55 protein-coding genes and 1 tRNA gene (1 of these 56 only partly in view) are annotated in these 57,671 nt (G+C 33.0%); 35 read left to right on the top strand and 21 right to left on the bottom strand.

What is annotated here, in order from left to right; genetic code table 11:
• The first annotated feature begins 41 nt into the window (after positions 1 to 41).
• From NQQ59_RS22490 to NQQ59_RS22480, 3 genes are read left to right on the top strand one after another with little or no spacing between them, the layout of a single operon-like run.
• Positions 42 to 455 (top strand): hypothetical protein, encoded by a 414-nt coding sequence (locus NQQ59_RS22490; RefSeq protein ID WP_144215244.1) that lies wholly within the window; start codon positions 42 to 44, stop codon positions 453 to 455.
• Positions 446 to 928: a hypothetical protein gene (locus tag NQQ59_RS22485; protein ID WP_144215245.1), complete on the top strand. Its 483-nt coding sequence runs from the start codon at positions 446 to 448 to the stop codon at positions 926 to 928. Before NQQ59_RS22490 ends, NQQ59_RS22485 begins: the two co-directional genes overlap by 10 nt.
• A gap of 30 nt (positions 929 to 958) precedes the next feature.
• A complete protein-coding gene (locus NQQ59_RS22480; protein ID WP_144215246.1) occupies positions 959 to 1,438 on the top strand; it encodes a hypothetical protein in 480 nt (159 codons plus the stop codon).
• Positions 1,439 to 1,488: 50 nt separating this feature from the next.
• Here NQQ59_RS22480 and NQQ59_RS22475 read toward each other — a convergent pair whose 3' ends face one another.
• Positions 1,489 to 2,262, bottom strand: coding sequence for an immunity 49 family protein (locus tag NQQ59_RS22475; protein WP_144215247.1), 774 nt, complete (start codon positions 2,260 to 2,262; stop codon positions 1,489 to 1,491).
• 295 nt (positions 2,263 to 2,557) lie between these two features.
• Here NQQ59_RS22475 and NQQ59_RS22470 point away from each other — a divergent pair, with 295 nt between their 5' ends.
• A complete protein-coding gene (locus NQQ59_RS22470; RefSeq protein WP_144215248.1) occupies positions 2,558 to 2,962 on the top strand; it encodes a helix-turn-helix domain-containing protein in 405 nt (134 codons plus the stop codon).
• Between the two features lie 220 nt (positions 2,963 to 3,182).
• Complete coding sequence (locus NQQ59_RS22465; protein WP_257698435.1) at positions 3,183 to 3,605, top strand: GNAT family N-acetyltransferase; 423 nt, start codon at positions 3,183 to 3,185, stop codon at positions 3,603 to 3,605.
• Between the two features lie 132 nt (positions 3,606 to 3,737).
• On the opposite strand, the gene NQQ59_RS22460 is transcribed toward NQQ59_RS22465, so the two are convergent.
• On the bottom strand, positions 3,738 to 4,031 hold the full coding sequence (locus NQQ59_RS22460) for a hypothetical protein (protein WP_144215250.1): 294 nt from the start codon (positions 4,029 to 4,031) through the stop codon (positions 3,738 to 3,740).
• A gap of 544 nt (positions 4,032 to 4,575) precedes the next feature.
• Between NQQ59_RS22460 and NQQ59_RS22455 the strand changes: the two genes are divergently transcribed.
• Positions 4,576 to 5,409, top strand: a complete 834-nt coding sequence (locus tag NQQ59_RS22455; protein WP_144215251.1) for a T9SS sorting signal type C domain-containing protein — start codon at positions 4,576 to 4,578, stop codon at positions 5,407 to 5,409.
• Positions 5,410 to 5,836: 427 nt separating this feature from the next.
• A tRNA-Glu gene (locus tag NQQ59_RS22450) sits at positions 5,837 to 5,908 on the top strand.
• 84 nt (positions 5,909 to 5,992) lie between these two features.
• Here the strand turns inward: NQQ59_RS22450 and NQQ59_RS22445 are convergent.
• The gene (locus tag NQQ59_RS22445) at positions 5,993 to 6,376 is read right to left on the bottom strand and encodes a hypothetical protein (RefSeq protein WP_144215252.1); all 384 of its coding nucleotides are present in this window, start codon (positions 6,374 to 6,376) and stop codon (positions 5,993 to 5,995) included.
• Between the two features lie 98 nt (positions 6,377 to 6,474).
• Entirely contained in the window at positions 6,475 to 6,780 is a 306-nt protein-coding gene (locus NQQ59_RS22440; RefSeq protein ID WP_144215253.1) for a hypothetical protein, read from the bottom strand.
• Positions 6,781 to 7,271: 491 nt separating this feature from the next.
• Here NQQ59_RS22440 and NQQ59_RS22435 point away from each other — a divergent pair, with 491 nt between their 5' ends.
• A complete protein-coding gene (locus NQQ59_RS22435; RefSeq protein ID WP_144215254.1) occupies positions 7,272 to 7,760 on the top strand; it encodes a DUF1761 domain-containing protein in 489 nt (162 codons plus the stop codon).
• Positions 7,761 to 7,878: 118 nt separating this feature from the next.
• Entirely contained in the window at positions 7,879 to 9,024 is a 1,146-nt protein-coding gene (locus NQQ59_RS22430) for a GNAT family N-acetyltransferase (protein WP_144215255.1), read from the top strand.
• Positions 9,025 to 9,197: 173 nt separating this feature from the next.
• Here NQQ59_RS22430 and NQQ59_RS22425 read toward each other — a convergent pair whose 3' ends face one another.
• Positions 9,198 to 10,067: a diacylglycerol/lipid kinase family protein gene (locus tag NQQ59_RS22425; RefSeq protein WP_144215256.1), complete on the bottom strand. Its 870-nt coding sequence runs from the start codon at positions 10,065 to 10,067 to the stop codon at positions 9,198 to 9,200.
• A gap of 61 nt (positions 10,068 to 10,128) precedes the next feature.
• Here NQQ59_RS22425 and NQQ59_RS22420 point away from each other — a divergent pair, with 61 nt between their 5' ends.
• Complete coding sequence (locus NQQ59_RS22420; protein WP_144215257.1) at positions 10,129 to 11,091, top strand: App1 family protein; 963 nt, start codon at positions 10,129 to 10,131, stop codon at positions 11,089 to 11,091.
• 136 nt (positions 11,092 to 11,227) lie between these two features.
• On the opposite strand, the gene NQQ59_RS22415 is transcribed toward NQQ59_RS22420, so the two are convergent.
• Positions 11,228 to 13,147 (bottom strand): ABC-F family ATP-binding cassette domain-containing protein, encoded by a 1,920-nt coding sequence (locus tag NQQ59_RS22415; protein ID WP_144215258.1) that lies wholly within the window; start codon positions 13,145 to 13,147, stop codon positions 11,228 to 11,230.
• Between the two features lie 384 nt (positions 13,148 to 13,531).
• On the opposite strand from NQQ59_RS22415, the gene NQQ59_RS22410 reads away from it, so the two are divergent.
• Positions 13,532 to 13,915: a DUF983 domain-containing protein gene (locus NQQ59_RS22410; RefSeq protein WP_144215259.1), complete on the top strand. Its 384-nt coding sequence runs from the start codon at positions 13,532 to 13,534 to the stop codon at positions 13,913 to 13,915.
• Here the strand turns inward: NQQ59_RS22410 and NQQ59_RS22405 are convergent.
• From NQQ59_RS22405 to topA, 8 genes are all read right to left on the bottom strand, one after another.
• Positions 13,896 to 14,969: an NAD(P)/FAD-dependent oxidoreductase gene (locus NQQ59_RS22405; RefSeq protein WP_144215260.1), complete on the bottom strand. Its 1,074-nt coding sequence runs from the start codon at positions 14,967 to 14,969 to the stop codon at positions 13,896 to 13,898. The genes NQQ59_RS22410 and NQQ59_RS22405 overlap by 20 nt on opposite strands.
• 75 nt (positions 14,970 to 15,044) lie before the next feature.
• Positions 15,045 to 16,034, bottom strand: coding sequence for a type IX secretion system ring subunit PorN/GldN (porN, locus tag NQQ59_RS22400; protein ID WP_144219765.1), 990 nt, complete (start codon positions 16,032 to 16,034; stop codon positions 15,045 to 15,047).
• Positions 16,035 to 16,204: 170 nt separating this feature from the next.
• Positions 16,205 to 17,194, bottom strand: coding sequence for a type IX secretion system ring subunit PorN/GldN (gene porN, locus NQQ59_RS22395; RefSeq protein WP_144219766.1), 990 nt, complete (start codon positions 17,192 to 17,194; stop codon positions 16,205 to 16,207).
• A 44-nt stretch (positions 17,195 to 17,238) separates the two neighbouring features.
• Positions 17,239 to 18,780: a type IX secretion system motor protein PorM/GldM gene (gene porM / locus NQQ59_RS22390; protein WP_144215261.1), complete on the bottom strand. Its 1,542-nt coding sequence runs from the start codon at positions 18,778 to 18,780 to the stop codon at positions 17,239 to 17,241.
• Positions 18,781 to 18,832: 52 nt separating this feature from the next.
• Positions 18,833 to 19,480, bottom strand: a complete 648-nt coding sequence (porL, locus tag NQQ59_RS22385; RefSeq protein ID WP_144215262.1) for a type IX secretion system motor protein PorL/GldL — start codon at positions 19,478 to 19,480, stop codon at positions 18,833 to 18,835.
• A 55-nt stretch (positions 19,481 to 19,535) separates the two neighbouring features.
• Positions 19,536 to 20,942 carry a T9SS ring complex lipoprotein PorK/GldK gene (gene porK, locus NQQ59_RS22380; protein WP_144215263.1) on the bottom strand — a complete coding sequence of 469 codons (1,407 nt, stop codon included), beginning with the start codon at positions 20,940 to 20,942 and terminating at the stop codon, positions 19,536 to 19,538.
• Positions 20,943 to 21,205: 263 nt separating this feature from the next.
• On the bottom strand, positions 21,206 to 22,357 hold the full coding sequence (locus tag NQQ59_RS22375; protein ID WP_144215264.1) for a formimidoylglutamase: 1,152 nt from the start codon (positions 22,355 to 22,357) through the stop codon (positions 21,206 to 21,208).
• Between the two features lie 7 nt (positions 22,358 to 22,364).
• The gene (gene topA, locus NQQ59_RS22370; RefSeq protein ID WP_144215265.1) at positions 22,365 to 24,881 is read right to left on the bottom strand and encodes a type I DNA topoisomerase; all 2,517 of its coding nucleotides are present in this window, start codon (positions 24,879 to 24,881) and stop codon (positions 22,365 to 22,367) included.
• A gap of 467 nt (positions 24,882 to 25,348) precedes the next feature.
• Between topA and miaB the strand changes: the two genes are divergently transcribed.
• From miaB to NQQ59_RS22325, 9 genes are all read left to right on the top strand, one after another.
• Positions 25,349 to 26,794 (top strand): tRNA (N6-isopentenyl adenosine(37)-C2)-methylthiotransferase MiaB, encoded by a 1,446-nt coding sequence (gene miaB / locus NQQ59_RS22365; RefSeq protein ID WP_144215266.1) that lies wholly within the window; start codon positions 25,349 to 25,351, stop codon positions 26,792 to 26,794.
• A gap of 46 nt (positions 26,795 to 26,840) precedes the next feature.
• Entirely contained in the window at positions 26,841 to 27,230 is a 390-nt protein-coding gene (locus tag NQQ59_RS22360; protein WP_144215267.1) for a GxxExxY protein, read from the top strand.
• A gap of 184 nt (positions 27,231 to 27,414) precedes the next feature.
• Complete coding sequence (locus tag NQQ59_RS22355; RefSeq protein WP_144215268.1) at positions 27,415 to 28,674, top strand: sigma-54 interaction domain-containing protein; 1,260 nt, start codon at positions 27,415 to 27,417, stop codon at positions 28,672 to 28,674.
• A gap of 103 nt (positions 28,675 to 28,777) precedes the next feature.
• Entirely contained in the window at positions 28,778 to 29,281 is a 504-nt protein-coding gene (gene lptE / locus NQQ59_RS22350; protein WP_144215269.1) for an LPS assembly lipoprotein LptE, read from the top strand.
• Positions 29,282 to 29,389: 108 nt separating this feature from the next.
• Positions 29,390 to 31,144 (top strand): tetratricopeptide repeat protein, encoded by a 1,755-nt coding sequence (locus NQQ59_RS22345; protein ID WP_186296584.1) that lies wholly within the window; start codon positions 29,390 to 29,392, stop codon positions 31,142 to 31,144.
• Between the two features lie 3 nt (positions 31,145 to 31,147).
• Positions 31,148 to 31,489 (top strand): preprotein translocase subunit SecG, encoded by a 342-nt coding sequence (gene secG / locus NQQ59_RS22340; RefSeq protein ID WP_144215270.1) that lies wholly within the window; start codon positions 31,148 to 31,150, stop codon positions 31,487 to 31,489.
• 143 nt (positions 31,490 to 31,632) lie between these two features.
• Positions 31,633 to 31,911 (top strand): co-chaperone GroES, encoded by a 279-nt coding sequence (locus NQQ59_RS22335; protein ID WP_144215271.1) that lies wholly within the window; start codon positions 31,633 to 31,635, stop codon positions 31,909 to 31,911.
• Positions 31,912 to 31,995: 84 nt separating this feature from the next.
• A complete protein-coding gene (groL, locus tag NQQ59_RS22330) occupies positions 31,996 to 33,627 on the top strand; it encodes a chaperonin GroEL (protein ID WP_144215272.1) in 1,632 nt (543 codons plus the stop codon).
• A 411-nt stretch (positions 33,628 to 34,038) separates the two neighbouring features.
• A complete protein-coding gene (locus tag NQQ59_RS22325; protein ID WP_144215273.1) occupies positions 34,039 to 35,238 on the top strand; it encodes an alkaline phosphatase family protein in 1,200 nt (399 codons plus the stop codon).
• A gap of 318 nt (positions 35,239 to 35,556) precedes the next feature.
• On the opposite strand, the gene NQQ59_RS22320 is transcribed toward NQQ59_RS22325, so the two are convergent.
• The 4 genes from NQQ59_RS22320 to NQQ59_RS22305 all read right to left on the bottom strand — a co-directional run bounded on the left by NQQ59_RS22320 (position 35,557) and on the right by NQQ59_RS22305 (position 39,885).
• Entirely contained in the window at positions 35,557 to 36,396 is an 840-nt protein-coding gene (locus NQQ59_RS22320; protein ID WP_144215274.1) for an oxidoreductase, read from the bottom strand.
• Positions 36,397 to 36,488: 92 nt separating this feature from the next.
• Positions 36,489 to 37,397, bottom strand: coding sequence for a helix-turn-helix domain-containing protein (locus NQQ59_RS22315; protein WP_144215275.1), 909 nt, complete (start codon positions 37,395 to 37,397; stop codon positions 36,489 to 36,491).
• A 193-nt stretch (positions 37,398 to 37,590) separates the two neighbouring features.
• A complete protein-coding gene (locus tag NQQ59_RS22310) occupies positions 37,591 to 39,120 on the bottom strand; it encodes a SulP family inorganic anion transporter (protein WP_144215276.1) in 1,530 nt (509 codons plus the stop codon).
• 42 nt (positions 39,121 to 39,162) lie between these two features.
• Positions 39,163 to 39,885, bottom strand: coding sequence for a S24 family peptidase (locus NQQ59_RS22305; protein WP_144215277.1), 723 nt, complete (start codon positions 39,883 to 39,885; stop codon positions 39,163 to 39,165).
• Positions 39,886 to 39,974: 89 nt separating this feature from the next.
• Here NQQ59_RS22305 and NQQ59_RS22300 point away from each other — a divergent pair, with 89 nt between their 5' ends.
• From NQQ59_RS22300 to NQQ59_RS22290, 3 genes are all read left to right on the top strand, one after another.
• Complete coding sequence (locus NQQ59_RS22300) at positions 39,975 to 40,223, top strand: hypothetical protein (RefSeq protein WP_144215278.1); 249 nt, start codon at positions 39,975 to 39,977, stop codon at positions 40,221 to 40,223.
• Between the two features lie 83 nt (positions 40,224 to 40,306).
• Positions 40,307 to 40,513: a hypothetical protein gene (locus NQQ59_RS22295; protein ID WP_144215279.1), complete on the top strand. Its 207-nt coding sequence runs from the start codon at positions 40,307 to 40,309 to the stop codon at positions 40,511 to 40,513.
• Between the two features lie 205 nt (positions 40,514 to 40,718).
• Entirely contained in the window at positions 40,719 to 41,726 is a 1,008-nt protein-coding gene (locus tag NQQ59_RS22290) for a hypothetical protein (protein ID WP_144716300.1), read from the top strand.
• 314 nt (positions 41,727 to 42,040) lie between these two features.
• Here NQQ59_RS22290 and NQQ59_RS22285 read toward each other — a convergent pair whose 3' ends face one another.
• Both NQQ59_RS22285 and NQQ59_RS22280 read right to left on the bottom strand, forming a co-directional pair.
• Complete coding sequence (locus NQQ59_RS22285) at positions 42,041 to 42,253, bottom strand: hypothetical protein (RefSeq protein WP_144215281.1); 213 nt, start codon at positions 42,251 to 42,253, stop codon at positions 42,041 to 42,043.
• 35 nt (positions 42,254 to 42,288) lie between these two features.
• Positions 42,289 to 43,278 (bottom strand): DUF6268 family outer membrane beta-barrel protein, encoded by a 990-nt coding sequence (locus NQQ59_RS22280; RefSeq protein WP_144215282.1) that lies wholly within the window; start codon positions 43,276 to 43,278, stop codon positions 42,289 to 42,291.
• Positions 43,279 to 43,458: 180 nt separating this feature from the next.
• Between NQQ59_RS22280 and NQQ59_RS22275 the strand changes: the two genes are divergently transcribed.
• From NQQ59_RS22275 to NQQ59_RS22260, 4 genes are all read left to right on the top strand, one after another.
• Positions 43,459 to 44,457 (top strand): sensor histidine kinase, encoded by a 999-nt coding sequence (locus NQQ59_RS22275; RefSeq protein WP_144215283.1) that lies wholly within the window; start codon positions 43,459 to 43,461, stop codon positions 44,455 to 44,457.
• Positions 44,430 to 45,143: a LytR/AlgR family response regulator transcription factor gene (locus NQQ59_RS22270; protein ID WP_144215284.1), complete on the top strand. Its 714-nt coding sequence runs from the start codon at positions 44,430 to 44,432 to the stop codon at positions 45,141 to 45,143. The genes NQQ59_RS22275 and NQQ59_RS22270 overlap by 28 nt, the downstream gene beginning before the upstream one ends.
• 273 nt (positions 45,144 to 45,416) lie before the next feature.
• On the top strand, positions 45,417 to 48,485 hold the full coding sequence (locus NQQ59_RS22265; protein WP_144215285.1) for a transcriptional regulator: 3,069 nt from the start codon (positions 45,417 to 45,419) through the stop codon (positions 48,483 to 48,485).
• A gap of 228 nt (positions 48,486 to 48,713) precedes the next feature.
• Positions 48,714 to 49,181: a hypothetical protein gene (locus NQQ59_RS22260; RefSeq protein ID WP_144215286.1), complete on the top strand. Its 468-nt coding sequence runs from the start codon at positions 48,714 to 48,716 to the stop codon at positions 49,179 to 49,181.
• Between the two features lie 302 nt (positions 49,182 to 49,483).
• Here the strand turns inward: NQQ59_RS22260 and NQQ59_RS22255 are convergent, their stop codons facing one another.
• The gene (locus NQQ59_RS22255) at positions 49,484 to 50,167 is read right to left on the bottom strand and encodes a S24 family peptidase (RefSeq protein ID WP_144215287.1); all 684 of its coding nucleotides are present in this window, start codon (positions 50,165 to 50,167) and stop codon (positions 49,484 to 49,486) included.
• 102 nt (positions 50,168 to 50,269) lie between these two features.
• Here NQQ59_RS22255 and NQQ59_RS22250 point away from each other — a divergent pair, with 102 nt between their 5' ends.
• From NQQ59_RS22250 to NQQ59_RS22215, 8 genes are all read left to right on the top strand, one after another.
• Positions 50,270 to 50,464: a hypothetical protein gene (locus NQQ59_RS22250; protein ID WP_144215288.1), complete on the top strand. Its 195-nt coding sequence runs from the start codon at positions 50,270 to 50,272 to the stop codon at positions 50,462 to 50,464.
• Between the two features lie 143 nt (positions 50,465 to 50,607).
• Positions 50,608 to 51,627, top strand: a complete 1,020-nt coding sequence (locus tag NQQ59_RS22245; protein WP_144215289.1) for a hypothetical protein — start codon at positions 50,608 to 50,610, stop codon at positions 51,625 to 51,627.
• A gap of 57 nt (positions 51,628 to 51,684) precedes the next feature.
• Positions 51,685 to 52,719 carry a hypothetical protein gene (locus NQQ59_RS22240; protein ID WP_144215290.1) on the top strand — a complete coding sequence of 345 codons (1,035 nt, stop codon included), beginning with the start codon at positions 51,685 to 51,687 and terminating at the stop codon, positions 52,717 to 52,719.
• A 34-nt stretch (positions 52,720 to 52,753) separates the two neighbouring features.
• A complete protein-coding gene (locus tag NQQ59_RS22235) occupies positions 52,754 to 53,785 on the top strand; it encodes a hypothetical protein (RefSeq protein ID WP_144215291.1) in 1,032 nt (343 codons plus the stop codon).
• Positions 53,786 to 54,063: 278 nt separating this feature from the next.
• Entirely contained in the window at positions 54,064 to 55,290 is a 1,227-nt protein-coding gene (locus tag NQQ59_RS22230) for a TMEM143 family protein (RefSeq protein WP_144215292.1), read from the top strand.
• 22 nt (positions 55,291 to 55,312) lie between these two features.
• Positions 55,313 to 55,828, top strand: coding sequence for a DUF2199 domain-containing protein (locus tag NQQ59_RS22225; protein WP_186296585.1), 516 nt, complete (start codon positions 55,313 to 55,315; stop codon positions 55,826 to 55,828).
• A gap of 45 nt (positions 55,829 to 55,873) precedes the next feature.
• Positions 55,874 to 56,338 carry an Mpo1 family 2-hydroxy fatty acid dioxygenase gene (locus tag NQQ59_RS22220; protein WP_144215294.1) on the top strand — a complete coding sequence of 155 codons (465 nt, stop codon included), beginning with the start codon at positions 55,874 to 55,876 and terminating at the stop codon, positions 56,336 to 56,338.
• Between the two features lie 199 nt (positions 56,339 to 56,537).
• On the top strand, positions 56,538 to 57,671 hold the 5' portion of the coding sequence (locus NQQ59_RS22215) for a TlpA disulfide reductase family protein (protein ID WP_144215295.1). Its footprint extends 708 nt past the window's final position; the window shows 1,134 of its 1,842 coding nt (coding positions 1-1,134); the start codon lies at positions 56,538 to 56,540; its stop codon lies beyond the right edge, outside the window.

The raw sequence follows: 57,671 nt of genomic DNA, 5'->3' as shown, positions 1-57,671 counted from the left end.
ATGCATTTTAAACAATAATGTATCATTGTAACAATATTTTAATGAGAAAGGAACATCTTGAAACGATAGAGATTTTATTTAATCATTCTATTAATTACCTAGTAGTTGGTGGATGGGCAATTCTATTTAATGGTTTTAAAAGACTTCCTAATGATTTAGATATTTGGATTGATAATGAGGAGAAAAATATAGAGAAACTTCAAAAATCAGGAATTTTAAATGATACAATAATAGAGGATAATTTTTACATTAAAACTATAAAAAAAAATTGCAAAATAGAATTCATATCACAAATGAACGGCTTGTCTTTTGAGGAAAGTTTTAAAAATAAAAAAAATATAGTTATTAATAATCACTCGATAAACTATTTAAATATAACGGACATTATATCAAATAAAAAGCTTTTAAAAAGAAAAAAAGATCTAATTGATTTAAATCGAATTTTATGCCAGTAACACTTAATTTACAATTACCCAAAAAAGAATTTTATGTTTTCAAAGAGGATTTGGAAAACATACAATCAATCGCAGACTTTACTATAGCAGGAGATGAATTTCATTGGGATTACTATGATGAATTATACAAGAATAATAATTATCTCTTTGAATTGTCTTGGGAGTTTTATGATCTAATAACAAATGAGAGTATTGAGTTAAAACAATTTTACGGAGAAAAGGAAATAGAAAAATTTCCCTTTAATTTTTATTATGAAAAATCGAATCCTGAAGATCGTCGAGTATTCTTATCGTCATGGGAAAATACAATAAACCCATTTCTATTAAATGATTTTTTAAATAAAATTTTAAACACTGATTACTACAATGATTTAAATGAGGAAACTCAAACTCAGATAAACAAAATTATAAAGCTTACTGAAATAGGAATGAAATACGCAGTTAGAATAGGAATAACTGTAGATCCTGATTAAAACGAAAAATAAATTTTAGATAAAAATTACATGGCAGTTTGGCAAGTGCACTATAACGCAATTCCAAGGAGTTTTTATGAATATTCCAAAAGTAATCAAGTAGATCTTTATGAAGATGACTGGTCAAGTATTTTGTGCATTGATAAAGACTTTTTCTTCGGCAAACTAGATTCTTTTATCGAAAGATCATGGAATATGAGTCAATTTCAAAGTTGGGGTCCTAGTGATAAATCGGATATTGGTATTACTTACAACTTAGACAAAAATTTAATTGTTCATATTAGGTTTCGACTCGATTTAAGAGGAGAAATTGATTCTTTTCTTCTACCCTTTCTGGAAATTTGCAGAGAATTTGATTTTCTAATTTTAGACCAAAATGAAAATTTATTTGAGCCTCAAATAAATAATTTTAGGCCAAGTATTGAAAATAGCAGTGCTTTAAAGTTTGTTGCAGATCCTATTAAGTTTATTATGGATTTTTCAAATGGGGAAACCAAAACAGAAAACTGACTTTTTTAACCAGACTTAATTTCAATTATGGTGTTTATGCACAAAATATCTTATTTTAAAAAATCATATGGAATTTTATAGTTATCTAGAGGTTGAATAGAGAGAAGCTCTTTTGGAACCAATTCACTTTTTACCTCTACCTCAATACCTTTTCGCCAAGCCAACTTTGCATACCCCAAAGCAGGCAAAGAGATAAATTTATTTAGGACATTGTCTTCATTTCTTTGTTTATGAATTTTATGACTTGTTAATTTTTCTAAAACTTCTTCCATTTTAGGTTTATCTCCATTGTAAAGTGCTTTGTAAAATTCATAATCATCTAACAATCCTAATTCTTTTTTGGGTAATTTCTTTAAAGATTTTATTTCAATAATGTTTAAATTTTTTTCAATTCCATTATGATCGTTTGCCATGAAAAACTGAATTGTATTACACCAGATGGGCGATTCCCCCAATGCAACCATTTCATCCATACTGAACGGTGCATTTTCACCTCGATAATATCGCAATTTTGAATATCGCTGTATCAATTCTTCATTATCACTTAATACGGCATAACAAATATGACGTAACCCATGATCAAATAATCGAGCATTAAAATTTAAAACCTTGAATTCATCCAATAAGCCATTAATGATTAGATGATTTTTAGCCTCTAATTTTTTATTTGCGTTTTCAAAAACAAAAAAAGTCTCATGTTTATTCCACAATATATTACAAGCAGAATTTAGGTTAACTATTTTACGCTCTTCAAACATTGATTGAATTTTTGAAACCGAATTTACATCTTCGTTATATCGTTCTTTTAAATCATTTATATCCATAATTTTAAAACCTTTTTTGGCAAAGCCTCATTACTTTGCACAGCTACTATTTTTGATAGCGCGGATTTGCAATCTGTAAAGATTGACTTGTTTTTTTGTAAATATAAAAAAGCTACATTATTTATTACAGCTTTTGTATTTTTTCACCATTACTTTCACAGATAAATTATTCCTGATTTAGATATAATATCTGACAAAAAAATCTTGTACGGAATATTTTTTTTTATCTTTGAAATTCAGGTTTTTTAATCCAATTGGCTTTATCTTTGAGCCTTCAGAAATTCAAGATTTATTTATGGAACAGAAAATTCATCAGGGAAGAAACGTAAAACGTTTCAGAGAAATGCTTGGCATCAAACAAGAAGCTCTTGCTTATGATCTAGGTGAAGAATGGAATCAGAAGAAAATTTCAATGCTGGAACAAAAAGATGTCATTGAGGAAAACCTGTTAAGACAAATTTCAAATTCCTTAAAAATTCCTGTTGAAGCTTTTCAAAATTTTGATGAGGAACAGGCGGTGAATTTAATTTCGTGCAGCTTCTCGGACAATGCAATGTTCAATAATAGAATTGAAGTTTTTAATAATAATCCGATTGAGGAGATTAAAAAACTTCATGAAGAGAAAATTGCTTTGTTTGAACGTATGCTTAAAGAGAAAGATGAAATGATGCTTAGACTCGAAAAACTAATGAATAAATAATTTATTTAAGATTTAAATCACAATCTCTATAAAATTCAAACAAACAAGCTTCAGAGAAATCTGGAGCTTGTTTGTTTAAGTTTATATTTTTATGAATTTCATTGCGTTTACAAGCAAGACGCCCGCGCCAGCCGAAGGAATACTCCGACGCTTTTTTTTAACTTAGGCTCAGTGTTATCTTTTTACAAGTTTAGCTCTTTGCACATTTAATTTTACAATTATGATTAGAGAAATTACAGAGATAGATTATCCGCGATTAATGGAAATATGGCAAAGTGCCGTACTTAACACACATGATTTTCTTAAAGAGGAAGATTTTTTATACTACAAAGAAATGCTTCCTACCTATTTTGAACATGTTGCCTTATTTGGATTTGAGAAAGAAGGAATATTGGTTGGTTTTATAGGAACTTCAAAAGAAAATATTGAAATGCTATTTATTGATAATAATTTTCGCGGAAATGGAATAGGAAAAAAATTGATCACATTCGCAATAAGCACTTTAAAAACAAATAAAGTTGATGTGAATGAGCAGAATACGCAAGCGGTTGACTTCTACAAATATGTAGGTTTCAAAATAGTAAAAAGATCAGCGCTTGATGAAAAAGGCAAAGAATACCCTATATTACATATGGAATTATAATTTACTATTAAGCGAAATCATACTGGTTTACAAACACGAAAAAGCTCAGAATCCTTTTCCTGCCATTAAAACAAAGCTTTAGAGAAATCTGGAGCTTTTTTATTTTCTCCTTTTTTGTATTTCAAAACAACATCAACCAAGAAATCTATCAAAATAAAAAAGCATTTTACCCAAAAAGACTAAACTTATCATTAGCAAAATAAAAGAAAGAATGCTGTAGATTTTGTTTTTATCAACTTTCAAAAATGCAAAAAGCAAACATCCAAAAATAATACTCGTAATGGTATATAGCATTTTCAGAAAAGCCAAAACATCTTCGTCAATCACAATACAATCTCCTTCATTGACTTTATACGGAACTAAAAAATAGCTTAAAAACAAGATAAACACTCCAATAAAAAAGATTATCCGTAGTAGTAATTTCATGGTATTTCATTTTTTCTTAGTTACCCAAATCCCTTCTATTTTGGAGACCGACAATTAGACTTTTAGAATTCTCATGTGTTCCAGCACAAAGTTGCGAAACATCTATTTAATTTTTATAAGAAATTCTTACGATAATAAAGGCATAAAATAAAACTTTCAGGAATTGAATATAACAAAACAGACAATATATTCCTGCAAGGCTTACTATTGCTTCTAAATTAAAATTCTTCATTTTTTGTATTATGAATAATTTCCCACCTTTAAGTAAAATACTATCGATAAACGACCAAAAAAACCGATGTAATACATAAAATCTATATATGATTGGATACTCACATCTGTTTTTTGTCTTTAGAAAATTAGTATTTCAGTATAAATTTTAAAATTTTCAATATAGAAAAAAAACTACTCAAACGTCATTTCATTCTTTTCAAAGTTTCAATGCCTAACGGTAATGTTTATACTTCTCTATTGAAGATGTTTAAAATTTAATAAAAAAGGTCCCTGAAGACCGCTTATTTATTAATTTTTAGATTATCAGATTATGAAAAAACTTTACTTTTCATCTGCACTGTTTACAACAGTACAACTTTTTCTTTTGCTACACCCTACGACAGCTCAGTACGCTGCTACTCCTTCAGGATCTTCCTTTGAAAACTTTAAAGAAGTATGTCTTTCTAAATCTATCAATGCGGCTGCAGACAGGCATCGTGTTTGGCTTAATTTAACCAGTACAGACGGTATCTATAAACAGCTTTTAATTGGATATATTGCAGGAGCCACCAACGGATGGGATGTTAAATATGATGCAATATCATTGGATGCTTATCAACCTGCCGATTTTTACAGCATAAACGACAGAAAAAAATTAGTCATTCAAGGACGCGCTTTACCACTTGAGCTATCAGATATTGTTCCATTAGGGTACAGATCAGCTGTTACGGGAGATCTTACAATCTCTATCGATAATTCAGATGGTGATTTGGCCACTAAGGATATTTACATTGTAGATAAAGAGACTGGGAGCATTCACAACCTCAGAGACGGCGGCTACACCTTCTCTACCGAAATAGGGGTTTTCAATGATCGCTTTGAAATGCGATACACTGAAGATCAAAACTTGGGAATACCTGAATCTGGTATTATATCTCAACCATTGACCGTAGCTTCAAAAAATAAAATCATTAGTTTACAATCTCGTGATGCACTTTTAAATGAAGTCTCTATTTTTGACATTACCGGAAAACTGCTTTACAATCAACAAAAAATCAGTACTTCTGATTTAGAAATCAGTAGTATCCAAGCCAATGCTCAAATTTTACTGGTAAAAACAATATTGGATAATGGAACTACCATAACCAAAAAAGTATTTTTCTAGTCATTATGTCATTACAAAACATATAAAGCCTGCGGATATCCAATAGATTCTGCCGGCTTTTTTTATATCAAAAACTCATTTACATCAAAAAGTTGAAACAAAACCAAGGCAATTTGAACACTTTTTTGATTGTACTTTTTAAATTCGAAGAATAAAAAGCAAGAGAATATTCTTTCAAAACAAAATTTAAGCACTAAAACTAAAATTTTTTATCATTTTTTTTCTTTAGTAAAAACCTAGCGATTCCATTTTTAAACTCAAAACAACAAATTATAATTCAAGCAAATACAACATCATTAACACAAAAAAAACAAAGATTCATTATTTCAAAAGACAACAATTCATAAAAATTTAAATGAAATTTTTTCCAAAATCATTTTGTGCATTACAAAAATAGTTGCACTTTTGCACCCGCAATAACAAAGCAGGTCCGTTCGTCTATCGGTTAGGACGCCAGGTTTTCATCCTGGTAAGGGGGGTTCGATTCCCCCACGGACTACTTAACAAATCAAAAGCTTCAGAGAAATCTGAAGCTTTTTGTTTTTCAAAAAAGTGTCTGTGTTTAAAGAAACTCAGTCCTAAACTAATCTTTTGGAAACATTGATTCATCTCCCATCAATACCATTCTCTTGGATTTAGTTTTTGATGAAGGATATACAAAAGTTATAAATGGTCTTGTGTAGTGCTCAGGTATTATTAAAACGGTGTCTAATACCACTATTTCCGACGAATCTATTTTTACCTTCAATTTTACTTCCGAAGATTTAATTTTTACTTCAGATTCATTTACAGGACATAATTTCCTCCCATCCTCATTTCCGATTGCTTTAATTTTAAGGATTTCATTTTCACTATCAGCAATCATAATACTGTCGTTACTATAGGCATAACCGGAAACATCTATATTTCTCTTATTGGTACATGAAAGTAAAGTATAAAAAAGTGATAATACGATTAATCTTTTCATAAAGTATAAGTTGCAATTATTTCTTGTCTGATTTTGTATTTAAACAAAAAAAAGACCATCTTTTCAAATGGTCTTTTTTCTTCTTATTTTGAGAAAAATTATGCTCTAAACAAAGTATATTTATTATAGTTGTACAACACTTCGTCATAAGGAACAAAAAGTGAAACGATTTTTTCTGTTGCCTCATCAAATTGAATCCCGTTATGTTTTCTGAACAAATAAACCTCTTTTAAACAATTAGAAAGACTTTGATGAATTTCAGTTGTAAAAGTTGGCAGCTTTTTGTCTCCTACCAAAAGATCAATTTGGTAATTTGAACTGCTTTTTGATAAATTATTTCCAATAATTCTAATAGTAAAAGTGGTCTTGTTTCCGTATTGCTCACCTTGATATTGTAGTGTCATAATTTCTGTTTATTAAGATTAGTAATAGCGCAGTTTATAAAGACTTTGCTTCTTTAAATACTTGTATTAAAGTTATAAAATTTTAGACAAACATAAAGAATTCATTTCTAAATTAAATGTTATTTTTTTTCAAGAATCTTAACTTCTTAAAAAGCAAAAAACCGTAACGAATTACGGTTTCAGCAATTAACTAAATATATTTAATCAACTTTTTTAACGAGTGTAAAATTCATTCATAAGCACGATTAATTTTTGGGCAACAATTGTAATTTATTTTTCAGCGTTTAGAGCAAAAAACCAGTTATCATCATATTTCGTAATGCAAGATTTTTCGGGTACTAAGTTATATATTTCATAGATAACATGCACTTAATATCGATAAACTGTTAATAAAAATTTTATTAGCACGATTTATCCCTCTTTTTAAATTAATAATGCGGTATTACTTTTTTAGCTACATTTGAATCAACTAATTCTAAAAACCTCATATTATGAAAATTAACTTCGTCGCATTACTTTTAGCCGCAATCGTCACACTTGTTGTAGGCTTTATTTGGTATAGCCCAAAAGTGTTCGGAACTATCTGGATGAAAGAAAATAATTTGACTCAAGAAGAGTTAAGGAAAGGAAATATGCTCAAAATTTTCGGATTAACGTATATTTTTTCTTTGATGATCACTATGACTTTAATGTCGCTAACAATTCATCAATCTGGCGCAATCGGAATGGTTGGAGGCCCACCATTGATCGATAGCGCAAAACCTTCTTTTGCTGCTTTTATGGCTGATTACGGAATGGCTTACAGAACTTTTAAACATGGAGCTCTTCACGGATTTATGTCTGGTTTGTTCTTTGCGTTTCCATTAATCGGAATTAATGGCTTATTCGAAAGAAAATCTTGGAAATATATTTTTATTCATACTGGTTACTGGCTTATTATTTTGACTTTAATGGGCGGAATTGTATGCGGATTTGCATAAAAAACTACAATCAAAAACCCGTTTAGATTTAAAACTCAAACGGGTTTTCTTAATAATAACTTAAAGCAAGTGAGTTATTATAAATATTATCTAATTTTGACGAAATTAGTTCACTCTCTTGAATACAACTTATTCTTTCCAGATTTACAAAAGCGCTTCATTACTGCCTTTAGAATGGAATTCGCTTGCTGTTGACAATATTTTTTTAACACGGGAATATCTTGAAGTTCTGGAAAATTCTTCTCCAGTAAATATGACTTGCCATTTTATTGGTCTTTTTGAAGAAAAAAAACTAATCGGAATTGTTTTAACGCAGTTCTTATTTGCAGAAAAACTCGAGTCTTTTGGCGAACGCGATAAATGTTTAAAAACTTCCGTTCGTAATTTTGCTTTAAAGAATTTTGCTTCGCACGTTTTATTCGTCGGAAACAACATGCTTACTGGTCAGAATGCATTTATTTTTGACAAAACAATAAAAGAATCAAAAGCAATTAAAACGCTTCATAAAGCGATTAATCAGCTTAAAAAAGATTTAAAAGAAAGCGGAAAGAAAGTTCATATTACCAGCATAAAAGATTTTACGGCAAAAGAAATTGAACCGCTTCAAGCTGAATTCAAAAACAACTATACGTTTTCGACACAACCGAATATGATTTTTGAAATCAATGAAAACTGGAAAACAGAACAGGATTATATTGATGCTTTATCCAAAAAATATCGTGACCAGTACAAACGTGCGCGTAAAAAATCGGAAGGAATTGTAAAGCAAAAAATGACTCTAAACGACATTAAGCAATATGAAGATGTAATTTACGATTTGTATTTTCATGTCGCCAAAAACGCACCTTTCAATACTTTTTTTCTGGCTCGAAATCACTTTAGTTTTTTTAAAGAAATCATGGGAGAAAACTTTCTTCTTTATGGTTATTTTCTAGATGAAAAATTAATTGGATTCAATACTTTAATCAAAAACGGCGATGTCATGGATACTTATTTTTTAGGTTACGACGAAAGTGTTCAGCGTGAAAAAATGCTTTATCTCAACATGCTTTATGATATGATTGCCTATTCTATCAAAAAAGGATTTCGAGAAATTGTTTTTGCCAGAACGGCGCTTGAAATTAAAAGCTCTGTTGGTGCAAAACCTGTAAAAATGTACGGTTTAATTACACATAGCAATGCTTTGATCAATCACAATATTTCGAGGTTTTTCAATTATCTAGAACCCAAAACCGAATGGCAGGAAAGAAATCCCTTTAAATAAAAAAATGTGTCGCTCCGCTGGAGCTTTTGTGACCTGTGATAAATATCGTCTATAAACAATTTCGCTCCTAACGGAGCTTTTTTTAGCTCTGGAAGAGCGGAATATTTATAGAAATCCTATAATTTAAAGTTATAAAAGCTCAAAAGAGCGACATAATTCAAAATCCCATAAAATCAAGGAACAGCGATTTTCATTTGTTTATGGAGAATATGAATTTCCAAAGAAGTCTGTGCGCCACAATATTCTCCGTCAATTTGAAAGTTTACAGGATAATCGGTTTTAATTTCGGCTTTATCTGTCGAAATAATTACAATATCGTCGGAGTCAATTGGCATATTTCCGGTAATTATTTTTCCGATTAATAATAAATCCAAGCTTTTTAAAATGACCAATTCAAACTTTCCGTCATTCATAGCACCGTTCGGATTTATAATTACTCCTGTTCCGTATTTCTGCGAATTGGCAATTACAATCATTCTGGCCACATGTTCTACCGTTTTATTGTTTGCACAAATGGTTGCCACAAATGGATCTTCTGATTCTTTTAAAGTAGTAAACGCCTGTAAGGCATATCCCCAAAAACCACGAACATCGCTTTGTTCGTAATTTTTTACCAAGTTCGCATTCAAACCAAGATCACTTAAATGAATACTTTTTTTGCCGTTGATGCAAATCATATCCATTTCTATATAATGATGGAGAAATGCGATTTTCAGGTTTTCTTCAATTCCAGCAGGAAGATTCAAATCTACCGAAAGTCCATTTGCTGAACCTGCAGGTAAAATCCCAATTATAACATCCTGATCTTCCATTGCCTCGGCAACCATTTTTATAGTTCCGTCGCCACCCGCTACAATAATCCTTTCAGGCTGTTGCTGATTATACAAAGATTGTATTTCCTTTACATCATTTTTCCCAGTTGTCTCATAAACCTCTAAATTAAAATGATTAGTAGTTGCAAATTCCTGAACAGACTCAATCAACTCCGATTTATCAAGGTCTCCCGATATCGGATTTACAACAAATATGATATTCTTTTTCACAATTCTATTTTTAAAACCAATTATATTAAGTAAATTACAGTTACCTAAATATACGTAATTAATGAAACCAATTCTACAATTATATCGCGGTTATGCAAATGAACAGGAATTAATTGTGATGGGGCATGTTTTAAAACGAGAACACAATTATGATTTTGAGAGAAAGAAATTAAAAAATGCCACCTCAATTCTTAAATTGTTCAGGATAAAAACCATTAAAAACTTTGATGTTTATCTGCATTACAACAACGAAATCATTCACACCAAAACTTTAGATGATGGTTATTTCAATTTCTGCATTCCGCTAGAAAAAGAAACTCATTTTGGCTGGATGCCTTATGAAGTTAGCTTGAAATATGGAAATGAAACCGTAACATGCAAAGGCAGTTTTATTAGACCTCACAAAGGAAAACTTGGAATCATTTCTGATATCGACGACACTTTCCTTATTTCGCACACCAATAACTTCTTCAGAAAACTTTATATTTTATTGTTTAGAAATGTAAACGATCGTAAAGTTTTTAAGGATGTTGTTCCGCATTATCAGGCTTTAAGTTCGGCTGGAAGACAAAATACAGAAGAAGTAAACGCTTTTTTCTACATATCCAGCAGTGAATGGAACTTGTATCGATTTATTGCAAAATTTACCAAGATAAACAAACTTCCAAAAGCTGTTTTTTTATTAAAAGACATCAAACGAGGAATTACCGATTTCTTTATGAGCGGAAGAGGAAATCACGACCATAAATTTGAAAAAATCAGACATGTTGTAGAATTTTATCCTACCCTAAAATATGTTTTGATGGGAGATGATTCACAACATGATCCGTTTCTGTATGAAAGAATCTGTAAAATATTCCCTGTAACAGTAATTGCTGTTTATATTAGGCAAACGGGAAAATCCCAGAAAAAAGAGGTTCTTAGAGTTTTAAAGAATTTAGAAAGCCTGAATGTTTCAGTCTGTTATTTTAAAGAAAGCAGCAAGGCAATTGAACATTCAAGATCTATTGGGATTATTCAGTAGTTTTTTGTTTCAGATTAAAACTTCACAATAATATTCTTGATGTTTTTAAGCTAAAAAACCTTTGTCAAAGTTTGAAACTTTGACAAAGGTCTGTAGATATTTTATTTAAAATGAGACTGAAATCTGCGACTGCAAACTAGGTATTAAAACTATCAATCTCTTCCTGAACAATTTCCCAATCCATTAATAATTGTTCTAAATCTGCTTTCTTTTTATTGTAGGCTGTAAAAAACGATGCGTCTTCGATATGCTTATCATAATTAGTTTCGAGCATTTTATCGTTATGCTGAATGTCTTTTTCCAATTGCTGAATCTGACTTTCGATTTTACTTAATCGGTTTTGAAGCGCTTTGCCTTTTTTCTGATCTTCGTAAGAAAGTTTACTTACTTCTTTCTCTTTTGGAGCAGCTGTTTTTACAACATCTTTTTTCTCGACTTCACGCATATTTTCCATATTACGTTGTTCTAAGAAGAAGTTGATATCTCCCAAATATTCGCGAATTTTTTGATCTTTGAATTCGTAAACAATATTTGACATTCCTTGAAGAAAATCCCTGTCGTGAGAAACTAGCAATAATGTACCTCCAAATTTCTGAAGCGCCGCTTTCAATACATTTTTAGATTTAATATCTAAGTGGTTGGTAGGCTCATCCATCAGCAATACGTTGATTGGCTGCAACAACAATTTACAAAGTGCCAAACGGTTACGTTCTCCTCCAGAAAGCACTTTAACTTTTTTCTCCACATCGTCTCCGCGGAATAAAAACGCTCCTAACATATCACGTACTTTCATACGATTAGTGTCAGTAGCCGCATCTTCCATAGTCTGCAGCAAAGTAATTTCGCCATCAAGATGCTCTGCCTGATTTTGAGCAAAATACCCTAACTGAACGTTATGTCCTAATTTGATATTTCCTTGATATTCAAATTCGTTTACTAATGCTTTGATGAAGGTTGACTTTCCTTGCCCGTTTTGTCCAACAAAGGCAATTTTACTTCCTCGTTCTACTAGTAAACTAATGTCTTTTAGAATTGTTTTGTCTCCGTAGCTTTTTGTAACATCTTCAGCTTCGATAACCACTTTTCCTGGTTCTTTTGAAACTGGGAAAGAAATATTCATAACCGAATTGTCATCTTCATCAACTTCAATTCTTTCTACTTTATCTAATTTTTTAATCAATGATTGCGCCATAGAAGCTTTTGAAGCTTTAGCACGGAATTTCTCGATTAATTTTTCTGTTTCTTCAATCTTTTTCTGCTGATTCTTTTGAGTCGCTAATTGTTTTTCACGAATTTCATGACGCAATTCTAAATACTGAGAATATGGCTTATTGAAATCGTACGCTTTCCCCAAAGAGATTTCGATTGTTCTGTTGGTAACATTGTCCAAAAACATTTTATCGTGCGATACGATTACTACAACTCCTGGATAATTACGAAGGAAATTCTCTAACCAAATGATACTTTCGATATCCAAGTGGTTGGTTGGCTCATCCAGAAGCAACACATCATTAGATTGCAATAAAAGTTTTGCAAGCTCGATACGCATTCTCCATCCTCCAGAGAACGTTTCAGTTTGATTATTAAAAACTTCTCTTTTGAAACCAAGACCTAAAAGAATCTTTTCTGTATCTCCAACATAATTATATCCTCCTAAAAGCTCAAAACGATGCGTGTAATCAGATAAATCTTCAATGATTTTAGCATATTCTTCGCTCTCGTAATCGGTTCTTGTAACCAACTGATGATTGATTTCTTCCAGCTTTTTTTCTACAACTTTAATTTCTGTAAAAGCTTCATAGGCTTCTTCTAAAACTGTTCTTCCTTGTTCAAAATCAATATCCTGACGAAGGAATCCCATTCTAATATCTTTCTCTTGAGAAATAACTCCTGAATCTGGTTTAAAATCTCCAGCCAGCATTTTTAGCATGGTAGATTTCCCAGCTCCGTTTTTACCAACAAGACCAACACGGTCGCCGGCACCTAAACGAAAAGTAACTTCTTCAAATAAATAGGTTCCTCCAAAAGAAACAGAAAGATTGTGTATATTAAGCATAATATTTTACCGCAAACTAAAGATTAACTCTAGTATTTATTAAATTAAAAACAAACTGTAAATAAGCCAATTGCCACTTACAATTTTAAAAGTGCAAAAGTATAACTTTTAATTGAAGTTTTAGAATTACAGCAGCTGCTTAAACAATATTTTAAAATTAAAAACAGAAATAAACGAAATTGGAAATTTGATACTTCGTTTTATTGAAACAATTTGCTCCACTTTTACCACAAAAAGAACTCAGAAAACTTAAGGATTCCGTATGGTTTCGACAGATATTAAATACAAAATATCTTATATTTGCATAGACTTTTCGTCCAATCCTATTATACTTCATTTATAATTCCACAATTATAAATTCAAAATAATTAAAGACTACAAAAAATGCTAAAAAGAGGATCTAAACTAAATAGTATTCTAACAGGAAGCTGCCCAAAATGCCAAAAAGAAAGTATGTACGAAGACAAAAATCCGCTTCATTTGAGCAAGGTTCTAAAAATGAACGAAAATTGCAGCCATTGCGGATTTAAATATCAAATTGAGCCTTCTTTCTTTTATGGCGCAATGTATGTAAGCTATGGATTAAATGTAGCTGTCGGAATCGCTGCTTTTATTGTTTCTTTTGTCTTTTTTGGAGCAACGATTGAACAAGCTTTTATAGCAATTATCTTAACATTAGTTGTTTTATTTCCTTTTGTACTTCGGCTTTCGAGAAACTTATATATTAATATGTTTGTTTCTTATGATCCTAAGGCCGGTCAGGAGTAAGAGATTTTAAATATCTTTTGTGGAAACGCTTAATATCAGCTTCCTTGTCAATTGGAGTTCCGTATTCGATATGTTCAAACAACATTTTTGCCAAAGCTGGCCCGAGCATAACACCGCGAGTTCCTAATCCGTTAAGAAGATGAACAGATTTATAAGCTTCGTGAGTTCCAATAATTGGTCTCCTGTCAGCTACTGTTGGACGTACACCTGCAAAATGTTTTACAATCTCAAAATCGGAGGTAATAATTTCTTTAATACGATCTAAAAGTTCTTTTTTACCTTCTTCTGTTGGTAGATCTGTTTTGTCATGCCAATTGTAAGTTGCTCCAACTTTAAACAAATTACCTCCTATTGGAAGAATAAAAACACTTGTATTAACAATAACATCTAGTTTTAAACCAGGAGCTTTTATCAAAAACAACTCTCCTTTTGTTCCATCCAAAGGCAGATAATTAAAATAAGGATTTTTATGCAGTCCGAAACCTTCTGCAAAGATGATATGGCGAGCTTTAATATTTTTATATTGAATTCCTGAATCGGGGAAATCCAAAAAAGAGCTATGAAAAGATTCTTCCAGAAGTAAATTATTCTCTTTTAAATATTCTTTGTAGCTTTCTAATAATTGTCCTGTTTTGACATAACCTGTATGCAAAACTTCTCCATAATCGTAAGGCGAATCAATACCTTGATATTTTTTAGTAATCAGTTTTGTAGACAAAAAAGGAGCTAAATTAATTTTATCAGAAGCCGCAAACCAATTATTTTGTTCTTCAATCGAAAAGAACTTTCTCAGAATTGGCATTTTAAAGTTGAATTTTTCCTGCAGTTTATCTTCCACCTGATCATAAAATTCATTCATTAAAACCAAATGATCCTTTGCATTCCAAACCTCGCTGAAACGTTTTAAAATTACGGGATTATACAATCCTCCTGCGATTCTGGAAGAATTTTGTGATTTGTCATCAATAACTAAAATAGACTTGTTGTTTTTTAAGGCAATTTCAGCAAAAGAAATTCCAGCCAATCCGGATCCGACGATTAAATAATCAAGCATTGTGAAGTATAAATAAAATAAAAAAACTCTTCCTACAAAGGTAGCAAGAGTTTCTCTTATAATTTAATTCATCCTCTAGTAATTCCACATATCTTCTTCAAAATTGCGAATCTTCTCTTTTACTCTTTCCGATTCTAACAATTGACTTTGTGCATTATCTTTAATATAATCTTTAATTTCACGATCTCCATATACATTTTCTTCCTTATAAATAACCGCGTTAAATCTTCTCGAATCCAATATTTGGTCAAACGAAATAGGAAGAGCAGAATTGTATTCGTTAAATGCTTTAGCCTCATGCAATACATCTCGAGCATTAGGAAAGAAAACCCAAAATAATTCTATATAATCTTTTTCATCACTATTCATTGTATAAACGTCGGGAGTAACGGGACAAATTCCAAGTAAACGATACTTCAATTCGCTTTGACGTTTATCGAAATACCAAAATCCTTTGATTTTATACTGACTCACATCTGCTGCTGTCAGATCTTGTTTTAAAATATATTCCGCTGGAACTGTTCTGGTTGGACCAACTGTTTCTTCTACATAATTAACACTTTTGTTTTTCCCCTTACCTGTTACCACTTTTTTCTTTACAACACGAGTTTTATAATCATCAGGATATTGATTAATCAATTCTCTTCCTGCATCTGTTGTATCTACACGAGATAACGATCCTTCAATGTCTTTTATAGATTTCTTAGTATTAAAATAACTATCCGTGTACACTTCGGTTATTCTACCCGATTTAATTCCTTTAGTCAAAACATCATAAAGAGAACGTCTATCGGGACCAACATTAACCGAATCAACAGGAAAGTACAACGGAAAATTAATTCTCTGATTTAAATCAATAATTTCCCAAACCGTTTTTCCCATTAAAATGTCACGATCATCGACATAACCGTAAGCAAGCGGCTTGTCATTATCCGATATCATTTGAGCAGGTGTCTTAATACCAATTTGATCAGCAGTCTTAGCATTAAGTAAATTAGACTGTGCATAAGAAACCAAACCTCCAGCAACAGTAACAATAGCAATTAAAAAATTTCTCACTTTCATCATAACAATTATTATATAACATTAAACGAAATTCCATTATAAATATTGTTATTTTTCTTACATAAACAAAAACATCTATTACTTGCAAGGGTAGGATGAATTATCTACATAAAAAAAACTCTTACTACAAAGGTAGTAAGAGTTTTTTAATTATCTAGTTATGTATCAACTTAGTAGTTCCACATATCTTGTTCGAAATTGCGAATTTTCTCTTTCACTCTTTCAGATTCTAACAACTGATTTTGAGCGTTGTCTTTCATGTAATCGCTAATTGCTCTATCTCCGTAAAGGTTTTCCTCTTTGTAGATTACAGCATTAAAACGTCTTGAATTCAAAATCTGATCAAATGAAATTGGAAGAGCTGAATTGTTGTCATTAAAAGCTTTTGCTTCATGCAGTGCTTCTCTGGCATTTGGGAAGAATACCCAAAACAATTCAATATAATCCTTTTCATCACTATTCATTGTATAAACGTCTGGAGTTACAGGACAAATTCCTAGTAAACGATATTTCAATTCACTTTGACGTTTATCAAAATACCAGTATCCTTTAATTTTATACTGAGTAACATCTGCAGCAGTAAGATCTTGTTTCAAAATGTATTCAGCAGGAACTGTTCTTGTTGGTCCAACTGTCTCTTCAACATAAGAAACACTTTTGTTTTTACCTTTACCTGTAACTACTTTTTTCTTCACAACACGTGATTTGTAATCATCAGGATATTGGTTAATCAACTCTCTACCAGCATCTGTTGTATCAATACGAGATAATGATCCTTCGATGTCTTTCATAGATTTTTTAGTATTAAAATAACTATCAGTATATACTTCAGTTACTTTTCCACCTTTAATAGCTTTAGTAAGAACGTCATATAAAGAACGTCTGTTAGAACCAATATTAGCTGTATCTACCGGAAAATATAATGGAAAATTGATCTTTTCATTTAAATCAATAATCTCCCAAGTAGTTTTTCCCATCAAGATATCTCTATCATCTACGTAACCATAAGCCAATGGCTTATCATTATCTGAGATAAGTTGAGCTGGAGTTTTAAGTCCAATCTGATCAGGTGTTTTTGCATTAAGCAAATTAGATTGCGCATTAGAAGCAAAACCTCCAACGATAGAAACAATAGCTATTAAAAAATTTCTTACTTTCATCATGATATCATTATAAGATATTGAATGTAGCTTACACTACTTTATTATTGTATTTCGTAAATTACCGGAGCAGTTCTTGGCAATAAATAACTACCAGCACCAACCAGTTTAGTTTTAATTTCAGAAATAGTAACTTGGTCTCCTTTACCTGCTCTTGAAAGTACTTGTTTACATTGTGCATTCATTCTATTACCTGTAACAACAACTGTAGGTTGTCCAGCAATTTTCATATTGAATCCAACAACATCTAAACCAACTTCAAAGTCAAAATCTTGAAGTTTTGCACCAATAGTAGCAATTTCAAGGTTAGATCTAGGACCTTTAACAACTCCCATCTCTCCTCTGATTGTTCCTGTTGGACCAGGAATACCTTTAATTCTGAAAACTTTTTTGTCAGATACCGCTTTACCATCAGGTAATTTAGCAGTAACATTGATAGATACTTCTGTTCCCTGACCAGGGCTCATTTGATATTTTCCATTTCCAACTTTAGTTAAACCTGGAGCTGAAGCTACAACATCTTTATCTGAAACTCCTGCAAATGAAATTGTCAAAGGATTCACAACCCCCCTATACACAACATTCATTTTATCTGCAGAAATTGTAGCAGAGTTTGGTCTTGGTACTACAACGTATTTACCTTCAAATTTAAGTGGAATAGTTTTTCCATCTTCTAAGAATGTAAATTGTCCACTAATATTTTGCTCACCAATTCCACCAGCAGTCATCGAAATGATAGCTTGTCCGTTAGCGTCAATTTTTCCAGGACCTGTAAATGAAGTTGGTTTAGTGTTTTCGTCATAACGACCTAAAACTACTTTACCTGTTACAGGATCTCCTTGAAAGTATGCATTTTTATCTAAAACTACGATTGCTTTATAGTTACTGTAAGAAGCAGCAGCAACAGCAGCTTTACCTAAAGCACTATTATAAACATCCGTTTCCACTTTTTGAACATCATTCTGCCAAGCTGAAAGTTTAGCAGCAGATGCAATAGCTGGGAATCCTTTAAAATGATATGCTAAGTATTTTTCTTTTATACCTTCTTTGTTTTTTACATCAGAAACATCAAATTTTTTCTCAACCTCAGAAATAATTCCTGCGTATTTTTTGTCTGTTCCTAAAGCAGCTTTAATATCAGCTTTATATTTCTCAATTCTAGCAATAATTTCATTACCTTTTTTAGTGTAACCATCTCCTGTAAACCAGTCGTCTATGTTATCACCTTTGTCCATTGACTCATAAGGTAATTTTCCTGTTGCTTTATCAACTTCGAAACCTTGTACTGCTTGAGTTTTTAATGTTCCTATGTATGCGTAAAAATCTTTAGAAATCGCCTCAACTTTATGAGCTGTTTGAGCAGCAATTTCAAATTCTCCTTTTGCTTCCGCCGCTTTTTGATCTAAAGCAGTTAATAAGGAAGCATTATTTGTGATTGATGTAGTATTAGAAGCTTCAAACTTTTCGTTAAACAAACCGAAACCTGAAATAACTTCTTTTGATACGTTCATTGCTAACATTGCGATGAAAACCAGATACATCAGGTTGATCATCTTCTGTCTAGGGGTTAATTTTCCTCCTGCCATTTTTTTCTAATTAGTTCTTTATTAATAAATTTAATATTTAGTTAAAAACTAATTATCCTTTGTTACTCATTGCAGAAAGCATACCACCGTAAACGCTGTTTAAAGATGCAATGTTTGCAGTCATAGACGCCATTTGCTCTTTTAATTTAGAAGCGTTTTCAGCAATTTCTTTGTTAGCTTCAGCGTTTCTAGAAGCGCTTTCTAACTGTACTTTGTATAAACTGTTTAAAGATTCCATTTGAGCAGCAGCAACAGATAATTCTTCAGAATATTTCTTTTGTCCTGCGATTGAATCAACTGTTGGAGCAATTCCTTTAGCAGCAGATTCGAAGTTTTTGATGCTATTTCCTAAACTTGACATTAATTCACCGTCAATTTTAGCTTCTTTTAATAATGTGTCTAATTTTTGAGATAGTAATCCTTGAGCTTCAGTTGGGGCTTCAACTTTAGCTTCTCTTTTTCTAGCTTGTCCATTAGCTAACTCTGGGTAAACTAAAGTCCAATCTAATTCGTCTTCAACTGGTTCGAAAGCAGAAAGCGCAAAAATTAACGCCTCAGTCACCAATCCTACTGAAAGCATAACTGTACCTGTTAATGGTCCAATTTCAAAGTGAGTAATTTTGAATAAAGCTCCAACGATTACCACTGCCGCTCCCATACCATAAGCGAAATTCATTGCTTTTTTACTTAATAATGCCATAATACTTTTTTTTTAGGTTTAAAATAGATTTGTTGGATATTGATAAAATTATAAATTACTTTCTTTTGCTACCGTTACCGTTACCAGTTACCTGAGTTCCCATGTAATCTTGTACGGTTCTGAATCCGATATAACTTCTAGCTGAATCAGCATATTCGTGGTCACGAGTACTTACCTGTAGGAAATAAGCAACGTCTTTCCAAGAACCTCCACGAACAACTTTTCTTTGGTTTTTACCATCAATTACGTTTGGATTCATTGTAGAAACATATTCGTAAGCGTTTGGATTATAAGCAGAGTCAGTCCATTCTGAAACGTTTCCTGCCATATTGTATAATCCGTAACCATTTACTTCATATGATTTAGCTTCAACAGTATATAAAGCTTCGTCAGCTGCATAATCTCCTCTACTTGGTTTGAAGTTAGCTAAGAAACAACCTCTGTCACTTTTTGTATAAGGACCTCCCCAAGGATAAGTAGCTGATTCCAGACCTCCTCTAGCCGCATATTCCCATTCTGCTTCAGTTGGCAATCTGAATGCATTAACTAAGTCACGACCTTTTTTCTTAGATTTGATATAACTGTTTTTGTTTAAAGTTCTCCATGCACAGAAAGCTTTTGCTTGCTTCCATGTAACACCAACTACAGGATAATCTCCATAAGCTTTGTGCCAGAAATAATCATTATGCATTGGTTCATTATATGAATAAGCGAAATCTTTAATCCAAACCGCAGTATCAGGATAAACGTTTACTTGCTCTGTTTTTACGAAATCACTTCTTTTTCCAACTTTAGCTTTTGCAGCAGCTTGAATATCCATCCAAGAATAACGGAATTTCAACTTATTTACATCAATTGTTCTTAAACCATTATATGATTCTTCAATTGGTAAATACATAGAATCCATAACTTCAGTATAGTATTCGTCTGGATATGCTTTAGTATCTTTAATTAACTTAACTTTTCTGTTTAATTTTCTTCCAGCATACGGATCATCTTTTGTACCAACACTATAATAGTTGTCGTACATGTATTTGTCATAAGCCGTCATTTTTTCTGGATCAGAATCATTAAAAGCGTAGTCAGCAATACTTCCACCTTTTTTTCCTTTTCCATCAGTCGCTTTTTGTCCTGTTTCATCAGCTAAAATTGCTAAACGAACTCTCATTGTAGAATCTTTAACCCACTCTACGAACTGACGATACTCACTATTTGTAATCTCAGTTTCATCCATGTAAAATGAACGAACAGTTACAGTTTTAGTTGGAGCATCTTCTACGTTAGCTAAATCAGCATCTGATTTACCCATAATAAAAGATCCACCCGGAACTAATGTCATTCCATAAGGCTTCTCGGGATGCCATTTCCCTCCTGTAACACCAACTAATTCACCTTTGTCACCAGACTTACCACAGCCGATTACTAGTGTTAACATTGCTGCAAATGCAATAAACTTCTTCATATAAATTTGGGATTATCTATTCATTATTAAAAGTCCGTAAACGTATTTATTATTTATCTAAAAAACAATACTACTTGCGAAATTTATTTTACCGTTCAAAAATAATGTTAAATAAAATAAAAAAAAAATATTTTATCGATAAACTGTTTCAAAAAATCGATGTATAACGTTAATTTTTATATATTATAATTATTTTCCTACTAATTATTTTTAACTTTTCTTAACGTTTTTTTAAACCTTAAGAATTCACTTATTTTTTGCTCCTACAATGCGTTTTTTCGCTGTGCTTTCCACCATCTTTCTGGCAATTCTTGATTGCAAGCAGACAAATATTCATCATAAGAACAGGGTAATAACGTATTTCTTTTCAACTTATTGTGACCATTTGACTGAAAAGGAATTTCGATCCACCAACGATCTGTTTTATCGCTTTTATAAAAAATCAATTCTTCGTCTTCAAGAGGCACTATATACTTAAGATAATTGGCACGACTTCCAAAAGGATATTCTTTTGATCGATAATGATATCCTTCAATAAAATACCATACAATTTGAGAAATAATAACCGATTCAGCCATTGTACTATTGTGATTAAACACTCCAAAAGCAGAAACTTTATCACTTATACCTGCATATCTAGACAAAGCACAAATCTCTTTTCCGTTAAATCCGTTAGGTTCAAAAGTAACCGTATTTCCTGACGCAGAAGATTTTACAGAATTCAAATCAAAACTAACCAAATCAGCATCTCTAAAAACCGGCTCTGCCAAAGTAATTTTATTTGAAATTTCTCCTAGACGATAAGCATCAAAAAACAGCTTTTCGATTAAGTCAATTTCCTCTTGAGAGTTATAATAAGTCTGATACCCTATATTACAGTAGTTGAAAAGATTATTAGGTTCATCGATAATAATTTTTGTCAAATATGAATTAGCCGAAACTGACTCATTTTCTTTTCCAAAATCAAATTTATTATCTACTGCAACTAAATTAACCATCTGCTCTAAATCGTCATAAGCACGATACAAAGCATAAGTCAAATCCTGAGAACCTCCCAGGACTATAGGAATAACTTTTTTCTTAATTAAAGACGCTACAACTTTCTTTACTGCAAAATAAGTATCTTCTACAGAATCACCAGCAAGTATATCTCCTAAATCAGCAATTGAGGCATCCCAATTACCAGGAAACATTCCATATAGTTTTTTACGTACAGCTGAAAGATTAACTTCATTAACCATATTGATGTTTGTGCGATCCTCCAAAACACCAATTATAGCTATATGAATCTGATCAATATCAGGAAACTGATCTTGGGTATGAAAAACAACTTTACTTCCAAGTTCTTGTGAAGACAGCGCACTAACGAATTTTACAATCGTATCATTAACTGGTTCTAGAAAATCAAATTCCATCTATATATTATTTCTTTTTGGCAGCTGCTTTTTTAGCAGGCGCTTTTTTAGTTGCTGTTGTCTTTTTTGCCGCAGTTTTCTTTGCAGGTGTTTTTGCAGCGATCATTTCCTGAACTTGAGCTAATGTTAATTGTGTTGCATCAACATCTTTACTCAATTCAATTTTGATTTTTCCTTTCAGGATTACAGAACGTCCCCAGCGGGCTTTTTCTACTACAATTCCTTCTTCTTCCCAGTTATGAAGAACTTTATCAATATTTTTTTGCAACTTATCTTCAATCAACTCTTCAACATCAGCCTGAGATAAATTATCAAAATTGTATTTTTTGCTCACATTTACAAAAAGTCCGTTCCATTTAATGAATGGACCAAAACGCCCCACTCCTTTTTGAACACCTTCTCCTTTATAAACTGCAATTGGCGCATCAGCAAGTGCTTTTTCGTCAATTAATTCCTGAGCTCTTTCTTTAGAAACATTAAGCGGATCTTCTCCTCTCGGCAATGAAATAAAAACACTTCCGTGACGTACATAAGGACCATAACGACCATTATTTACTTCTACTTCTTCTCCTTTATATTCACCTAAACTTTTTGGAAGCAAGAATAAATTTAAAGCTTCTTCAAGTGTAATGTTTCCTATATTTTGGTCTGCCATTAAACTAGCAAACTTTTTATCTTCATCATCTGCTTCTCCAATCTGCGCCATTGGCCCAAATTTTCCTAAACGAACAGAAACTTGTCTTCCATCAGCATCTTTTCCAAGAATTCTTTCTCCACTTTCACGTTCAGCATTTGCCTCAACTTCTTTTACATTTGGATGAAAGTGATTATAGAAATCCTGCATCATCTTTGCCCAGTCAATATTTCCTTCGGCAATTTCATCGAAATCCTGCTCTACTTTTGCAGTAAAATTGTAATCCAGAATATTTTCGAAGTTCTTTACTAAGAAATCCGTAACAATAGTTCCGATATCTGTTGGAACTAATTTCCCTTTATCAGAACCTGTATTTTCTTTCAGCACTTTTTCTCCCACTTTGCTATTTTGCAAAGTAAGCTGTACATAATTACGTTCTACACCTTCAAGAGTACCTTTTTCAACATAATTTCTGTTTATAATCGTTGAAATCGTTGGTGCATAAGTAGAAGGACGCCCGATTCCAAGCTCCTCTAACTTTTTAACCAAAGATGCCTCTGTATAACGTGCCGGCGGTCTAGAATATCTTTCTGTAGCTGTAATATAATTATTTCCTAACTTCTCGTTTACTTTTAAAGCTGGAAGCATTCCTTCCTGTTCTTCTTCATCGTCGTCATGACCTTCCAAGTATACTTTTAAGAAACCTTCAAAAAGCAATACTTCTCCAGAAGCTGTAAAAATTTCGCTGTGATTATCTGCTTCGATTTTTACGTTTGTTCTTTCCAACTGTGCGTCGCTCATTTGCGAAGCCAAAGTTCTTTTCCAGATCAAATCGTATAAACGAGCTTGGTCACGGTCAATATTTACGGAGTGACGAGACATATCTGTTGGACGAATTGCTTCGTGCGCTTCTTGTGCTCCTTTGTTTTTATTTGCAAAAACTCTTGGCTTAGAATACTCTTTTCCGTAAGATTTGATGATTTCTGCTTCAGCTGCGTTCATTGCTTCTGTAGAAAGATTTACAGAGTCGGTTCTCATATAAGTAATAAGTCCCGCCTCGTACAAACGCTGTGCTAATTGCATTGTGATTCCAACTGGCAAGTATAATTTTCTTGCCGCTTCTTGTTGCAACGTAGAAGTTGTAAAAGGCGCTGTTGGAGATTTTTTGGTAGGTTTAGTTTCTAAATCCGCTACCTTATATTTGGAACCGATGTTTTGATTTAAGAAATCTTCGGCTTCTTTTTTAGTATTGAAGTTTTTTGGCAATTTTGCTTTAAAAGCTTTCCCTGCTTCGTTAACAAACTCTGCAACAATTGAATACGTTGCTACTGCATTAAAACCTTGAATTTCGCGTTCTCTTTCTACAATTAAACGTACAGAAACTGATTGTACACGACCAGCAGAAAGTCCGCCTTTAATTTTTCTCCATAAAACCGGAGATAATTCGTAACCCACTAAACGATCTAAAACACGACGTGCTTGTTGTGCATTTACTAAATTATAATCAATTTCTCGTGGATTATCGATTGCTTTAAGAATCGCAGATTTTGTAATCTCGTGAAAAACAATTCGTTTGGTCTTTTTTGTATCCAGCTTTAATTCTTCCGCCAAGTGCCATGAAATAGCCTCTCCCTCGCGGTCCTCATCGCTCGCTAACCAAACCGTTTCGGCATTCTTAGAAAGTGACTTTAGTTTCGTTACCAAGGCTTTTTTATCGGGAGATACTTCATATTTAGGTTTAAAACCATTTTCTACATCTACTCCTATTTCCTTTGATGGTAGATCGGCTATGTGTCCATAACTCGACTCCACCTGAAAATCGCTACCGAGGAATTTCTCGATCGTTTTCGCCTTTGCAGGTGACTCTACTATTACTAAATTCTTTGCCATTGCTCTATTTTTCTGCAACAAAAGTATCTATTTTTTTTAAATATTAACCTTACGAATGCATTTTTGAAGTATTTTGATATTATGAAACTTAAAATTGCAGATTTATCTGTAATAATCTCGATAATATATATAGGTATAACTTATAATGATTTCTGACCGAGAAATGTGCTTTTTGAATCCTCTTTTCATAGCCCAGATTGAAACGGATTGCCCGGAGTAAAAAAAGCAAAAAGTTTCTTGTTTTAAAAAAGCGACCAACGGAAGCTCTTTTTAAAACATTAGAAACTTTGCTTTTTTTATGAGGACAAGAAGTGGAAAGCTGGAAATAGCTCCTGAACAACGTAAAAAGTAAAAAATGAGTTGTAAAATGCTATACCTCAATATTTCTCAAAACATTGTTAATTCTTTATCTGACATCTTGTCATATTAAGTCCAATTAACCTATCTTTGCACTTTGAATTTTTGCAATGGAAAAGATTATTGAAGAAAGTAAACAGGGCGAAAGTCTTGTTTTAGAAAATAAACCTGAGAATACTAAAAAACTATTTATAGAAAGTTACGGCTGTGCGATGAATTTTTCGGACAGTGAAGTCGTAGCTTCCATTTTATCTGACGGTGGTTACAATACTACTTCGGTTTTAGAAGAAGCCGATTTGGTTTTGGTTAACACTTGCTCAATCCGTGACAAAGCTGAACAAACGATTCGTAAACGTCTTGAAAAATACAACGCTGTAAAACGTACTAATCCAAAAATGAAAGTAGGTGTTTTAGGCTGTATGGCAGAACGTTTGAAAAGTCAATTTTTAGAAGAAGAAAAAATCGTTGATCTTGTTGTTGGTCCAGATGCTTATAAAGATCTTCCGAATTTATTAGCAGAAGTTGAAGAAGGACGCGACGCTATCAATGTAATTTTATCTAAAGAAGAAACTTACGGAGATATTTCGCCTGTTCGTTTGATGAGTAACGGAATCACAGCTTTGGTTTCTATCACTCGTGGTTGCGACAACATGTGTACTTTCTGTGTTGTGCCTTTTACACGCGGACGTGAACGTAGTCGTGAACCGCAAAGTATTATGGCAGAAATTCAGGATTTATGGAGCAAAGGTTTTAAAGAAATTACGCTTCTTGGACAAAACGTTGACAGTTACCTTTGGTACGGTGGTGGTTTGAAAAAGGATTTTGTAAACGCTTCTGAAATGCAAAAAGCAACTGCAGTAGATTTTGATCAATTGCTTGAAATGGTTGCTGTTGGTTTTCCTAAAATGCGTATTCGTTTTTCGACTTCTAATCCGCAGGATATGCATGAGAGTATTTTACACGTTATAGCGAAATATCCAAACATCTGCAAACACATTCACTTGCCTGTTCAGTCTGGAAGCAATAGAATTTTAAAAGAAATGAATCGTCTGCATTCTCGCGAAGAATACATGGCTTTGATTGACAAAATTAGAGCAATTGTTCCAGATGCTTCGATTTCACAAGATATGATTGCCGGTTTCCCAACGGAGACTGAAGAAGATCACCAAGACACGATGAGTTTAATGGAATATGTGAAATATAATTTCGGTTATATGTATTCGTATTCTGAACGTCCTGGAACTCTTGCTGGAAGAAAAATGAAAGATGATGTTGAAGAAGAAACCAAAGCAAGAAGACTACAAGAAATTGTTGATTTACAGCAAAAACACGCTTGGTTTAGAAGCGAGGAATTTGTTGGAAAAACAGTTGAAGTTTTAGTGGAAAAAGTTTCTAAGAAATCTAAAGATGAATTCTCAGGAAGAAACTCACAAAGTATTACTGTTGTTTTCCCAAAAGAAAATTACAAAATTGGAGATTTCGTAAACGTAAAAATCACAAGCTGTACAAGTGGAACTTTGAAAGGTGAAGCTGTTGGTTTGAGCAGCATGAATTAATTTTTGTTAACCGCAAATTACGCAAATTTTCACAAATTAATTTTTCATGACTAATACAACCGAATATTATTATAAAAAAGAGGAAAACTACCAAATAGTAGGAATATGTATGGAAGTACATAGATTATTAGGGCCTGGTTTACTTGAAATTGTATATAAAGACGCATTAGAGGTTGAATTTAAAAATCATGGAATTCCTTATCAACGAGAGAAGGAATTTGCAATTGAGTATAAAGGAGTTATTTTGCCTCATAAATTTTATGCCGATTTCGTAGTATATGATGACATAATATTAGAAGTAAAATCAGTAAAGGAAGTATGCAATGATCATCTTGCACAAGTATTAAATTATATGAAATTGGCCGATACACCTGTTGGAATAATCGCAAACTTTCAAAACAAATCATTAACACACAAACGATTAATAAATTCATAAAACGAATTTGTGGTAATTTGCGTAATTTGTGGTTAATTTAATAAAGACATTACAACATAAAAGAGTTATACATTGACACGATTTCAAAAATTAGTGAAATTCGAGAAATTCGTGGCAAACAAAAATACAAGCCAAAGTTTTAGGCAAAACCTGAAACAAATAACAACTTGAAACAAAATCTAATATGGAAACAGTTCAAGCAATAAAACAACGATTTGAAATTATTGGTAATGATCCGAAATTAAATCGTGCTATCGAAAAAGCCATTCAGGTTGCTCCAACTGATATTTCAGTAATGGTAACCGGGGAAAGTGGTGTTGGTAAAGAAAATATTCCTAGAATCATACATTCGCTTTCACACAGAAAGCATGGTAAATATATCGCCGTAAACTGCGGTGCAATTCCGGAAGGAACAATTGACAGTGAACTTTTTGGTCACGAAAAAGGTGCTTTTACAGGCGCAACAAGCACACGCGAAGGTTATTTTGAAGTGGCAGACGGCGGAACAATCTTTTTGGATGAAGTTGGAGAACTTCCGTTGACAACTCAAGTAAGATTACTTCGTGTTTTGGAAAATGGTGAATTCATAAAAGTAGGTTCCTCTCAAGTTCAAAAAACGAACGTCCGTATTGTAGCGGCAACCAACGTGAATTTATTTAATGCAATTGAAAAAGGTAAATTCCGTGAAGATTTGTACTATCGTTTAAGTACGGTTGAAATTACTTTACCACCTTTAAGAGAAAGAAATGACGACATTCATTTGTTGTTCAGAAAATTTGTGGCCGATTTTGCTCATAAATACAAAATGCCACCTTTAAGACTGGATGACGATGCTGTTCAGCTTTTACAGAAATTCAGATGGAGCGGAAATATTCGTCAGCTTCGAAATGTGGCAGAACAAATTTCTGTTTTAGAAACCAATCGCGATATTAGTCTTGCCACTTTACAATCTTATTTGCCTGCTGAAGGAAGCAATCTGCCTTCTGTTATCAACGACAGTAAAAAGGAGAGCGATTTCAGCACAGAAAGAGACATACTTTATAAAGTACTTTTTGATATGAAAAGTGACTTGAACGATTTAAAAAAACTGACTTTAGAATTAATGAAAAACGGTACTTCTAAAGTACAGGACATTAATCCGAATCTAATTCAGAAAATATACGGGAATCAGCAAAACGACAGCGAAATTGATTTTGAAGAAGAACCAAGAACCGCTGTTGTAACCACTCCTGTTGTTCGCGAAGATAATTATCAAATTCCCGAAGACAACTATTTATTTGCTGAAACTATCGAAGAAGAAGAAATTTTACGTTTAGAACAAAAAGAAATCGAAATGATTAAAAAGTCTCTAGAAAAAAACAAAGGAAAACGTAAAGCTGCAGCAGACGAATTAGGTATTTCAGAAAGAACGCTTTACCGCAAAATCAAACAATTCGATTTATAAAATAATTAAAATACAATTTCAAAATTCCAAATTCCAATTACTATATTTGGCCACAATTGGAATTTGGAATTTTAAACTAATTGGGATTTGACCAATAAACATTATGAAAAAAATATATTCTCTTTTCGCTCTCTTAAGCCTTTTCATGCTAAGCGGTTGTTCTGTTTACAACTTTACAGGAACTGGTAAAATCGACGCCAAAACTTTTCAGGTTAACTTTTTCCAAAACAATGCAGATTTAGTTGAACCAGGTATTGATAGAACTTTTACATTGGCATTGCAGGATTTGATTATGAATCAAACCAATCTAAACTTAGTTAGTACTGGTGGCGATTTAACATACGAAGGAGAAATCGTAGATTACAGAATTACCCCAATGACTGCAACAGCAGATCAGCAGGCAGCGCAGAACCGTTTGTCTATACGTGTTAATGTAAGATTTACGAATAGAAAGAAGGAAACAGATGATTTTGAAAAACCGTTTGAATTTTACTATGATTTCCCAGGAAGAGACCTTCCAACAGGATCTACATTAAACGAAGCAATTCGAACAATTTTTGAAAGAATCACACAAGATATCTTTAATGAATCATTGGCTAAATGGTAATTTATTTGTTGAATCGTTTAATCGTAAAACCGTTTAATCGATTAAACAGTCAGACCAAATAATAAGCGAATAAACGATTAGACAAACAAACGATTAAACAAAAGATAAATGAACGTTAGCGATTATACCTACTTAATGAACAAACCCGATGCTATTACAGAAAAGCAGGCGGACGCATTAGGAAGTGTTTTGAATGAATTTCCATATTTTCAAAGTGCCCGTGCATTGCGATTAAAAGGACTTTACAATCAAAACAGTTTTAAGTATAATTATGCTTTAAAGGTAACAGCAGCGCATACTTCAGATCGTTCTGTTTTATTTGAATTCATTACTTCTGAAGCTTTTACTTCGATTCAAAATGATTTCTACGAACAAAAACTGAGAGACCTTCTTGAAATTACTGTTTTTGAAAGTGAAATCATTTCGCCTGAACAAATTCAGAAAGCTATCGAAATAAAAACAGATGTTGAAGAAGAAGCTGTTGCAGAGACAACAAAAGAAGTTCAAATACCTGCTGTCGAAATCCCTTCTGTTTCACAAACTTTAAAAACGGAAGAATCTGTAAAAGTCGAAGAACCAATACAGGTTGAGGAATCAATAAAAGTTGAAACGCCAACAATCACTGAAGAACCTAAAAAAGTTCCTGAGATTGATCCTTCTATTTTTCTTGCTATCAAAGAAGCCCAAACGGTTACTTTTGAGAAACCAGTAATTAAAGAAGAACCTAAAAAAATTCCAGAAATAGATCCGTCTATTTTTCTTGCTATTAAAGAAGCACATTCCGTTACTTTTGAAAAACCTGTAATTGAAACAGAAAACAAAATTGAACCTGTAGATTCAATTTCAAACATTACGGAAGAAACTAAAGCTTCACCAATAATAGAAGCAATAGAACCAATAAAAACGGAAGAACCTAAAATAGATCGCATCGAGAATTCTATTTTAAGCTCTATTAAGGTTTCTGAAACTCCTTCTGCACCTGAACCTGTAAAAGAAATTGAAGAACCAAAATTTGATCGTATTGAGAATTCTATTTTAAGTTCTATCAAAGAAGCAGAAGCTGCAAGCACCGAAGAGCCGTCAAAAATAGAAGAGCCAGAAACCATTCCTGTTGTGGAACAGTCCATTTCAAATATTATTGAAGAAGACGAAGACGAAGGCGATGTTATCGAAGAAATGATAATCCCCGAATTCAAACCTAATCCGGTTGAACGATCAATTCTTTCTTCTATAAAAGAGGCCGAAAAAGAAGCTGAAATTCCTGCCACTAAAGAAGTGAAAGAAGAAATTCAGACCACAATTAAAGAAGAGGTTTTAGAAACTGTTCCTGAAATAATTGCAGAAGAAATTCAGGAAGAGAAAGTTGAAGAAGAACAAACTGAAGAAGAAACCAATGAATCTGTAAAAACAGCCGAAGAACATCTTGAACTTGGTAAACCTTTAGATTTTTCTCTTAGCGAAAAACATTCTTTCCAAGAGTGGTTACAATTATCTCGAACAGAACCAATTGACCGTTCAAACGACATTTCTCCGGAAGAAAAAGCTAAAATAGAAGCGGAAAAAGAAGAAGAGAGACAAAAAAAGGCTGAAATTATCGACAAATTCATCGAAACCAATCCGAAAATATCGCCAATTAAGCCTGGAACGAGTGCTCCTGTTGTTCAAATAGAAAGCAATGTTGAAGACAATTCTTATTTGATGACAGAGACTTTAGCCAGAGTTTATCTGGAACAGAAGAAATATACAAAAGCAATTCAAGCATATGAAATATTAATTTTGAAATATCCAGAAAAAATTACTTTCTTTGCAGACCGCATATCGGATATAAAGATTTTACAACAAAATAACAATAACAATAATTAAGTAATGAGCACATTTTCAATTTTTTTAGTTTTAATCACAATAGTTTGTTTTCTATTGATCGTAGTTATCATGGTACAAAACCCTAAAGGAGGCGGATTGTCTTCTACTATCAGCGGAACGCAAATGTTAGGTGGAGTACAAAAAACAACTGACTTTTTAGATAAAAGTACTTGGACTTTAGCTACTGTTTTAATTGTGTTAATTTTACTTTCTAGTTTAAGTTTCTCTGGATCTTTAAGCGATACAGAATCTAAAATCATTGAAAAAACTGAAGCTCCTGCAAACGCACCTGCAGCTCCAGCACAAGGAAATACTCCTGCTCCTGCAGCACCAGCTACAAAATAATTTTAGCTCGATATAAAAATCTAATGCCAGCCTGTCAAAGCTGGCATTTTTTTTAGGAAATAATGTCAGTTTTACCAGCATGGCACAATTTCTGAAAGTTTATAGAACATAAAAAAACGTATAACTTATAATAATATAAAATCATGGCTTTAAACATTAAACCGCTTTCAGACCGCGTACTTATTGAGCCTGCTGCAGCTGAAACTAAAACTGCATCAGGTATTTTTATTCCTGATACTGCCAAAGAAAAACCACAAAAAGGAACTGTTGTTGCAGTAGGAAACGGATCTAAAGATCACACTATGACTGTAAAAGTTGGTGATACAGTACTTTATGGTCAATTTGCAAGAACAGAAGTAATAAAATCAGAAGGCGTTGATTATTTGATTATGCGTGAAGATGACATCTTAGCGATTATCTAAAAAACATATTGTATCAAGGACAAGGTATTAAGAATTAAGAACTTTATTAACTTGAAACAAATCAAACTTTAAACAAAAATTAAAATGGCAAAAGATATAAAATTTGATATTGAAGCACGTGACGGTTTAAAACGTGGTGTTGATGCATTAGCAAATGCTGTAAAAGTAACTCTTGGACCAAAAGGTCGTAACGTAATTATCGGAAAATCATTTGGTGGACCAACTGTTACTAAAGATGGTGTTTCTGTTGCAAAAGAAATCGAATTAAAAGACGCATTAGAAAACATGGGTGCGCAAATGGTGAAAGAAGTTGCTTCTAAAACCAATGATTTAGCTGGAGACGGAACTACAACGGCTACAGTTTTAGCTCAAGCTATCGTAAAAGAAGGTTTGAAAAACGTTGCTGCAGGTGCAAATCCAATGGATTTGAAACGTGGAATCGACAAAGCAGTTGAGACTATCGTTGCTGACTTAGCAAAACAAGCTAAAGTTGTTGGAAGTGATTCTGACAAAATCAAACAAATCGCTTCTATTTCTGCTAATAATGACGAAGTTATTGGTGAATTGATCGCTACAGCTTTCGCTAAAGTTGGAAAAGAAGGGGTTATCACTGTTGAAGAAGCTAAAGGAACTGACACTTTCGTTGACGTTGTTGAGGGAATGCAGTTTGACAGAGGATACCTTTCTCCTTACTTCGTAACAAATCCAGAGAAAATGGAAGTTGAATTAGATTCTCCATACATTTTATTATACGACAAAAAAGTTTCTTCTTTAAAAGAATTACTTCCAGTTTTAGAGCCAGTTGCACAATCAGGAAAACCATTATTAATTATCGCTGAAGATGTTGACGGTGAAGCACTTTCTACTTTGGTAGTAAACAAATTAAGAGGTGCTCTTAAAATTGCTGCTGTAAAAGCTCCAGGTTTCGGAGACAGAAGAAAAGCAATGTTAGAAGATATCGCTATCTTAACTGGTGGAACTGTAATTTCTGAAGAAAGAGGTTATACTCTTGAAAATACAACTATCGACATGTTAGGAAACGCAAAAAGAGTTTCTATCGACAAAGACAATACAACTATCGTAAGTGGTGCTGGTGAAGCAGATATTATCAAAAACCGTGTGAACCAAATTAAAGGTCAGATGGAAACTACTACATCTGATTACGATAAAGAAAAATTACAAGAGCGTTTAGCTAAATTAGCTGGAGGTGTTGCAGTTCTTTATGTTGGTGCAGCTTCTGAAGTTGAAATGAAAGAGAAAAAAGACAGAGTAGATGATGCTTTACACGCAACTCGTGCTGCTGTAGAAGAAGGAATCGTTGCTGGTGGTGGTGTTGCTTTATTGAGAGCTAAAATTGCTTTGGCTGACTTAAAAGCTGACAATGCTGACGAAGCAACTGGAATTCAAATCGTTTCTCGCGCTGTTGAATCTCCATTAAGAACTATCGTTGAAAACGCTGGTCTTGAAGGTTCTGTTGTTGTGGCTAAAGTTTCTGAAGGTTCAGGTGATTTTGGATACAATGCAAAAACTGACGAATACGTAGACATGCTTACTGCTGGAATTATCGATCCTAAAAAAGTAACTCGTGTTGCATTAGAAAATGCTGCATCTGTTTCTGGAATGATCTTGACTACAGAATGTGCATTAATTGATATTAAAGAAGAAAATGCCGGAGGCGGAATGCCAATGGGAGGCGGAATGCCAGGAATGATGTAATTCATTCTCTTCTTAAAACTTAAAAGCGTCAGATTTTTTTTATCTGGCGCTTTTTTTGTTAGCCACGAATTCACGAATTATTTTTTTCTAATCTATACGTATATTTTTATTTGCCACAAATTACACAGATTGAAAGAATTATAATCTGTGGCAAACTTTTTTCACACAAAGCATTCGTATAATTAATGACAACAATTTTTAAACACAAAGATTAGAAAAAAATAATTCGTGAATTCGTGGCAAATTTTTTTCACACAAAGCATTCGGGCAATTAACGACAACTATTTTTAAACATTAAAGGTTATAAAAAAAATAATTCGTGAATTCGTGGCAAACTTTTTTATTTAACATTCTCTTTTTCTTTAAAAAATCTCTTATCTCTACCTTTGTATTTCTATTTAAAATTGCAAAATGAGAAAATTCACTACTCACCTTTTATCTTTTACATTCTTACTTCTTACAGCTTTTTTACAAGCTCAAAATAATAAAGACAATTATGTTGTTTTAGTTTCTATGGATGGATTTCGTTGGGATTATGCCAAGCAATATAATCTTCCCAACCTAAAACAAATCTCCAAAGAAGGCGTTCATGCCAAATCAATGAAACCGTCTTATCCCACAAAGACCTTCCCTAATCATTATACGATTGTTACAGGACTTTATCCGGATCATCACGGAATCATTAATAATGTTTTTTATGACTCTTCTTTAGATCAATCTTTTTCATTATCCAGTGATGCTAAAAACGATTCTAGATTTTATGGAGGAAATCCAATCTGGAATCTAGCAGAACAACAAGGCGTAAAAACCGCTTCGTTCTTTTGGCCTGGTTCTGATATTGACAAAAGAAATCCAAGCTATTTCAAAAATTACAACGGAAAAGTTCCTTACGGAGCCAGAATTGACACGGTTATGAAATGGTTGCAGCTTCCAGAAAAACAAAGACCTCATCTGGTTACTTTATACTTTGATGAACCTGATCATTCTGGACATAACTTTGGTCCACTTTCACCAGAAACCAAAAAAGCAGTTATTAAAATGGACTCTATTATGGGAGAATTATCCCGTAAATTAGATGCTTTGCCAATTGGAAAACAAATCAACTTAATTATTGTTTCTGATCACGGAATGGCCAATATCAGTAACGATAAAAAAGTAGCTGTTTTAGATTATTTAAAACCAGAATGGCTGGGCTATAAAGATGTTATCAATCCAATTATGAGCTTACAAGCAAAACCTGGTTTTCAGGATTCTATCGCCAATGCTTTGAAAAAAGTACCGCATATTAAATTTTACAAATCGGCTGAAGTTCCTAAAAGATTACATTACGGAGCAAATCCGCGTGTACATGATTTTGTGATTGAAGCTGAAAAAGGATGGAGTTTAGTAAGCAAAGAAAGTACACATATAAAAGGCGGAACTCACGGTTATGACAATAATGAAAAAGATATGCACGCCATTTTTTATGCAAAAGGTCCTGCTTTTAAAGTCAATAAAACCGTTAGAACTTTTCCTAATATTTCAGTTTATCCTTTAATCGCCGAAATTTTAGGCTTAAAAATTGGCGAAATTGATGGAAAATTGAGCGATGTCGACTCGATGTTGAAGTAATGAGGCAATTAGTCAATTTAATTATTAGATAATGTGCCAATTTAGATAATTAGATAATTTTCTTCATTGTACAAAATCAATTGTCTTCATCTGGAGGTTAGTTTATAGAAATATTTAAAGGGCTTTAGCCAAACTTTATAGTTTGGCTAAAGCCCTTTTCCCATTATTTATTTTGTTCCTCTAGATAAATCTGGAGGCAATTCTAAAAACAAATCACAAGAACTAAACCCGACAAGTTTTTAAAACCTGTTGGGTTTATCAACGCATATATCCGTTGTGAAAATCATTTTCCAATTATCAAATTGACACATTATCTAATTAAAAATTAGTTCCAACAGAAACCTCTCTCCATTTCCCCAATTCACTTTGCACACTAGCAATTTTCTGATTCGCCATATTAAAAGCATCTTCACCTAAAAATAAATGCAAAGGCGGATTCTGATCTTCGCTAGCTTTAATTAACGCTTCTGCTAATTTTACAGGATCTCCCGGCTGATTTTCATTGATATCTTCTTTGTGCGCACTTTGAGATTGCCTTACTTCTTTGTATTCCGCAATTGGATTTTCTGGCAATAAAAGCGAACTGTCTTTTAAGAAATCGGTTCTAAAATAACCCGGATAAACTATTGTTGCGTGAACTCCAAATGGTTTTATTTCTGCTGCTAAAGATTCTGTTAAACCTCCAACCGCAAACTTAGTCGAACAATAAATTCCCCAACCTGGAAATTCTCCGTAATAGCCTCCAACAGAAGAAATATTAAAAATATGTCCCGATTGATTCGCGCGAAGAATCGGCATTGTATTTCTGATTACATTTAATAATCCGAAAACATTTACTTCGAAGTTTTTTCTGGCTTCTGCATCGGTTAGTTCTTCTAAAGCTCCTAATAATCCGTAACCTGCGTTATTGACTAAAACATCGATTGTTTTAAAATGATTTACGGTTTTATCAATGGCATTTTTTACGCTTTTTTCATCTACTAAATCCATTTCAAGAGGAAGAAAACTTTCTGATGCACTTCCTAATACTGCGATTAAAGATGCTTCACTTCTTGATGTTGCAGCAACTTTAAAACCTTCTTTCAATAATTTTTTAGCCAATTCTAATCCAAGTCCTTTTGAAGCACCTGTGATAAACCAAACTTTGTTATTTCCCATGATTTTAAATTTTTACGTTTATAATTACAGGACAAAGGTATTGGCGAAGTACTTCTTAAAAATTAAAGCAATCAAGCAAGAAGTTACAAAAATCAATCAATTTCTGCTAATCGATAGTTTTTGGGCGAAACTTGAACATTTTTCTTGAAGAAATTAATAAAATGAGACAACTCTTCGAATCCTAAACACCAAGCAATTTCATTGATATTCCAATTGGTTTGTTTCAACAAAATCATAGCTTCCTGAACAATTCTTTCTGAAATAATCTGAGAAGTGGTTTTTCCTGTGGTTTCTTTTAAAGCTTTATTGAGATGGTTGACATGCACATTCAATTGATTTGAATATTCTGAAGGTGAACGGAAATTAATTTGCTGCGAAATAGACTCAACAGGAAATTGTCTTTCTAATAATTCTAAAAACAAAGAAGAAACTCGAATTGTAGCATTCGATTTACTATATAATGAAGCCGTTACGGTTTGTGTTTTTAAGGCTAAATGAATGATTTCAAAAACCAGATTCCGAAGCACGTCATATTTAAAAGCATAATCAGAGTTGATTTCTTCTAACATTTTTAAATAAACGGTTTTTAAAGATTCTGCCAATTCCATAGAAACTGGAACTACAGGATTTCCGCCAGGCTGAAACAAAGGATAGTCTTTTAAATTTCCAAACTGACTAAAAAATGCATCTGTGAAAATACAGAAAAAACCCGTTTGACTTTCATCAATATGCTCCCAACTATACGGAATTTGCGGATTTGCGAAGAATAAAGCCTGATCTTCAATCGTTACGACTTTATCTGCATAATGCACTTTATTTTTCCCGATAATCAAACTTATCTTATAAAAGTCTTTTCTCGTATAAGGCAATGGACTGCAAGTACTTCCAACGTATTCATCCAGTTTAAAAACATTAAAATGTCCGATTTCTTTTTTAAGATTTTCGGGCATTCCTTTGATTTTAACGGTGTAAAAATCTTCTAATGTTTCTGTTAGTTTCATTTTACAAAGTTACAAAAATCAAATTATTATTTTAATTAGATAATTTGAGAATGTACCAATTAGAAAATGACAAAAGGCCTTTATAAATAACCTAAAATTTGTCAAAAACACTACATACAACAAACCCGACAGGTTTTAAAAACCTGTCGGGTTTGTCAATAAATAATACACGTTTGTTAAGATAATTTTCTAATTAAGAAACCACTTTATACGTCGGATCTTCAATCACATTTACATTGATAACCGCATCGGCATTTTTCAATAATTGACGACAGTCTTCGCTTAAATGTTTTAATTCAACTACCTTATTTAGTTGATTGTATTTTTTAGTAATATTATTTAAAGCTTCAATCGCCGACATATCTGAAACACGACTTTCTTTAAAATCAATGATAATATGATTCGGATCGTTTTGAATGTCAAATTTTTCAATAAAAGCAGTTGTGGAACCAAAGAATAATGGTCCGTAGATTTCATAATGTTTTACACCATTTTCATCAATGTAATGACGTGCACGGATTCGTTTCGCACTTTCCCAAGCAAAAACTAAGGCCGAAATAATAACTCCTATTAAAACTGCCAATGCTAGATTATGCAATACAATCGTGATTACAGCCACTAAAATTCCAACAAAAATATCATGTCTTGGCATTTTATTAATGATTCTGAAACTCGCCCATTCAAAAGTAGTAACTGCTACCATCATCATGACACCGACCAAAGCTGCCATTGGCAATTTTCCAATTACAGGCGCTCCAAAAAGGATAATAATCAAAATGGTCAAAGCCGCAATAATTCCTGAAAGTCTGGCTCTTGAACCTGCTCCAAGATTTACTAACGTTTGTGCGATCATAGGACAACCTCCCATTCCGTAGAAAAATCCGTTTAAGATGTTTGAACTTCCTTGCGCAATACATTCTCTGTTACTATTTCCTCTTGTTCCTGTAATTTCATCCACTAAATTCAACGTTAGTAAACCTTCTGTTAAACCTACAGCAGCCACAATTACCGAATACGGAAAAATAATTTTTAAAGTTTCAAAAGAAAAAGGAATATTCGGAATGTGAAACGGAGGAAATCCACCTTGTACAGAAGCAATATCTTCTACGGTTTTGGTTTCAATATTAAAAACAAGGACCAAAGCAAAAACAACCATTATAGCGACTAAAGAAGCTGGAACCGCTTTTGTAATTTTCGGAAAAATTAAAACAATTCCGATTGTCAAAGCCACCAAACCTCCCATTATATATAAAGGAGTTCCTTGAAGCCAAGAAACTTGTCCGCTTACAACTGTTTTAAACTGTTCTAACTGCGACATAAAAATCACAACCGCCAAACCGTTTACGAAACCAAACATTACAGGTTGCGGAACCAAACGAATAAATTTTCCGAGCTTAAAAAGTCCGATACAGATTTGAACAATTCCACCGAGGGCAACGGCTGCAAAAACATATTCAATTCCGTGCGATTTCATTAGGGCAATTAATACAATCACTGTTGCCCCTGCTCCACCCGAAATCATTCCCGGTCTTCCTCCAAAAATAGCGGTGACCAATCCGGCAATAAAGGCAGCGTATAATCCTACCAAAGGTGGAAATCCAGCCAGAATTGCAAATGACAGTGATTCTGGAATCATGGTCATTGCCACAGTTAAACCAGCTAAAATTTCGTTTTTGTAATTGATTTTTTGACTAAAATCGAAGAGTTGGAAAGCTTTTTTCATAGGGCACAAATGTAGAAAATAATGCCCAAAACTTTATTACATTTAAGACATCGAATTTACACGAAGAGAAGCTTTAATAAGAGCCAAGCCGTTAATAGACTGAATAGGCAAATCTTTAGGCTCATGTTTTTCATTTTCACTTACCAATTTGAGATATTCATTTCCTTGTTCCGATTTTTGAATCCAGCGTATCATGTTAAACTCATTGCCGTCTTCATCTAAAATCGACACCAGATACATTTCTCCCCAAAAGATTGTTTCGATAGTATTTTTGACCTTTTTATACAGCACAACATCTCCTGATTTTATTAAAGGATACATACTATCTCCGCTTACTGAGATTGCACCGTCACATTTTGGCAGATTAGGAATTGCCATATAATCGACAGGTTCTTGTTGTTCCTGATTACAAAACAGAGCCGCCACAGAAGTTGTTTCTTGAATATCAAATAAAGGAATAAATTGCCTTTTTTTGGTTTTATCTGTTTTCAAGGAGAAATCACTAGTCACATATTGTTCTATTTCTGCTTTATTACCTACAGAAGAATCAGGATTTAACATAAGACCATCTCCCATTAATAGCCAAACAGGATTTAAATCCTGACAATTTTCTAGTATTTTAAGTAAAATAGTCTCTCCTAAATCTGCCTTTCTTTTAAATTGCTTACCCAAATATCCATTTGAAAGCCCAGTTTTAACTTCAAAAGGAGTTACTTTAAGCCCTTTAAATTCGAGATATTCATATAAACGTTCAATCGCCTTCATAAAACAAGTAGAAAATATTCTAGTAATTTTCTTGCAAAATAGAAAATAGGTTATATCTTTGCATTTGCAATAAGAAACAAAAAGTGAAAATGAGCAAAGAAACGAAAAAAAACAGGAAGTATACTTACGACCAGCGAATAATAAAAGCTTTGGTAGAGAAATACGGACTTACAACTGTTTATGTTCGGCAATGTTTAAGCGGACACAATTTGAGTATTACTGCAGATAGAATAAAAAATGATTACAAAGAACTCGATAAAGCTTTTCAGGAAATAATCAAGAATCTTTTAAAAAAAGACGCTAATCCTAGTCCTAAAAAAGCAATTATTAATAATTAGAAAAACAAACAATATGGAAATGTAAGCAAATCATCTTCTATTTAGAGTGAAATACCTTCTTGGAAGATTAAAAAACAAAAACAATGGACAAAAATGAAAAAACAAAACCAAGTTATAATCAGGATGTACTAAAGATTATACAAGCGAGATACGGTTATACTCAAGACTATATCAGAAAATCCATTAGAGGAGATCGTACAGGTATTATCTGCAATATGATAAAAGCCAAATACATCAGACTCAACAACGAAGCTATAAAAGCCATCAAAAGCCAGCTATACAAATTATAAGCCTCTACACAATACTACTTACCTCAACTTGTTTCAAATACCACTTCGCGAAACAAACATTCACTTTGTTGTGCTCCCTCTACTCCAAAAACAAAAGCAATCAATCTTCAGAACCTTTTAAAGGTTTTATAGTAACAACAAAACAATTATTTCAAGATTTATGAAAAAGATTTTTAAAATGACACTCTTTTTTTGGTGTCTAACAATGAGTACAAATGCACAAGTGGGAATACCAAGCAATAACCCAAATAAAGATGCTGTTTTAGATTTAAACAAAACAGATGGGACTAATACCAAAGGGCTTTTATTGCCCAAAGTAGCTCTAACAGCCATTAACAATATTGCGCCTATGACAGCACATGTAGCAGGAATGCATGTTTGGAATACCGCAACCGCTGGAACTGGCATAAATGCAGTTACTCCAGGCGAATATTTCAACAATGGTACAAAATGGATTCGTGTCTCCTCAGCAATGGATACTTGGATACAAGACGGAAATAACAATGGAGCCATAAAAGCGATTGGAACAAATGATGCTTTTGATTTCCCATTAGAAACCAACAGTACAGAGAGAATGCGTATTACTTCGAATGGACAACTTCTAGTTAATACAACTACTCCATTAACTGGAGGCACTACAGCCAAAATACAAATCAATAACGGAACATCCGCCGGAGCCTTACAAATCAAAGATGGATCTGAAGGTTATGCCAAAGTATTAACCAGCGATGCAAACGGATTAGCTACATGGCAAAGCTTACCAGGAACCGAAGGCGGTTTTGTCCTAAGCACAACAACCATCGCAGCAGGAAATAGAACATACACAAGCGCATCTCCTTCTGCCCCTAAATATTTAGGACGCAAAATAGTACTTACACCAGGTCGTTGGTTAGTCTATTATGGTGAATTAATACAAAATAATGCAATACCTGTCAATAGTAGCTTATGGATTCAAATGTCTTTAAGCGAATCTCAGACAGCCAAGACAAATACTAACTTTTCTTTTGTTGGAAGTAGCTTAATAAGTGGATCTATAGACTACTTAGATATGTATAGTTTACTTTCAGGCGTTGCAGTAATAGAAGTAACCAACAATACGACACTATACTCAATTTTAAATGCAGCAACCCCAATGGGCACCGCAACAATAAACAACATGATATTTAACACTGGTTTTGGCGAAAGTTACTTATTTGCAACTAAAATGTATTAAAGCAAATTCAATTTATACAAAACAAAAAAGCTGTAAATCTAAGTTTACAGCTTTTTTTTTATAACCAAGAATAGCCTTTAAACCATGTTATCATAAACAATAATTCCTTCTACTAAAGCACAATAGCTCAACTAAAACAATTGTTCCAACAGAAAAAGAAAAAGAGAAAGAATAAAATTTAACATCTGAATAGTTTTACATTTAAAACAAAATATTGCACAAAATTATTTATAAACAAAAGAATACAGCTACGTATTTCTACCTGTTTTTGCTTCAGTTTCAAATTGTAATCTGGCTGATCTTAATCAAAAAGACTATTCCAATCTCACACAAGAAAATCCTAAGCAATTGACATAATCAATGATAGCATTCCATTGTGGTTCTAAGGCTTCTACTCTCAGAATTTTATCGCAGTCTTCTAAATCAAAATTAACCTTATAGGATGGAAACTGTCTTTTGATAACTGCAATAATGTAATTGGTTTCGGTTTCCTTTTCTACGTTTGTTTTAAAAATTTCAACAATCATAACTACACATTTTTAAATCTTAAAACTCTATTTTTTTACTTTCTGTCAAAAAGATTATAAGAGATTCCAAATCTAACATAACCTTGCGCATCTTCTTTTTGGTCATATACGTAACGATTCGTTCGTTCGCCACGTTCTGTAATTCGGGCACTTACTACATTATTGATACCTGCTTTTGCAAACGCAATAAGTTTTGGAGTAAAACTATACTCATAAGTAATCCCCGATTTTAGTTCTAATTGGTTGAGTTCGTAAACTCCTTTCATGTTAGGACTGTTTAAATGCAGATAAAAATTCTCCGTATTCAATTCTGTCCCTAAAGAAATTCTTCCGTTTTCCAGCAATTCTCTTCTAAACAAAAGACGTTGTGGCAGAATAAAATCCATATCCCATTTTGAGTTTTTAAATTTATGGTTAATAGACAAAAGTGGCGTCATCGGCACAATCGAAGACGGATCCAGCAACACCAAAACTCCAGCAGTAATAGTGGTTGAAGGCGTTCTTTTTAGCACCAAAACCCCCGATGCAAAACCTTTTACACGCTGTAGATTTTCTTCGTCCCCATCTACAGTTGCGGTTGCGCTATAAATGGCCGGTTTTCCGAAAAGAGAAGACATATAAGTTGCCGTTAATGCTCCTGCCCAGTAGTGAACATCGGCATTTTCTCTCCTATACGTTTCATTGGTTCCGTAATTGTAAATATCGCCAAATTGGTAATTTTCATATTTATAACGCAAAGAAGACGTTAAAACAAATCGCTTTGATTTTGTAGCATAAAATGGCAGATTAAAGGCAGCTTTAAATCGGCTGTGACTTTCTACTCTTCCTCTTTCAAATTTATTACCAAACAATTCCGAATCGTAGTTCGAAGGTCCAAGCTGTTCGTATTGCACATCAAAAGTTCTTGTTGTCGGAAACTTATCGACTATGGCTTTTCCTAACGTTTTCATGCCTGGCTCCTTTTCCTGTCCCATAGCTTTTAATGAGATGAATACAACTAAAACTGAAATGATTTTGGATTTCATAAACTTGTGCTATAATAAATTTGTTTGGATGATATTTGAAATTCGGTTCAAAAGTAAAGGAGACACTCTTATTATAATAGTGTTTTTATACCAACGGCGTATAATTTATACGAATGGCGTTGGTATAATTTATTGTTTACAAAGGGCTAAAAACTATACGATTATATTATTTTTGCCGTTATGACGATCTCCAAAATTTATCAGAACTTTTTTCTACGAAATATCCTCGTAAACACATTGGTTTACTTAGTTATTCTAGCCTGCGTTTATGACGAAATAAAACTTGATGGACACACTTGGTCTTATATTTTGAGCCAAATTGCCGTAGGTTATTTTCCATGCATTGTCTGGATTACTATTTTCAACATTTGTATTATCAGACCTTTTTTGTTTAAAAGAAAAGTCAAAACTTTCTTTATACTTCTTGTAGTGTACTGGACTTGTTTTTACTTTTTTATGAATTGGTTTTTCCCACTTGTCGGATTGGGGAATTTTAAAACGCTCCAAATTTTATCGCTCATCATAAACGGAATGTTTTTCTATTTTATGCACGTTGTGATTACCAAAAAAATGATGCAGGCCGACAAAGACATTATGAATTTCAAATCGGAACTTTCGTTTTTAAAACAGCAATTAAATCCGCATTTTTTATTGAATGCCATGAACAATCTATATGGCGAAGCGCTGGCAGAACCAGACAAAGTTCCAGATCGAATTCTGAATCTTTCGGATATGTTGCGTTATCAGATTGAAGCTTCTAAAAAAGATTATGTTCTGGTGGAAGAAGAAATTGACTTTGTAAAAAAATATATTGAATATTATACGTTCAGAAATGAGCGATTGACGGTAAACCAAAACATTGAAGGCATTAATGATCAAATCGAGATTCCGCCTTTATTCTTTTTACCATTGGTTGAAAATGCTGTGAAATTTTCTGCAGAAACTCTCGAACCTTTTATTAATCTGGATTTAAAAGTAAAATGTCGAAATTTGACTTTTACTTTAAAAAACAATTATCTCGATTCGGGATCTCGCCTTTCGAGCACCGGAATCGGCATTGAAAACCTAAAAAGACGTCTAGAAGTTTACGGCTTGAAACACGATTTGAGCTGCCAGAAAGAGAAAAATATGTTTGTTGTAAAATTAAGTATATGGCACTTACCTACCGCTGTCTTATAATCGATGACGAATCACCGGCGCACAAAGCACTGATTTCGCACATCTCCAAATTTGACGAACTGGAACATTCTGGTAGCGCTTTTAATGGTATGGAAGCCATAAAACTGCTTAACGAAAACCAATACGATATTATTTTTCTGGATATTAATATGCCCGTAATTTCAGGTGTAGAATTAATGGAACTTCAGCCCAATCGTCCCATCACGATTGTAACCACCGCTTATTCTGATTTTGCGCTTTCGGCCTATCAAAACGATGCAATTGATTATTTAATGAAACCAATTTCGCTGGATAAATTCACTAAAGCCATTGAAAAAGCCAAAACCTATCATTCTGGAAACACTATAAAAAAAGAAAGCAATACGAACGAAAAAGTACTTTCATACCGTTCTAACGGCCAAACTATAGAAACACCTCTTTCTGATATTCTGTATATCGAAAGTCTAGGCAACTACATGAAACTTTACAACTGCAAACTAAAATCGCCTATCATTATTTACGGCTCACTGGCCAGCATCAGCGCCGAAATTGACTGTTCGCATTTTGTACAAGTGCATCGTTCTTTTATTGTCAATACTCAAAAGATTACCGCAGTTACTTTTAAAAATCTTACGATGTCAAATGGCGATGCTATTCCCGTAGGGAGAAAATATCAGATTTTGTTGGACAATTTGCCAATGAGATGATTTTTTAATTAGAGAATTTGTCCATTAGACAATGAGATAATTTTTGAGAAGCTCGACCTTTTGGTTGGGCTTTTTTGTTTTTTATTATTTATAAAACCTTTGGATTGGTTAGGTTTTATTGGGTTTTCTTTATTTTAAAACACAAAACACAACTTACTTAATAACAAATAGTTAATAATTATTTAATAGTAAAAAACCGTATAAATACTTGGTGCGATTTTTTGGAATTTTGGTAATGTTGTTGTACCAAAAATAAATCTAAAACAACCAATTATGAAAAAATTATTACTAATAGCATTTTTATTGCTACAATCCTTTGTGTTTGCCCAAGTCAATCCTACACTAGCCGTTGGACTTGAAAAATTAACAATGAACAAGGGAACCATTGATGTAGAAGTTCTAACTGAAATTATCATGAGTAAACAAAAAGAACTCAAACAAGAAGCACTCAAAAGGTTTATGTTTAAAATGTTTCCTGAGGCTAATTTCACAACAAAATACTATGTGCAAAACTGCTTAAATGTTTTATTAAACGAAAAAAATCCGCAGGTTATTGAAAAAGAAATTCTTGAACTAACTACAAATTACGCTTTGTCTTTAGGAGTTACTTATGCGATAATAAAATCTAATGATAAAGAACTTATTAATGCAAATAAAGCATATTGTAATTACAAAATTCAGTCTCCATTTTATCAAGAAAAAACCATCAAAGAAAAAGCAGATGAACTTAAAAGAAAAAAAAGCAGAGATAACTGGGAAGAATTAATCAAGACTCACGAAAAAGATTTCAACACGGGATTAGTAAATATCGACAAAATCACTAACGAAAAAGATCTTGATAAATTGGTTTACAAAAAAAGCAAAGCTACTAAATACAAAAAAAAGCTTGCTCGACTAACTTTAAGAAAAGATATATCAAGCACCAACAGCACTATTATTGAAGACAACAAAATTGGATCAGAAAAAATTATTAAAAACCTTTCCAATAATACTGATTTTATAAAATTGGACTCTGCTTCAGTTACATTAAGCGTAATGCAAAAATATATTACTACACATCCAAAAGACAAAAGTATCATTTCACTATACAGCTCTTTAAAAGATCTAAACAATTCTTTTTCCGAACTTAACACATTAAGCAAGAATAAAACAAAACCAATTGACGAAAGTAGTTTAAAATCCACAGTTGAAGAAAAACTATTTTTTTTAAAAAAACAATATTCACGAGATCCTCTTGAAATCCCCTTTGGGATATTACTTGACGTAGTTAGTTTATCCTTATCTGACATACCTGAATTACAAAAAAAAGGTTTTTTTAAAAACCAAATAGATTATCGATCTGGTCAATTTTATTCAAGCTTAAAAAATGATGAAATTGAAAAAAAATTCAGAGAAAGTTTGGATGATTTAAAGATAAACATCTGTAAAAAAATCAGACCTTATGTTCAAAATTATGATATCATCAATGAATTCTTGAAAAAGAATAAGGGAAAAACTGTTTTAGATATAAAAAAAAATCTCCAAGATATTAGTGTGAATTATTTAATACAAATGATTAATGAAAAATCCGATACCCCTGATTTAAAAATAAAAAACACATTAGATGAAATAGCTGTCTTAGAAAACTCTATCACCTTAATAAACTATAACACTATTGCAAAAACTCCTAAAAAAATCTCAATTCCTTCTTTAGATTGTAACATCTGCGATAAAATCACCGCGTACAAGGAATCCTTAACTTATCAAAAATCATTAGAATCTTTTAACAGCAGCACAACCAATATAGACTCTGATATAAAAAAATTAACTAATGATTTAATAAAATTAAATCCTGTAAAATTATTTGAATTTCCAGATAAACAATTATCTAAACTAATCGCTTTAGAAAATAGTTCTTTAGATCCTTTTAAGGCAAACATTAACAGCTCAATTATCAAATTGAATTCTAAGATAGACATCCTACCAGATTTTGCTAAAAAGTATAAAAACAATTTAGTCATTGAAATCTTAAATGATGCTATTAAATTAAAAGAATACATTGTATATCAATATCCCGATGACAAATTAAGTGCTATCAATGAAATAAAAATCAATAATTTAATAGATGATAATTATTTTAATGTTGATTCATCAAAATTCAATGATGATATAAACAAAATTGAAGAATTAAAGAAGACGCTAATCACCGAAATCGATAAAAAAAATGTCGCACGAAAAAATATTGAGAAAGATATTAAGTCACAGATAAACGACAAATACCTAGTAATAACACAATCAGATGATTTTTATAATAGATATTTAACTTCTATATTGGAAGAAGCAAAGATTGATAGCTTTAAAACGGTCAATTTGGATTCAATTACAATTTCCAAAGCCTCCAAAATTCTATCAAATCTCCATAGCAAAATAAAATCTCTGATTAATAATAATGATGTTCAAATGAGTGATATTGTTTATTTGGACAATTACATTAATGAAAAAATGGTAGAACTTAAAATAAGAGACAGAGACAACGATGAAGTTTACAACTCAATCATAAAACAGAACAAAATTATAATTCCTCTATTAAAAATCAGGGCATTACAAAAAATTAATGAAATTATAGAATACGATGACGAACTAATGAATTTATTCGAATTCATTGCTAATTTAAATAAACTTGACGAGGCAGAAACCTATCAAAGTATTGTTAATCTTTTAAGAGATGGAAGCAAAAAAATAGAGGACAATCTTCCTGATGGTGAATTCAAAGATAGCTATACCCTTTTTATCAATGCTATAAAAAAATACACTCTAATCAATCCTTCAGAAGAATATGTAGAAATTGATGTTGCTTCATTTCTTACTGAATTACAACAATACTATGACAGAAATAACAAATCGGTTTTTTCATTGTATTTAAGTTTAGGACTAAATCAAAATTTTTTCTTTAAAAATTTCAAATTTTCAGATGGAGAAGAAATCAAAAATATAAGTTTTGCTTCAGAAAAAATTGGAGTAAAATGGCGAATAGCAAACTTCAAACGTTTTGAAGGATATGAAAATGTAATTAAAAATGATGTCTATTTAAATAAAAAAGCTCCTTTTATAAATGAATTTTATGGAATAGTATATGGAGCCGGATTACTTTATACATTAGCAAATACTACTACCAATCAAAACTTTGACTTTCCTCATATTGGAGCTGGATTAGGCTTACGTTTTTACAATGCATTAGATGTTAATTTAATTTTAGGTTTTCCTTTTGTGAAAGATGCTAAATTTGGAGATAATGCTTTTTGGGGAATTGGACTAGACATTCCCCTGGGTGAGTATTTACAAAAACTAGGAAACAAAAAATAACTGAATCTTTACTTTTTTTTAAGTCTCACATTAATTTCCTTGATGTGAGACTTATTTTTTTAACATGATTTCTCTCTTTAACTGGATCTACTTTACACTTTCTTACCCTACAGTACAAAAAAACAAATCAACAACATTTGTTAATTCTTTTCTTCAAAAAAAACAAAGACCCAAACAACTTTTCTTACTTAATTACCTAAATTAGCATTATAAGAATTTTGTACAGCCATGAGCATTTTTAATTTTTTTAAACGATCCGATATCGAGTGTCCAAGGTGTCTTGGAAAAGGTTTCGTCGATTGGGAAGATATTACTCGCTTAAAAAGACACTTAAAATGGGTTCCCGCTCCTTGCGCCTATTGCAACGCAGAAGGAAGGGTATCTAAAGAAATGCTTTCAAAAGTCGCTGTAGATTGTATGTATCTAACTATAGATTTACCCGAATCTGTAATCGAAAAAATTAAAGAAGGCGACAAAGAAACTATTGAAAAAGGCAAACAACGTGAACTTTTTGTAGATCATCTGATACGTTATGCAGAAGATCATTACCTCAATCAAAACATGGATGCTGAAAGCATTGCCAATTTGTATTTTCATACTGAAGAAGAAAAGGCTGCTTTTTCTGTAACTAAAGAAGAATTAATCAAATATGTTCAGGGAGTAATCGAGCTCAAAAAATCAGAATCCATTAGTTAATTCAGTACTTAGCATCTCAGCAAATTGGAATCTTAGTTGTTTAAAACAAAAAACCGTATAAATACGCATAGCCACAATAATTTATAGTGCTAATATTGCTGTGAATAATTTTTAGTTTAAAATTTAGTTTTCATCAAGAGAGCTTTTTTAAATTTTGTCACTTTTTTTTTGGAACATAAAATGGGATCTCAAATTGCTGGTAACAATTGGACATCCCATTTTTTTCATACTGGACGGTGTTACTTTACGAAGTCACTTGTGTGATCTTTCGTTCCTCAGGATAACAAATCAAAAAAAGAAGTTTAAAACTGTACATTCACCCTAACCGAAGCCTTGACCAAGGCAAGTGCCTTAATACTGCTTATAGGAAACTCGACCATTTGATGATGAGGATTTTGTGAAACAAACTGCACATAAGAATCGCGATCGGACTTATTTAAAAAACTGGTAAAGAAAAAATCATTTCCGTCATTGTTTACATAAACCAGATACATCTCGCCCCAAAGAATGTTATTTCGTGGGACTTTAATTTTCTTAAAAACCACAATGTCGCCGCTATTTAGTAACGGATACATATTATCGCCTGTAACATACAAAGCGCCATCAGATTCTGAAATTTCGGGTATACTGATAAAATTTACTGGCACTTGTGTTTTTGTTTCTCCCAATAAATCAACGATTCCGGCAATGGTACGGACGTTGTAAACTGGAATTTCGAAATCTGTCTTTAGTTTCAAATTATCATTATCATTTCCTATAGATTCTGCTTTAAGCATACTTCCATTACCTGTCAGAAGCCATTCAGGGTTGACATCTGTATATTTCCTTAAGATATTTTCTAACTTATCAACTCCGATGGTTTTATTATTCTTTAGCTGACTCGCAAAAGAACCATTAGACATTCCAACTTCCCGCTCCAAAACACTTACTTTAATTCCTTTTGAATCGATATATTTTTTAATTCTATGTATTGTGTTTTCTGCCATACAGCATTTTTTAGAAAAAATCTTACTTTTTGTTTTGCTTTTTAGAAAATATCTTATTAATTTTGTCCCATCTTTAAGACAAAGTAAGCAATGGACAAAAATATGAAAACAAAATCAAGTTATAATCAAGATGTCCTAAAGATTCTAAAAGACAAGTACGGATATTCTTACGATTACATTCGAAAGGCTATTCGCGGAGATCGCTCTGGCATTATATGTGACAAACTAAAAGCCGAGTACAACAAACTAAGCAACGAAGCCATAAAAGCGATCCAAAACCAGATTAACAATTTATAAGCCTCTACTCTATTTGTTTCCAAATACCACTTCCGGAAACATGTCTAAAATTTGAGTATTCCCCAAGACAAAAACAAGTTGAAATTGGAATTTCCTTTATGGGAAATAAAGTATTTTACTAACAACATTATTATTCAATTTTTATGAAAACTTATGTGAAACTGACACTATCGTTATGGTGTTTGGTTACCATGCACGCTTACTCACAAGTAGGTATGACAACTAATACCCCAAACAAAAATGCGGCATTAGATTTAAACAATAGCAATGGTAGCAATACCAAAGGTTTGTTGTTGCCTAAAGTTGCCCTCACTTCGACAGCAAGTGCATCACCTATGACTACACATGTTGCAGGAATGAAAGTATACAATACGGCAACAAGTACAGGAACTACTGGAGTTACACCTGGTCTCTACATCAATGATGGCACAAAATGGATACGATCAGAGACTGATAGCAATTTATGGTCAATTACTGGAAATGCAGGAACCAGTGCCACAACCAACTTTTTAGGCACCACAGATGCTAAAGATTTTGTGGTTAAAACAAACAATACTGAGCAGATGCGTGTGGCAAGTACTGGTCAGATTTTAATAGGAACCTCTACAGTACCAACAGGTGGCACCAATGCCAAACTCATTATTGATAACGGTAATAAAGGTGGCGCTATACAATTATTAGACGGAACACAGGCAGATGGCGCAACTTTAATGTCTGATGCCAATGGTGTTGCCAAATGGTTTCAAGGTGGTAATAATGATCTAGGAACAGGAATTTACAATAGCACTACTGCTCAAACTTTTAATGTGGGAACCGCAACTGTTTTACAAACCAATAAAGCCATTAAAGTAAGTGAACCCGGAAATTACATGGTCTCTTTAAGATGGTGGGGAGCCACAGATACAACAAACGCTGCATTTCAGGTAGAAGCAGATATAGGTCTGAATAAAAACGGAGTGCAAGTAGACTTTCTTCAACAATACGAAACAAAACTATCAGTAGGCAGAATCTGTTTCACAACAAATCTTGTAGCTACAAACTGTCTCGCAAATGATGTACTAACTATTACAGTTAAGGCCAATATAGGTGGAAAATGGTATACGGGAACTGTAGATACCACAAAAACAAATTGGATGCCTAGTGTAATGGTCGTTAAATTATAATAGTAAAATGAATTCGTTTTTCTTGTACTTGAATAAACAATTTACAAATTCTTTAAAATGAAAAAATATATATTTATAGGCTTACTTACGTCTATAGCATTTTTAACAAAAATACAGGCACAAACGGGAATGACGACCAATGCTTCAAATAAAAATGCAGTATTGGATCTCAATACAACGGATGGCACCAATACAAAAGGATTACTTTTACCCAAAGTTGCTTTAACCGCGTTGAATAATGCATTCCCACTATCTATACATACCGCCGGCATGCATGTTTACAATACAGCAACTGCAGGAACCGGCGACACAGCGGTAGTTCCAGGAGAGTATTATAACGATGGCACTAAATGGTTGCAATTGCAAAATAATGGCTGGGAACTCACTACCAATAGCGGGACTAATCCCTCCAACCATTTTGCTGGAACCACTGATGCTACTGATCTTGTAGTCCGTACAAACAATACAGAACGTATGAGAGTTAACAGTGCAGGTAAAATACTAATAAACACCTCAACAGTACCCACAGGAGGTACCAATGCAAAAGTTGCCATAGATAACGGAACTACATCAGGAGCCGTTCAAATAAAAGATGGCAGCCAATGTGACGGTTGTGTAATGGTATCTGATGCAAATGGAGTTGGCACTTGGTTCCAGCCTGGAAACACCGCTTTAGGAACCGGTATTTATAGAAGTACAGTTGCCCAAACTTTTCCATGGAGTAAAGCAACTCAGCTCCAAACCAGTCAACCTATTAAATTAGGCGCTGGTGGAACTTATATTACTTCTATACGATGGTGGGGAACATCAAATGGACCAAATCCTGATAGCAAAACAATTTCAGCATATTTTTCTCTTTATAAAAATGGTGTCGCAGTTGATGGTATAGAATATTATCTTCCTAGTGCTGCGACTTCTTACTTCACATTAACTGTTAATCTTTTAGCTGTTAATTGTTCCGCAGGCGATGTTTTAACAATTGGTGTTAGTCCATCAATTGGTGGAGCCACTCCAGGAGTCGCCACATGGTATACAGGACCTGCTGGCACAGATCCTCGTTACATGCCAAGTATTGTGGTGATAAAACTTTAAACAACATCAATAATGTTGCTCTAAACTAAATGACATGAAAAAATATATACTAAGCTGTTTCTTAATTTACAGCATAAACAACATAAAAGCACAAGTGGGGTTTTCGTCAAATAACCCCAACAAAGATGCAGCACTCGACTTAAACAATACCAATGGCAGTAACACCAAAGGCTTATTATTGCCTAATGTTGCCTTATCTGCAGCCAACATTGCAACACCACTATCCGCACACACAGCAGGAATGCATGTTTACAATACTGCTACTTCAGGCTCTGGAGTCAATATGGTAACACCTGGTGAATATTACAATAACGGAAGTAAATGGATTCGTATAGCTGGTACTTCTTGGGCAATTGGTGGTAATACCGCAACAACTCCAGGTACTAATGCTATTGGTACGTCAGACGAAAATGATTTTGCAGTTCGCACCAACAATGCAGTTCGCACCCGAATAACAACAAATGGTAATGTCCTTGTGGGAACCACAACAGTACCCACAGGAGGAAGTGGAGCAAAATTAATTGTAAATAACGGCACTACAAAAGGAGCTTTACAAATTAAAGATGGCACTCAGCAAGATGGTGCAACCTTAATGTCAGATGCAAACGGTCTCGCTCGCTGGCAAAAAACAGGAGATTTAACAACTGTTTACAGAAGTACTGTTGCGCAGACTTTTGGCACTCTTTCAAACGTGTCAAACAACTTTACCACACTGCAGACCAGCCAGCCGATGAAAATAACTACCAAAGGAACTTATATCTCTACACTAAGATGGTGGGGAAACAGTGATGGCCCAAATGCCAATGGCGTTACTTCCGCTTATATTGCCCTTTTTAAGAATGGAGTAAAAGTCGATGAAATTGAATATTACTACACTACCGCAGGAATATATTATTACACATTCAATGTAACTTTATTAGCACCCGACTGCGCAGTAAATGACGTATTGACAATAGGCATCAGGTCATCTGTAGGCAATGCTGCTACAGCAAGAAATTGGTATACTGGAGGTGCAGGCGCAAGTAATCCTGCATTTATGCCCAGCGTAATTGTTTCTAAGTTGTAATTGCTTTTTTTTAGAAAACGAAGAGGAATTTCAAATTGTTGGAAAACGATTTGAAATTCCTCTTTTTTTGTCTTTTTTTACAATGCAGAATCGAGCAAAATTGGTTATTTATTTTACGGAGTTACTTGTGTGATCCTTCGCTCCTCATGATGACAAAACTGACGGCGTTACTTTCCATAGCTACTTACTTCTTCCTCTTTGGACATACCAAAACTGCGTGGTAAAAAATTATATCTTTGCTGCTTCTACGCCAGAAAAAATTAAAGTCCGAAATCGACATGACACGAGAACATTATATTCCGTTCAACAAAGAGTTTTTATTAGAACAGCAAATCGCTTTAGCAAACGATCCTAAAAAGGCAGATGATTATAAAAAGTTGTTTGATATTATTGAGCATTATTATCATTACGAATCTTTTAACCTCAATCGGAACTTAAAGCAAAACTATGCGCTTTACGATCCTGACTTAAGCGAAAAAGAACGGGAAGGTTTTATTGGTAAAAGTGATTTTAGTGTTTTTAAGCAAACGCTACTTACCGTTTTGGAACGTGGCAATTATTATAGAATTGACGCCGAAACTCTAAAAGCTGCTTTTGAAGAATCGGATTTGATAGGTCTGAATCTTGCCATTGATTTTAATGCTTTTAAAGACTACGAATTGTATGCTCGTGGACATCACAAAGCGAAAGAAAAGGTCAAAAAATATTTTTTCTGGAAAAAAGAAGTTGAAATCGAATATTACGATCGTGTCTTAATATATCTCAACTATAGTGATGCGGATTATTTGGCCGCAAAGAAAGTCAAATTAGGAAAAATGCCTATAGATCCGGGCTCTATCGCTTTAAAGATATTTAAGCGTGTTCCTAAAAATGATCTTGAAACTATTTTCCCAAATGCGGTTCCTAAAATGTCTTTAAAAGACAAAATGCTGCTTTGGGTTCCTGGTGTTTTTGGTGGACTTTCGCTTTTAAGTGCCAAAGTAATTCCGGCGCTACTTAATATGTACGAGGCTTACCAAACGGGCGAAACCATCGATTTATTAAACAGTAAGACCTCTTTAAATCAAGGGTTAATTGCTTTAGGAATTTTGGCTGCTTATTGCTTCCGTCAGTACAACAATTTCATCAATAAGAAAATCAGGTATTCTAAAACACTATCAGACAGTTTGTATTTTAAAAATGTTGGAAACAACAGTGGTGCATTTTATTCTCTTTTGAATTCGTCTGAAGAAGAAGCATTAAAAGAAACAATCTTAGCCTATGCCTTTTTAAGCCGAAGCCAAAATGCATTAACAGCATCAGAATTAGATACGCAAATAGAATTGTGGTTTGTATCTCATTTAAAAACCGAACTGGATTTTGACGTAAACGATGCTCTATTAAAATTAAAAAGTATTGGCTTAGGAATAGAAACTGACGGAAAATGGACCGTGATTCCGCTCCAAGAAGCACTTGTCAAAATTGATGAATTATGGGACAACGTTTTTGAGTATAATCAGCAATAAAAACCTCAATATTTATTACAAAATGTATACTTACAAATGTTCCTGCTGTGACGAAACTTTCGACGAAATGCCTTTGTGTTTCGGCAATGAATTTCCTGCCTATTATTTTGCTATTCCGCCAGAAGAAAGAGAAAAAAGAATTGAATATGGCGGGAGTTGGTGTTATGTAGATGAAGAACATTTTTTTCATAGAGGAAGATTAACTATTCCGATAGTCAATTATCATGAAGATTTGGTTTTTAATGTCTGGACTACCATAAGTGAAGATAACTTTTGCCTTCGAATGGATTTATGGGAAGATCCAAACAGAATTAATCAGGAGCCTTATTTTGGATGGATGCAGACCGATGTTCCTACTTATGGCAAAACTTTATCTCTTAAAACAATTGCCATTGAACAAGGATTAGGATTGATTCCGGAAATTAAAATGATCGAAGAAAATCATCCGCTAACACTAGATCAAGAAAATGGAATATCTTTTGAAAAAGCGGTTTCAATAGTTGATGAAATCATGAAAATTCAGCACGGTAAAAGCTAAAAGAAATTTCATTAGATTTACGCATCTAACCTTAAAACCACAAAAATGAGAACATTAGAACAATGGTTTACAGAATATGCCGTAAGTCACCAAAATCCGACCAATAAAGCCATACATTATATTTGTGTCCCTGCCATCTTCTTTTCGATCGTAGGATTATTAATGAGTATTCCGAGCGGAATTATCTCCAATACTCTAAAACTAAATCTGCCTATTATCGAAAATTGGGCTTTTGTAGTTTTGCTTTTTGTTCTTGTTTTCTACATCCGTTTATCGATTGCAATGGCAATAAAAATTGCTTTGTTTTCGGGAATTTGTTTAGTCATCAATTATTATATCGGACAACTTGTTCCGTTGTGGATATTCTCTATCGGTGTTTTTGTCATTGCCTGGATTGGACAATTTTATGGTCATAATATTGAAGGTAAAAAACCCTCTTTCTTAAAAGATCTTCAATTCTTATTAATTGGCCCAGCCTGGGTTGTAGAAAATTTGTTTTCTAAAAAATAAGATTAAAAATGAAAGCTGAAAAAACAAGCGAGATGAAACATCCTATCTCGTCTTGTTAGAAAACATTGCTATTTTTTCAAAGCTCTTGTTTGTTTTTTTTGCTAATATTTTCTTAATAAAAAAACAACTGATTGTATAATCTCTAATTTTACTATTCGCTAAACAATTAAGAAAAAAGCAAATAAAAATCCACAAAAAGATGAAAAAAATCTACATTTTGTTATTCTTGACCGTTGTTAATAGTTTATTTTCTCAAAACGGAAAAATCTATCTCAAAAACTCTAAATTTAAAGTGGGCGCCGAAAACACGTATGTTTACGAACCTCCAAAAGGATTGATTATTGAAGAAAATTATAAAGCTAATTTTATAACTACCCTTCCGTCTGAAGACAATTCTACTTTTAAAAAATTAGTAAAAAAAGGAAAAAACTACGAGTTTACAACAAAAGTTGCTGACTCTGCACGAACTCTGCTGGTTGTTATTATCAATGGTCAAAAAATGATTGATACTAATAATGACCAAGGCTATATTGTTTATCTCAAAACCCAAAATGAAGTCGAACGTAGCAAAACACTTGCCAATGAGATCGTTATTAAAGGCTATGGGAACTATGTTTTCAAACTCAAAACAGCATCAAAACCTGAAGACCAAATTGTGGCCTACGAAAAGTTGTTTGAAAAATATCCGTCTTTAAAAAGCGACAAAGCTTATATGAGTTATCTGTATCAGAAATTCAATGTCACTCAGGGAAAAAACAATGAAGAAAATTTAGCATTTGCTGCAAAATGTCTTGAAAAAAATACAGAAGAATATTTAATGATGGCGCTCAATCTTTACGATATGAATAAAATGCCTGAAGAGAAAGACAAATTAGAAAAAGAGATTCTAGCCAAATATCCAACTGGAATGTTGGCAACAAATAAATTTCTTACCCGCTTTGCTAGTCATCCAAACAAAACAGAAGACTATATTTTAAAGTCTATTGATACATGCAAAACCAAATTTAAAGATCAATCAAAAGGAGCTTTGTCTAGACTTTATTACAACTTGGTAGATATTTATTTAGGTGAAAAAAACTTAGAAAAAGCTATAGCTGTAGAATCTAACATGTATGATCCAGAGTATATTTACAATAATCTAGCTTGGAAATTATCTGGTGGAGGTATCGAGACTCCAACACAAGATCTTGATTTTGCAATCCAAGTTTCTAAAAGATCTCTGGATATTTTGGAGAAAAAAAGCAACGAAGAATTTTATGCCCAATACCAGAACCAATTTAATATGTTTGCCGACACCTACGCGCTTTTACTGTATAAAAAAGGAGATTATGAA

Source organism: Flavobacterium panacis (genome assembly GCF_024649945.1).
Taxonomy (GTDB): Bacteria; Bacteroidota; Bacteroidia; order Flavobacteriales; family Flavobacteriaceae; genus Flavobacterium; species Flavobacterium panacis.
Note: the sequence above shows the minus strand (reverse complement) of the source record. Positions and strands in the feature narration are given on the sequence as shown.

Bases quoted from the DNA above. Each gene is read 5' to 3' on its own strand.
- NQQ59_RS22295 (WP_144215279.1), top strand. From the start codon at position 40,307: ATGGACAAAAATGAAAAAACAAAACCAAGTTATAATCAGGATGTACTA.
- NQQ59_RS22355 (WP_144215268.1), top strand. From the start codon at position 27,415: ATGGAAACAGTTCAAGCAATAAAACAACGATTTGAAATTATTGGTAAT.
- NQQ59_RS22475 (WP_144215247.1), bottom strand. From the start codon at position 2,262: ATGGATATAAATGATTTAAAAGAACGATATAACGAAGATGTAAATTCG.
- NQQ59_RS22290 (WP_144716300.1), top strand. From the start codon at position 40,719: ATGAGTACAAATGCACAAGTGGGAATACCAAGCAATAACCCAAATAAA.
- groL (WP_144215272.1), top strand. From the start codon at position 31,996: ATGGCAAAAGATATAAAATTTGATATTGAAGCACGTGACGGTTTAAAA.
- NQQ59_RS22315 (WP_144215275.1), bottom strand. From the start codon at position 37,397: ATGAAACTAACAGAAACATTAGAAGATTTTTACACCGTTAAAATCAAA.
- NQQ59_RS22275 (WP_144215283.1), top strand. From the start codon at position 43,459: ATGACGATCTCCAAAATTTATCAGAACTTTTTTCTACGAAATATCCTC.
- NQQ59_RS22440 (WP_144215253.1), bottom strand. From the start codon at position 6,780: ATGACACTACAATATCAAGGTGAGCAATACGGAAACAAGACCACTTTT.
- NQQ59_RS22280 (WP_144215282.1), bottom strand. From the start codon at position 43,278: ATGAAATCCAAAATCATTTCAGTTTTAGTTGTATTCATCTCATTAAAA.
- NQQ59_RS22255 (WP_144215287.1), bottom strand. From the start codon at position 50,167: ATGGCAGAAAACACAATACATAGAATTAAAAAATATATCGATTCAAAA.
- porM (WP_144215261.1), bottom strand. From the start codon at position 18,780: ATGGCAGGAGGAAAATTAACCCCTAGACAGAAGATGATCAACCTGATG.
- topA (WP_144215265.1), bottom strand. From the start codon at position 24,881: ATGGCAAAGAATTTAGTAATAGTAGAGTCACCTGCAAAGGCGAAAACG.
- NQQ59_RS22320 (WP_144215274.1), bottom strand. From the start codon at position 36,396: ATGGGAAATAACAAAGTTTGGTTTATCACAGGTGCTTCAAAAGGACTT.
- NQQ59_RS22225 (WP_186296585.1), top strand. From the start codon at position 55,313: ATGTATACTTACAAATGTTCCTGCTGTGACGAAACTTTCGACGAAATG.
- lptE (WP_144215269.1), top strand. From the start codon at position 28,778: ATGAAAAAAATATATTCTCTTTTCGCTCTCTTAAGCCTTTTCATGCTA.
- NQQ59_RS22375 (WP_144215264.1), bottom strand. From the start codon at position 22,357: ATGGAATTTGATTTTCTAGAACCAGTTAATGATACGATTGTAAAATTC.
- NQQ59_RS22470 (WP_144215248.1), top strand. From the start codon at position 2,558: ATGGAACAGAAAATTCATCAGGGAAGAAACGTAAAACGTTTCAGAGAA.
- NQQ59_RS22485 (WP_144215245.1), top strand. From the start codon at position 446: ATGCCAGTAACACTTAATTTACAATTACCCAAAAAAGAATTTTATGTT.
- porN (WP_144219765.1), bottom strand. From the start codon at position 16,034: ATGAAAGTGAGAAATTTTTTAATTGCTATTGTTACTGTTGCTGGAGGT.
- NQQ59_RS22335 (WP_144215271.1), top strand. From the start codon at position 31,633: ATGGCTTTAAACATTAAACCGCTTTCAGACCGCGTACTTATTGAGCCT.
- NQQ59_RS22445 (WP_144215252.1), bottom strand. From the start codon at position 6,376: ATGAAAAGATTAATCGTATTATCACTTTTTTATACTTTACTTTCATGT.
- NQQ59_RS22480 (WP_144215246.1), top strand. From the start codon at position 959: ATGGCAGTTTGGCAAGTGCACTATAACGCAATTCCAAGGAGTTTTTAT.
- NQQ59_RS22460 (WP_144215250.1), bottom strand. From the start codon at position 4,031: ATGAAATTACTACTACGGATAATCTTTTTTATTGGAGTGTTTATCTTG.
- NQQ59_RS22415 (WP_144215258.1), bottom strand. From the start codon at position 13,147: ATGCTTAATATACACAATCTTTCTGTTTCTTTTGGAGGAACCTATTTA.
- NQQ59_RS22260 (WP_144215286.1), top strand. From the start codon at position 48,714: ATGAGCATTTTTAATTTTTTTAAACGATCCGATATCGAGTGTCCAAGG.
- NQQ59_RS22285 (WP_144215281.1), bottom strand. From the start codon at position 42,253: ATGATTGTTGAAATTTTTAAAACAAACGTAGAAAAGGAAACCGAAACC.
- porL (WP_144215262.1), bottom strand. From the start codon at position 19,480: ATGGCATTATTAAGTAAAAAAGCAATGAATTTCGCTTATGGTATGGGA.
- NQQ59_RS22410 (WP_144215259.1), top strand. From the start codon at position 13,532: ATGCTAAAAAGAGGATCTAAACTAAATAGTATTCTAACAGGAAGCTGC.
- NQQ59_RS22240 (WP_144215290.1), top strand. From the start codon at position 51,685: ATGAAAAAATATATATTTATAGGCTTACTTACGTCTATAGCATTTTTA.
- secG (WP_144215270.1), top strand. From the start codon at position 31,148: ATGAGCACATTTTCAATTTTTTTAGTTTTAATCACAATAGTTTGTTTT.
- NQQ59_RS22235 (WP_144215291.1), top strand. From the start codon at position 52,754: ATGAAAAAATATATACTAAGCTGTTTCTTAATTTACAGCATAAACAAC.
- miaB (WP_144215266.1), top strand. From the start codon at position 25,349: ATGGAAAAGATTATTGAAGAAAGTAAACAGGGCGAAAGTCTTGTTTTA.
- NQQ59_RS22490 (WP_144215244.1), top strand. From the start codon at position 42: ATGAGAAAGGAACATCTTGAAACGATAGAGATTTTATTTAATCATTCT.
- NQQ59_RS22300 (WP_144215278.1), top strand. From the start codon at position 39,975: ATGAGCAAAGAAACGAAAAAAAACAGGAAGTATACTTACGACCAGCGA.
- NQQ59_RS22420 (WP_144215257.1), top strand. From the start codon at position 10,129: ATGAAACCAATTCTACAATTATATCGCGGTTATGCAAATGAACAGGAA.
- NQQ59_RS22310 (WP_144215276.1), bottom strand. From the start codon at position 39,120: ATGAAAAAAGCTTTCCAACTCTTCGATTTTAGTCAAAAAATCAATTAC.
- porN (WP_144219766.1), bottom strand. From the start codon at position 17,194: ATGAAAGTAAGAAATTTTTTAATAGCTATTGTTTCTATCGTTGGAGGT.
- NQQ59_RS22265 (WP_144215285.1), top strand. From the start codon at position 45,417: ATGAAAAAATTATTACTAATAGCATTTTTATTGCTACAATCCTTTGTG.
- NQQ59_RS22220 (WP_144215294.1), top strand. From the start codon at position 55,874: ATGAGAACATTAGAACAATGGTTTACAGAATATGCCGTAAGTCACCAA.
- NQQ59_RS22435 (WP_144215254.1), top strand. From the start codon at position 7,272: ATGAAAATTAACTTCGTCGCATTACTTTTAGCCGCAATCGTCACACTT.
- NQQ59_RS22360 (WP_144215267.1), top strand. From the start codon at position 26,841: ATGACTAATACAACCGAATATTATTATAAAAAAGAGGAAAACTACCAA.
- NQQ59_RS22465 (WP_257698435.1), top strand. From the start codon at position 3,183: ATGATTAGAGAAATTACAGAGATAGATTATCCGCGATTAATGGAAATA.
- NQQ59_RS22325 (WP_144215273.1), top strand. From the start codon at position 34,039: ATGAGAAAATTCACTACTCACCTTTTATCTTTTACATTCTTACTTCTT.
- NQQ59_RS22305 (WP_144215277.1), bottom strand. From the start codon at position 39,885: ATGAAGGCGATTGAACGTTTATATGAATATCTCGAATTTAAAGGGCTT.
- NQQ59_RS22455 (WP_144215251.1), top strand. From the start codon at position 4,576: ATGAAAAAACTTTACTTTTCATCTGCACTGTTTACAACAGTACAACTT.
- NQQ59_RS22250 (WP_144215288.1), top strand. From the start codon at position 50,270: ATGAAAACAAAATCAAGTTATAATCAAGATGTCCTAAAGATTCTAAAA.
- NQQ59_RS22405 (WP_144215260.1), bottom strand. From the start codon at position 14,969: ATGCTTGATTATTTAATCGTCGGATCCGGATTGGCTGGAATTTCTTTT.
- porK (WP_144215263.1), bottom strand. From the start codon at position 20,942: ATGAAGAAGTTTATTGCATTTGCAGCAATGTTAACACTAGTAATCGGC.
- NQQ59_RS22345 (WP_186296584.1), top strand. From the start codon at position 29,390: ATGAACGTTAGCGATTATACCTACTTAATGAACAAACCCGATGCTATT.
- NQQ59_RS22245 (WP_144215289.1), top strand. From the start codon at position 50,608: ATGAAAACTTATGTGAAACTGACACTATCGTTATGGTGTTTGGTTACC.
- NQQ59_RS22270 (WP_144215284.1), top strand. From the start codon at position 44,430: ATGGCACTTACCTACCGCTGTCTTATAATCGATGACGAATCACCGGCG.
- NQQ59_RS22230 (WP_144215292.1), top strand. From the start codon at position 54,064: ATGACACGAGAACATTATATTCCGTTCAACAAAGAGTTTTTATTAGAA.